Here is a 49,128-nt window from a genome sequence, read left to right as displayed (position 1 = left end):
TCACCGAGTTGCCGCAGCGTGCGCCGGACGCAGATGTAACCGATCTTCTGCCGTTCAATTACGCCCGGCAACAAAAGGAAAAGGAAGAGACCGGCTGACGAACTGAATGCGCGTCGGCGTGCTGGCCCACGCGCAGGCTCATCACCTCGACGCGAATATCGCCGGTTGACCCCGACCATCGCGGTACGGCTGCGCTTGCCCGTCTGTCGCAAACGATTCTTTATTCGGTGTGCTGAAATCACCGCTTACCTTTATCTGCAGCGGCTGCCACATCCCCGGCAGGGGTGAGCAACCGCCAGAGCGACGTCATCCACGGGAGCCCTCGTCTGGTTGCATGCGAGTCTTCGGCGACCCCAAAGAGCCAGCGTGAGCGGACTCGGAGCCAATTGATCGACTAACGGATACGCCTGCGGTCCCCCCCGAGCATGATCCTGAGGCGCGTGGCGGGCAACCATCAACTGACGCGCGAACCGGGATGCCGGTCCTTAAGGAATCACGATCGCGGAGCGACCGTTGGACAGTGGATTGATTTGGAAGGAGCCAGTGCTATAGGCGCCGCCGGTCATCTGCAACTGCGCCTCAACGGTGCCGAAATGGTCTTTTATTGTGAGCACGTTGTTTGCAAAGTTGATGGATTTCACCTCGACGTCTAGTTCTATCGTATCGGTCTTCGCAAAGCCGTCAATAGTCCCCGTAAATGCACCGGGGCTTCGTAGTTCGAGCCGCGCGTTGGTGCCGACAAACTTGATCGTTTGAGGGCTTTGAACGGCCTCAACTGTGGCTACGCTATCTGCACGCAACTCAATAGTGCCGGTGTCAGAGAGTAGTGTTCCAAAACAGCGCAGGTGGCCACCTGCCGAGACCGAGATTGTGCTGGCGTTGTCCATGTCGCCAACAAGGGTCAATGAATTAATGACAGTTATCGTGCCGTTGTTCACAAAACCCGCGACAGCGGTCACCGTTCCGTGTCCGGTCAGCGTTGCCCCCGGGTCGATCCCAAGGGCGGTCGTCTCGATGAGGCCGTCGCCCAGCGATAGCGTTCCGGTCACGTAAATTCCCTTGCCGACAGACACGGAGCCCTTTTGCGTCACCGTGAGCGAGCCCGTTCCCAGGTCTTGGACCAAGAGTTCGTTGGCGATAACGAGGCGCGCATTGTGGCCGCTGACCGACACGGAGCCCTGTCCAGTCGGCGCTGAACCAATCGACATGTCGTCAGCGACGACGAAGGCGCCTGAGTTCACCTCCAGCGCCCCGGCGGCGTATTGCCCGACGATGACCTGCCCGCGTGCCACCAGCGACGCCTCCGAAACCGAAACCTGGCTCAGACCGGCGGTATAGCCAATCGTCACGTCCTCCGCGACGACGGAGGCGCCTGGGTTCAGTTCCAGCTTTCCGGTGCCACCGCGCCCGATGATGACCTGTCCGCGCGCCACCAGCGACGCCTTCGAAACCGTAATCCGGCCAGTGGAGTTGTCGTGATTCCCAACAACCAGAGCCCATGGGTAGATGAGTGGGTCGTTGTTCCCGATGGCGACCAGCGCCCCGTTGCTGATTGTCATCTGGCCGTTTCCGGCTTGGCCAACAGACACGGGCAGATTGCGAGTGTTGACGACGGCGTGCCCCCCATCTACCAACATCGTTGCATTACCGGCTATGGGGGCTACCTTGATCGCGTAGTCGTTGAGATCGTGAGGTCCGAAGCTTACGAGACTGCTGTCTTTGCCGATTGTGAGCGTGCCGGTTATCACGCCAATTCTGGGGGTTGTCAGGATCGCGCCGGGCTTAAGCGTCAACCGTGCATTGACCGGAATTCCAATGGTCGCAGTCAGATGCCCCGCGATTTCGTCGGTATCCTTGAAAATCAGGTCCGCCGCGGTACCCGAACCCGTAATCGGCAGGGCGGTATTATCGATCGTCACGGAGTCGTTGGGACCCGGCGGCACGGTCGCCGGTCCTCCACCAGGTTCGAGAACCCAGTTTTCCGGCGTCAGGAAGTTTGTTCCTGCGCTTCCAGTCCATTGGTAATTGGCCATGGTGAAGTTCTCCGCCCTGCGGGGCATGAGCGAGCCTCATTCAAAGGATCGTAAGTCGCCTCGCACCGATTGGTGTCCGAAATATAGTGTGAAACTGGCGTAGTGCAAGTATTTCGGCGAGGCAGGCTGCGCGCCGGTCTGCCCGTAGTTACGACGTGAATTAAACGCACATTGGCGACACGCTGACACATACAGACAGCCCCCATCTGCACGTATCGTTATATGTCAACGATGACGATCATGACGGATCACAAAGCCAGCCACGAACAACAACTGGAGAATTCGATGCGCATTACGCTCCATCTCGACACGTTCGACCGCATTGACCCGAATGCCTATGCGATCCTTTGGCTCGACAACGAAACCTACAGGTGGTCCCGCGAAGGTCATGCCGGCCTCCAACTTCCCGAATGGGGAATGCTGCGGGTCGAAACGCGCAGCGCGCTAGTCTGTGATCAGCATGATGCGCGGCCTCTATTTATCCTCGAAGGTCTTGCGTGATCCTAATTGTTTGAAGGAGTCGACCACGATCACCCCGACGCGAGTCGGCAACACGGGCGCACGCATCGCCTCGTGCGCCGTGGCACGGACAGCCACGCCGTTTCCTCCACGGCGTGCAGAAAGACGGATCGCAACTCGTCTTTTGCTGCATTGCAAACATTTGTTATACAAATTTACGCCTTTGCGACGAGAGCACATTTCTTGTGCGGGTTTATACCTGGTAAGGGCCTGCATGCCAAAGCCGACAAGGTGTTTGCCGATGCGCTTACGAGACATGAGGCGGCTTCCACGAACAAACGATTGACAGACGTCAACTCGACCTTAGAATGGATATTGCTGCATCGCACCACCGACTGTGTTGTGTGTCTTCTTGTCCGTGAGTGGCTCTTGTGGACATTCGGACACTTTCATCTTTCATGGAGCCATTGATGAGCACTCTGACAACGGAGCAACTTGTCGCCGCGCAGAAATCCGGCGTCGAAACATCGTTTGTTTTCCTGAATAAGGCATTTGAAGGCATTGAAAAGTTGGCCGACCTGAATGTGCAGACGGTCAAATCGACCCTCGCTGAAAATCAGGAATTCGCCGTCAAGGCACTTTCTGCCAAAGAACCTCAGGAAACGTTTTCACAGCAGTCGATCCTGGTTCAACCTGCCGTTGAAAGAGTGCAGTCATACTGGCACCACGTCTACGAAATTCTCTCCAGCACCCAAGCCGAATTTGCTGTGCTCGCAGAAGCACAGTGCAAGCAATTCCAAAGCGATGCGCACTCTTTCATCGACGGGCTCACGAAAAATGCGCCGGCGGGAAGTGAATCCGTAGTGGCGGCATGGAAGACATTCATCACGACCGCAAGCGATACGGCCAATTCAGCGTATGAAACTGCTGCGAAAGCCGCCAGGCAAGCCGTGGAGACTGCTGAAAGCAATCTCAATGCTGCGTCAACTGCCAAACGGACCCGCCAGGCAGTTGCACCTGTCGAATCGGATGCAAAACAGTAGAGTGTTTGACGGTTCTGTCGCAGTAAGGCTGTCCGCTATCCCTTGCGGAACAAGATGAACGGCTGAAAGCGCGAGCAGAGCCCATCGGTCCGTCGCTGATCAATTCTACGACCGTAATATTAGTAGTACTTTATATATAGCGATTGTTCGCTCAGTTCTCTTTATTGCGACAAAAACTGAAGCACAGGCCCGGGTTCCTTGCGACGGCCACTACCATCAATTGACAAAATGACATTACTGATTGGAATTCCTCTGGAGACAGCCACCGGGGAGCGGCGTGTAGCAACGGTGCCCGAGGTGGTCGAGAAACTGATCAAGCTTGGGTTCGCGGTTGCCGTGCAAAGCGGCGCCGGCGCAGGTGCGAACTTTGGCGATGATGACTACCGTGCCGCCGGTGCCGAGGTCGTGGCAACGGCTGCCGAACTCTGGGCCCGCAGTGACATCGTCTTCAAGGTGCGCCCCCCGAGCAGCGAGGAAGTGGCGCTGATGCGTGAGGGCGGCATGCTGATCGGGTTCGTCTGGCCGGCCCAGAACCCCGAGCTGATGCAGCAGCTTGCCGCGAGGCACGCCACCGTGCTGGCGATCGATTCGCTGCCGCGCACGCTGTCACGCGCGCAGAAGATGGACGCGCTCACCTCGATGGCTGGCATCAGCGGCTACCGTGCGGTGATCGAGGCCGCCCATGCCTTCGGCCGCTTCCTGAACGGTCAGGTCACCGCCGCCGGCAAGGTCCCGCCTGCCAGGGTCTTCATTGCCGGCGCCGGCGTAGCAGGCCTGGCTGCCATCGGTACTGCGGTCAGTCTCGGCGCGATCGTGCGCGCCAACGACACGCGCGCCGAGGTGGCCGACCAGGTCAAGTCCCTGGGGGGCGAATTCGTCAAGGTGGACTGCGACGAGGAAGGCTCGGGCGGCGGCGGCTACGCCAGGGTCATGAGCGAGGGCTTCCAGCAGGCGCAGCGCGCGATGTACGCGCAGCAGGCCCGGGACGCGGACATCATCATCACTACCGCGCTGATTCCCGGCAAGCCGGCTCCGAAGCTCATCACGGCCGAAATGGTGCAGTCGATGAAGCCGGGTAGCGTAATCGTGGACATGGCGGCCGAGCAGGGTGGCAACTGCGAGTTGACCGTGCCCGGCGAGGCGGTGGTGCGCCACGGCGTGACCATCGTTGGCTACACGGATCTTGCTTCGCGTCTGGCGAGGCAGTCGTCCACGTTGTATGGCAACAACCTGCTGCGCGTGGTCGAGGAGCTGTGCAAGACGAAGGACGGCACGATCAACGTCGACTTCGACGATGACGCCATCCGCGGCCTCACAGTCATCAAGGAGGGCAACGTTACCTGGCCGCCGCCGCCGATCAAACAGCCGGCCGTCGCACCCAAACCCCAGGCCGCCGCTGCAGCGGCGGCAGCCGCACCGAAGAAGGGCCACGGCAGCAGCGAGCCGATGTCGGCGAAGTCGCTGGCCATCGTGTTCGGCATCGGTGCGCTGGCGTTCCTGCTGGTGGGGCTGTTTGCGCCGGCCACTTTCCTCTCGCACTTCACGGTGTTCGTGCTGGCCTGTTTCGTCGGCTACATGGTGATCTGGAATGTCACGCCGTCGCTGCACACGCCGCTGATGAGCGTGACCAACGCGATTTCGTCGATCATCGCCATCGGTGCGCTGGTCCAGGTCGCGCCGCCGCTGGGCGGGTCCGCGGTGGGCGACCGGCCATCAGGGCTGATTCTGGGCCTGGCCGTGGGCGCGTTGGCACTTACGGCCGTCAACATGTTCGGTGGCTTCGCGGTGACGCGACGCATGCTGGCGATGTTCCGCAAATGAGGGGACGACAACAATGACTTCCAACCTGACTACCGTCTCCTATATCGGCGCGGCGATTCTCTTCATCCTGAGCCTTGGCGGTCTGGCCAATCCCGAGACCGCGCGCCGCGGCAACCTGCTTGGCATGATCGGTATGCTCATCGCTGTGCTGGCAACCGTACTCGGTCCGCGCGTGTCGGCCGAAGGTATTCCGTACGCTGTCGCCGCGCTGGTCGTCGGCGGCGCGGTCGGCCTGTTCGCCGCGAAGAAGGTGCAGATGACGCAGATGCCCGAACTGGTCGCGCTGATGCACAGCCTGGTTGGCCTGGCGGCCTGCCTCGTGGGCTTCGCCAGCTACATCGATACGTCGGTGCAATTCACCGGCGCCGAAAAGACCATTCACGAAGTCGAGATTTACGTCGGCATCCTGATCGGTGCGGTGACTTTCGCGGGCTCGGTCATTGCGTTCGGCAAGCTGTCGGGCAAGATCGGCGGCAAGCCGCTACTGCTGCCGGCGCGGCACTGGCTGAACCTGGCCGCGCTGCTGATCGTGATGTACTACGGTCGCGCGTTCCTGCACGCAGAGACGATTCAGGACGGCATGATGCCGCTCCTCGTGATGACGGCGATTTCGCTGCTGTTCGGTACGCACATGGTGATGGCGATCGGCGGCGCCGACATGCCCGTGGTGGTGTCGATGCTCAACAGCTACTCGGGCTGGGCGGCGGCGGCCACCGGCTTCATGCTCGGCAACGACCTGCTGATCGTGATCGGCGCGCTGGTGGGCTCGTCGGGCGCGATCCTGTCGTACATCATGTGCCGCGCGATGAACCGCAACTTCATCAGCGTGATCGCTGGCGGCTTTGGCAGTGGCGCGGGCGTGCCCGCAACTGCGGGCGGCGGCGCGCAGCCGGCCGGCGAGGTGGTGGCGGTGAGCTCCGCCGAAACCGCCGAGCTGCTGCGCGACGCGAAGAGCGTGATCATCGTGCCGGGCTACGGCATGGCTGTGGCGCAGGCCCAGCACACGGTCTTCGAACTCACGAAGCTGCTGCGCGATAAGGGCGTCGACGTACGCTTCGCGATCCACCCGGTGGCGGGCCGCATGCCGGGCCACATGAACGTGCTGCTGGCCGAAGCGAAGGTGCCCTACAACATCGTGATGGAGATGGACGAGATCAACGCCGACTTCCCCGAGGCGGACGTGTCGATGGTCATCGGCGCGAACGACATCGTGAACCCGGCGGCGCAGGAGGACCCGGCGAGCCCGATCGCCGGCATGCCGGTGCTGGAGGTCTGGAAGGCGAAGACGTCGATCGTGATGAAGCGCAGCATGGCCTCGGGCTATGCCGGCGTCGACAACCCGCTCTTCTACAAGGACAACAATCGCATGCTGTTCGGCGATGCGAAGTCGATGTTGAGTGAGATCTTCGGGGTGTTGAAAGCCTGAACGCGGAGAAGCGGGACTCGCCGAGGAACAACGAAGCGAATCGGAGAAGATCATGGCGCTCAGCCGGGCGTCGACAACGCCATTGTCGACGCCCGGAAGGAGCGGATCGGCATCGCGGTGTGGCCACACGCAGTGCGAGCCAAGCCTGCGCTTGCGGCACCATGTTCTCGCGCCCGCGGTGGCTATGGCACACTGCGACTCCCGCGGCAGGCAGTCGACGTACGCCAACTGCTCCTCCCAGAGTTCGCGCTCTAGAAGACGCGTCATATGCGGTGCTGCGCGGTGCGCGCTGGGATTCCGGCGACTTCAATCATTTCGCATGCGCTCAACCAACGCTAGCAAGCGAGCACTCATTTCCTCGGCCGGCAAGTGCGTGGGCCAACCGTGACCAGGAAGCAGCCATTCGAAACGATACGCGGCCAGCTTGCCGAGCGATTCGGTGAGCTTCGTCCATGAGTACCAGCACGCGTCCCTGAACGCGACGAGGTCGCGCTCGCGTGGGCTCCAGGCGAGCGAATCGCCCGCGAAGAGCACGCGATCATCGAGCAGGTATACGACGCTACCCCGAGTGTGCCCGGGCATCGGGATTGCGCGCACGCCGGCCGCGATGCTCGGTGCCGAATGGTCGTCGAGCAGATCGGTAGCATAGGGGGCAGCCGACCTGTCCTCCTGGTGAATCCAGACGCGCGCGCCGAATTGACGTGCGTATTTGTCGGCATCTGCAACGTCGTCACGATGCGACAAAAGGACGTGTGCAATGCCACCGGCGTCGTCAAACCATTTCACGAGCTCCGCCGCATAGCGTGGCGAGTCGATCAGCAGATTGCCGTCCGGACGCGCGGCAAAATAAGAATGTGCGCCAAACGACGACCGTGAGTTGAATCCACAGCGCCACACACCCGATGTGATCTGCTGCGGAAAGATCGTGGCGTTCGGGCGGGGCTGCTTCGTTTCGCTGCGTACCGATGCCGTCGGACATACGAGCACCGCACGCCAGGCAGCAAGCTGCTCTTCCGGCGTGAAGGGCTGCCGAACGAAGACACTCTTGTCGTTTCGTTCGACAATCAGCTCAGGCGCGACGTGACGCGATGCACCGCAATTGATGCACGCTGTGTCGATGTACCACTCGCCTGGGGCGGAGTCGGTATTGCGTGGCGGCTTCATTCGACGCTCAAGTTCCGATAAGTAATGGCGACCTCACGGTTCACCATGATAGAACTTTCAGGCACCCTCCGCAGCCAGACGCGACTGGAGTGTCGGACGTGGTTCGACTCGGTGCTCAAATCACCGAAGTACGTGTGATACGGCTGCGCTGACGAAATCGCTCTACCACGCAGCTGCGACGCTGAATTCGCTGGACACCGTGCGGACCGGTGCAGGCGAGCGATTGTGACCTAAACTACAGAGGCGTCTTTCGCGTGCCCCGGTGCCGCTTTGACGCAATGCAACGTCGCTGGCCGCTGACCGAAGCAGGCGAATGGCGACGGCACGGGCAACACACCGTCATCTGTTGCCTGAATTCATCTGGAACTGATGTTCAAGAAGGGGCATCATGTTGCAAGCCAGTGAAATCCAAAAGCGCTTTACTCATCTTTCAGCAAGCCGTTAGCGAGGCATCACGTACCATGCACGCCGACGCGACGATTCCACAACATTTGATGAAGTGGATGGATGAGCTCGAAAAGGAATGCAAATCGGCAAAGAAGATCATGTCGTCCAGGGACGAGGACCGTACAGTCAGCTCAATGCATTCTGAACTTTCCAACCTGAAGCGACAACTGCACTGACCTACCTGAGGGCCCCGGTCCAACCCGCCGAGGTTAATGACACTTCGGAGCGACAATGCGCACCGCAATGCTTCCGCTTGACGCGCGGGCGTCTGTTTGCGTGCGACTGCAGTAATCGATAGCGGGGCAATTCTTTGCTCGGAGGTATGCCATGGCTACGTACGTCATCCTGAGCCGTCTCGCTCCTGACGCATTAACGGATCCCGGCGAACTGAAACAGATCGCCGCCACAGTGGCCGAAAAGATCAGGGCCGAATGCCCTGCCGTCACCTGGAAGGACAGCTATCTGACTCTCGGGCGCTTCGACGTCCTGGACGTTGTGGAGTCGAACGATCTGAAACAGCTTGAGCTGGCGGCTTTGATCATCCACGGCTATGGACATGCTGCCACCGAGACCCTGCAGGCGACGCCGTGGAACGAGTTCATCGCGGCGCTGTAGCGCAGATCGACGGATCGGGCTCCACGCGATGAAATGCGCCAGGTGAATACTGCGTCTCACCGTCGGGTGTCTGAACGTGTTCCCAGAAATCGCTATCTTGCAGGTGCGTTTTATCTACGCCCCTGAGAAAGCTGTGACCGAGGCCCTCGCGTCGGCAGACTTCGCGCCGGACACCTGAGGCGTTCTGTGGTTTGGTGGCTGATCGGGCCGTAAGGGCGCGCGGCACGTCCATCGTCTTTCACGGCAATGCGAGGCAAGCCGGACACTGTGCGTTTTACGCCGCGGCGATCAAACGGCGGGGCAGGGTGATCGTCGCCGAACTTCCGGGCTACCGGCCAAGCTTCGTGCCGCTGGGCGAAGCGAGTCTGGAGACCGATGCCCCCAGAGCATCTTCCGCCGAGCACGCCACGCACGCGGCCGACGTGCGTTTGCCGGCCGGTTGTTGGCGGCCTGCTGCAGTGCCGGGCTGAAGATGTCGTCACCTTGCTGGCAAGGCGGAGAGAGGCAAATGGTCGAAGCTTCCGGATTGAAGCCGGGCATGGTCGTCATGCTCGAAGGCGAACTTCATAGCGTCGCCAGCGCCGGGTACCATGCCGGCGGGGGCCAGCAGGGTAGCGCAGTGTTTACCAGGGTCAAGAACCTGAAGACCGGGCACATCAGGGACTTGCGGCTGCACCCAAGCGACAGGCTCGAAGAGGTCGCGCTCGATCACAAGCAGATGGAATATCTGTATACGGATGGTGTCGCCTTTTACTTCATGGATCCCGACACATTCGAGCAGATCAGTTTGTCCTCGGAAACTATTGGCGCATACGAAAAGTTCCTTCAGCCCAATATGCGAATCCCGGTCGCGCTGTATGACGGCGAGCCGGTCACCATCGCGTTTCCGCATGCGGTCGAGTTAGGCGTGGTGTCTGCGCCGCCGGGCGTGCACGAGCATGCAACCTCCACTTTCAAGGCGGCCACACTCGAGAATGGCATGGAAGTTCTCGTTCCCCAGTTCATCAAGGAAGGGGATACTGTGCGAATCGAGGTCGCGTCAGGAAAATACGTGGAGCGTGTAAGGCGAGAAACGCGAAAGCCATGACTTCGTCGCTTCTTGACCTGTGCCTCGAAGACGTCCGGGTGAGTCTCTGGAGGCAATCATGCACGACGTTCTCGCGGGTTACGATGGCTCGGCTTCCGCACAGGAGGCAATCCGCTTCGCAAAAAATCTTGCTGAAAAGGAAGGGGCGCGGCTCCACATTCTTATGGTTGCTCGTCCGCCTGACTGGGGTAAGTTGGCCTATGAGGTGCCTGAGCTGCTTGAGACCGAAAAACGCCACTGTCAGGACCTCATCACCGAACTCAAGGGAAAGCTCGGGTTATCCGGAGTAACGGTCCAATATGAGGTGATTGTCGGGCATCCGGCCAAGGAGCTGGTGCTGTATGCCGAACGACACAATATTGACCACGTTGTTGTAGGACATCGAGGACGTACTACCTTTGATCGTTGGCTGCTTGGTTCCATCGCGAGGCAAGTGATCGCACACGCGCCGTGCTCGGTCACAATCGTGCGCGACCGGCCAGATGTCGCAAAGGAGCATCGATGATACCGGAAGCTATGCGGATCACGACGCAGAAGCGCTTGACGATGAAGTTACGAGTGGTGGGCGGATCGCTGACGGATCTGGCTCATCACTAGCGCTTCGCTGGCTAGCAGGGCGCGGCTATCTGCGTCCTGCCCTCCGATCTGTCCGCTTTCCAGGCCTACGGCAACATGCCGGCGGCACAGGTAACGGCGCCGCCGAAGGCCGTTGCCCGGCTGGCTTACCAGGGACCGATGCACGACGGAAATCCTCGTCAGTCCAGGTGCGACCGGCGCGCTTTTACCGCTGCTACAGGAGAGGTGAGCCCCATGCCTCCCTTCAACGGGCCACTCCTGAATTTTCACGCCTTTCGCTCAAGCGCTGCTCCGGATGCGATGCGCTGAATTCGGCGCCGGGGCACGGCATCGCGCAGGCCGCGTTGCCCGCCAACGCGCGGTATTCCCGTGGCGTGATGCGTATTTGTGGCGATCAGCGGCAGAACGCTTACGATGGGTGAAACACACAGGAGGCCGTCATGACCACGGCTGCCAGTTTTCACATCGGCTACACGCAGTACCTCGGGCCCGAGGGCGAACCCGTGCATCCGCTTCCGGCCTTCGCAAGCGACCCCGCAGCGCTCCTGCCGCTGTATCGCGCGATGGTGCTGACAAGGGCCTTCGACACGAAAGCAGTTGCGCTGCAGCGTACGGGCCAGCTTGGCACATTCGCATCATCGGTTGGCCAGGAGGCGATCGGCGTTGGCGTGGCCAGTGCAATGCGCCCCGAAGACGTGCTGTTTCCTTCCTATCGCGACCACGCGGCCCAATTGCTGCGCGGCGTCACGATGACGGAAAGTCTGCTCTATTGGGGCGGTGACGAGCGTGGAAGCGATTTCAGTGTGCCCCGCTTCGACTTTCCGAACTGTGTGCCGATCGGTACGCAGCTCTGCCATGCGGCGGGTGCCGCCTATGCGTTCAAGTTGCGCCATGAGCCGCGCGTCGCAGTGGCGCTTTTCGGCGACGGCGCCACCTCCAAGGGAGACTTTTACGAGGCGATGAACTTCGCCGGCGTGTGGGGCGCGCCGCTCGTGCTCGTGATCAACAACAACCAATGGGCAATTTCAGTGCCGCGCAGCCAGCAAAGCGCAGCACAAACGCTCGCGCAAAAGGCGATTGCAGCGGGAATCGACGGCCTGCAGGTCGATGGCAACGACGTGATTGCCGTGCACCACGTAGTTGGGGCGGCACTCGCGAAGGCCCGGCGCGGCGAAGGTCCGACCTTGATAGAAGCGCTCAGCTATCGCCTCGGCGATCACACGACGGCCGATGATGCCACGCGCTATCGCGATGCCGAAGTGGTCAGCAGGCATTGGGAATCCGAGCCGCTGCGCCGGTTGCGCGCCTACCTGATCCGTATGAATGTTTGGGACAAGGCGCGCGAAGAGGAGCTTGGCAGGACGTGTCACGCGCAGGTCGAGCAGGCTGTCGAGGCGTATCTCGCGATTGCTCCGCCTGACGTTTCCTCGATGTTCGACCATCTCTATGAGGCGCTACCGCTCGCCATGCGCGAGCAACTGGCGATGGCGCAGCGATTTGCCCCGGTTGTGCCGCTTGCGGAGAACGGCCATGGCTGACCTGAACATGGTCGAGGCGGTCAATGTCGCGCTCGCCTGGGAGCTTGCGCATGACCCCGCTGTCGTGCTGCTCGGCGAGGACATCGGCGTGAACGGCGGCGTCTTTCGGACAACCGCTGGGTTACAGACGCGCTTTGGCGCTCAGCGCGTGATGGATACGCCGCTCGCCGAATCGGCGATCGTCGGCACGGCGGTCGGCATGGCCGCGATGGGCCTCAAACCGGTCGCGGAGATTCAGTTCAGCGGCTTCATCTATCCGGCCATCGATCACTTGCTGAATCACGCGTCGCGCCTGCGGCACAGGACGCGCGGACGGCTCACGTGCCCCCTCGTGGTCAGGTCGCCTGCCGGTGCGGGCATCCACGCGCCGGAGCATCATTCCGAAAGCCCGGAGGCGCTGTTTGCGCACATACCGGGGTTGCGCGTCGTGACCCCTTCTTCGCCCGCGCGCGCATATGGCCTGCTGCTGGCGGCAATCCGCGATCCGGACCCGGTCATCTTCTTCGAGCCGACACGCCTCTACCGCATCTACAGGCAGCCCGTGGAAGACAACGGCGAAGCGCTGCCGCTCGATTGCTGCTACGTGCTGCGCGACGGCGCGGATGTGACGTTGGTCAGTTGGGGCGGAGCGCTGCAGGAAGTCCTTATGGCCGCCGATCTGCTTGCGCAGGAGGGCGTGATGGCGGAGGTAATCGACGTGGCCACGCTCAAGCCACTCGACATGGAGACGATTCTTGCGTCGGTGGCGAAAACGGGACGCTGCGTGATCGTGCATGAAGGATCGCGCACGGGCGGCGTGGGTGCGGAGATTGCTGCGGGCATTGCCGAGCGCGGACTCTATTCGTTGCTGGCCCCGGTGCAGCGCGTGACGGGATATGACGTGGTCGTCCCGCTCTACAGACTAGAAAGTCATTACATGGCAGGCACAAGGCGTATCGTTGCCGCGGTCAGGCAGGCGCTGGAGGCGCAGTGAAACCATGAAGATCTTCAAGCTGCCCGACCTGGGCGAAGGCCTCCAGGAAGCGGAAATCGTCGAATGGCACGTCAAGAGCGGCGAGGACATTCGCGCGGACCAGCCGCTCGTGTCGGTCGAAACGGCAAAAGCCATCGTCGAGATTCCCTCGCCGCAATCCGGCCGCATCGCGAAGCTGTTCGGCAAGCCGGGCGACATCGTGCATCTGGGGGCCCCGCTTGCCGCTTTCGAAGGGGATAGAGAGGGTGGTGAGGATGCCGATGCCGGCACCGTGGTCGGCCATATGGAAGTGGGCAGGCAACCGGTGGAGGAGGCGCCAGCCGCGCCCGGTAGCGGCACGGGTGCGGGGCCTGGCGCTATCAAGGCGATTCCCGCGGTGCGGGCGCTCGCCCGCAAGCTGGACGTCGATCTCGCAATGGTGACGCCTTCCGGGCCGGAAGGCGTCATCACGGCGACCGACGTACAACGGGCGGCAAAATTGTTCGCTGAACTCGGTCCGCCTGAAGTGCTGCGCGGCGTGCGGCGCGCGATGGCGCAGAACATGGCGCGTGCCCAGAGCGAAGTGGCCGCCGCGACCGTTATCGACGACGCCGATATTCACGCGTGGCCACCGCATACCGATGTGACGATCCGCCTGATCCGTGCGCTGGTGGCCGGGTGCCACGCGGAGCCGGGACTGAACGCATGGTTCGACGGCAGAATGGCGCGGCGCCATGTGCTGGAGAAGATCGATCTCGGCATTGCCGTCGATCTGCCGGATGGCTTGTTCGTCCCGGTGCTGCGCGATGTCGCGCATCGTGACGCGGCCGGTCTGCGTGCCGGACTCGACCGGATGCGTGCCGATATTCGCGCACGCAAGATTCCACCGGAAGAGATGCGCGGCAACACGATCACATTGTCGAACTTCGGCATGATTGCCGGTAAATATGCGGCTCCCGTGGTTGTGCCGCCTACTGTTGCGATTCTTGGCGCGGGGCGGATGCATGACCAGGTCGTGGCGCACGAGGGTGCGCCCGCCGTGCACAGGACCTTGCCGCTGAGCCTGACATTCGACCACCGGGTTGTCACGGGAGGAGAGGCTGCGCGCTTTCTCGCCGCGGTCATCAAGGATCTCGAGATGGCGCAGTAGGCGATTTCCGCGCCGGTGCCGCATCGCGCACCGGCGCTTGTGACTTTCTTGCCATTCTCCGATTCAATCATCGCTGCCGGACGACCTGCCAAGGCTGCGTCATCTGCGCAACCTGTTCGCCTCGAATAACTCGTTCACCGGGTCGCCGGCCGTGCTCGGCGACGGCGAATCGCTGAGCATGGTCGGTTCCAGGGCGAACCGCATCCGTCACGTTTCGGGGCGCGCGCCGCTGCCGCATTTGCGCGCGGGATCGCATTGGCGGCGCGGCATCTGCATCGGCGCGGGATCATGTATGGCGATCTCTATGCGTACAACATCCTGCATGACGGCTCAGGGCACGTATTGCTCGGCGACTTCGGCGCGGCGTCCTGATCACGCACTGGCGCAGGCGCTCGAGCGCGTCGAGGTGCGCGCGTTCGGCCGCCTGCTCGAAGAACTCGCGCAACGTCTGGCCGGAGAGGCCGATGATCGTGCCGCCGGGTTCCATGCGTTGATCGAAGACTGTATCGGCGAGCACTTCGAGATGCGGCCTTCGTTCGATGAGATAGTCGGGCGGCTGTCTGCCTGAAGCTATGCCCTGTTGCCAACGCCGGCGCATCATAGGCGTGCGGGAACCGTTGACGACGACGGAGGCAGACGTGGCAAATTCCCTCAGGCTCGAACTGTTTTGCCGGTTGTTTCTTGGTCTCTTTGTGGGCTTTTTTTGCGTGACGGCCGCCCTTTTTGTGCGGTACAAGTGGGCGAGTCCGCTGCCGCAAGCCACCTTCGTGCACGCGAAAGGCGCGTCGGCGTCACGAACCTTGCCGGGAAGCGCCCCGGCAGCCCCATTCTCATCCGCCTCCCTATCCCAACCGGCGACGCCGTCGCCAGATGCAGGGGAAAAGACACTCCTCGCGTCGTCGGCCTCCACTGTCGTCACGTTCATTGCGGCTGCAGTGGCCAACTTCATGTGCTGGAAGACTAACGGGCGGGGGAGGCGCACAAAGAAAAGCGGAACGCAACGTTCGAGTCGCTCGAATTAGTGTGAGGCGCTGGTGGAATTTTCGTAAGAAAATGGCTAGCCGGTTGTGCCATTGGATAGGCAGTTTGTTTGTGTTCAGAATCCGCGAGCCGTAAGCGTCGCCTGGAGGCATGCGTTCAAGAGGGCTTACCTCCGGGGACAAAATTCCGTTCTCTTTCACACACTCATTCCAGCAATGAGCAACTACAGTTTAGTTGTTGGGGATCATCCTGCACGTTGGCCCCCCCCATCGCCTGATTGCTGTCTCAAGGTGTGAACGCCATGAAGCATTTCCTGAGCGCGCTACTGCTCGCTTCTGCGCCGTTCGTGGCGTGGGCCGAAACGCCATTCCTCCATTCACGTAGCGCAATCGTGTACGACGTTGGGCGCGGCGAAGTCCTGCTGGAAAAGAACGCCGATGACGTCCAGCCGGTCGCGTCGATCACCAAGCTGATGACAGCGATGGTCGTGCTGGACAGCGCCCAGTCGCTGGGCGCCATGGTGAGTGTCGACAATGACGACATTGATCGGCTCAAGCACTCCGGGTCCCGTATCCCGATCGGTGCGTCGCTCGAACGGGGAGAGATGCTGCGCCTTGCGCTCATGTCGTCGGAGAATCGCGCGGCGTCTGCGCTATCGCGTGCGTTCCCGGGCGGCCAGCCGGCGTTCATCCGGAAGATGAACGAAAAGGCGCGCGCGCTGCACATGACCAATACGCACTTCGACGACCCGACCGGGCTCTCGCCCGACAATCTCTCGACGGCGCGCGACGTCGTGAAGATGGCGGCCGCCGCGGCGCACTATCCATTGATCAGCGAATACACGACGCTTCCCCGTTACGAAGAGGAAATCGGCACGAGGACGAGGTTCTATCACAACACCGACCCGATAGTCCGCTCAGCCGATTGGGACGTTCTGGTCGCGAAGACCGGCTATATCCGCGAGGCGGGACGCTGCATCGTGGTCGATGCCAACATGCCCAATGGCCAGGTGATGATTGCGCTGCTCGGCTCGCAAACATCGTGGGGGCGCTCCGCCGATCTCGTCACGATACGTCGATGGCTGAACGGCGACGAAACGCCGGTCGTCGAGCCGCGCTATTACGCAAGCGCCCGGCTGCATCATCGCCATTCGATGCTCGCGCATTCGCACCGCGTCAAGGTGCGATTCGTATCGTACCGCACAGGTTCGGCGTCCGGTGCGCACCGGCAGACCGCCGTGCACCATACCGGCAAGCGGCAACACCAAGCGCCTGTTGCCGCCTGAGCCAAATGACGTCCGCGTGACCAGTCACGTAAGCCGTCAAACGGAGACTTGCGGCGACGCGCCAATGCGCGACATCGTGTTGCAGGGCTCGAGTCCGCGATGCGAGAGTGGTGCGCGGTTGCCTGGAGCGTCGTCCACGTTGTTGGATTTTTCCGAGGAAAGTCCGTGTGTTGCGCGTGCCCGGGTGACTTTTCGATCGAAGCGACCAGACTTCCTCGGAATACGACGCGAATTTCGCTGCATGGAGGTGCAATTCGTACTGTTACTTGTACATGTGGTAGACGCGTGTTAGACTTGTACCTGTTCTCGTACACGTTCGTCCAAGGAAGACGCATGCGCACCATTCCATTTTCAGACGCCCGCGCGAATCTCAAGCGCGTCATCGACCAAGTTGTCGATGACGTAGACGTTACGCTCATCACCCGTCGGGACGCACCCAACGCGATCGTCATGTCGCAAGAGCATTACGACAGCTTGATGGAAACAGTTCACCTGCTTCGCTCCCCGGCCAACGTAGCTCATCTGGAGCGATCGATCGCGCAGGCAAGGGCAGGCAAGGTCAAGCCCCGCAAGCTGGTTGAAGACGCCGAATGAGCGGCGCTTTGAACATCATGTGGACGGCCGAGGCATGGGAGGACTATGTCTACTGGCAGGGGCAGGATAGAAAGACGCTAAAGCGCATCAATCAACTTGTCAAGGACGCTCAGCGCACTCCGTTCGAGGGCATCGGTAAGCCTGAAGCACTGAAGGCGAACCTGACGGGTTTCTGGTCGCGTCGCATCGATGACACCAACCGGCTCGTTTACGAAATTGCCGGTAGCCAGATCAATATAGTCTCGTGCCGCTACCACTACTGACCCATCGGAAAACAACGCGATGGCACGCACGTTCAGGATTGTTGGTCTTCAATTGGCCGATAGCACGATCTACGAAGCTGCCAAGACGATCGGCTAGTTCGCGCGCGAGTTGCGCGGCGCTAATGAGCTTTCGAAGTGCGTCCAGCTTGCGGGTACCACTATGCATCTCGCGGCCGACATATCGATGTCTGCCGTGAAAAGCCGATGCGGAATGGTCAAGCGATTCGACACCGCAAGCGTGGGCGTGTCGGCAGAGGCCACCGTGGCGGATGCACCGGAGTCGGCCGCCGGAAAACCAAGGTCGTCAGCGTTCGGCTTTGAGTTCGATGTGAATGGGGTAGATCAAGGGTTGTGTCGCGATAAGAGGGGCGAGGCGGGGTGAGTTCCGGGATGAATAGTACTGCTTATATAATCAGTGAATAGAACTGCTCTGCAGCGGTTCGGGCGACATCGTCGTCTTGCAACTGACCCTTGCGGATCATGTGCATGATTTCGATTCCGGCGAGGATGATGCGTGCGCACCTGAAATTCTTGAAACCCATCATCGGCTTGATGATGCGCTTGATGGCACGGTGATCCTGCTCGACGACGTTGTTCAGGTATTTGTTCTGGCGGATCATGATCGGCGTCGGCCGTGTGGCGTTAAGCGCTTCGAGCGCGGCCAGATTGGCACCGCTCTTGTCCACGGTAACCGTTTCGGGCTCACCATTCTGGTCGATCGCCTTCTCGAAGTAACGGCGCGCGGCAGCCTTGTCACGATGGGCGCGCAGCAGGAAATCGACTGTGTTGCCCTGCTTACGGTCTTCGCCTTCAACGAATCGCTTCATGTGGCCGCCCGATCTGAACGCGTTACTTCAGTTTAGGCGATCAGCATGCGTTTTCACACAAGCTGGACCCTGAACAGCCTTTCAGACTGGCGCAACATCAATGGCTGCTTCTGGGGGTACAACTGCCCGCTATATCTCCTCAAGTTTGCGGGTGCATGGTCAGCCTTTTCGGAAACTCGTCACTCTGGGGGGAACATCTAGCTGCCATGCGTCAAAGCCAGCAAAGCTCACTCGACAAGTATGTCGTCAATGACCCGTTGGCCGGCGCTGTATCCGGCCATGAGCGCTTCAGCTTCCGATGGGAAAGGATGCTGTCCATCAGCAGTGAGTCGCATTGGCACAACCATAGGGCGCGTCATTCCGGCCATCACGATATTTACGATGGCCAGGAAGCCCTTGGCAGGTGATAAGGCAGTGCCTTTGGAAGGCGCCCATACGGGTTCGACCTCCACGGTCACCTCGAAGCCCCGATATTTGTAGATTCGATTCATTGATGCACTCGATGCGGGTCAAGGCCGCCAAGGCTGATCTGGTCATTTTACCAATCGGCTAGCTGGGGCGTACGAGACAGATGAATCTAGAAGAAGGTGCTCAGGCATTCGCACCTATGTTTCGGTTTGCGTGAGCGAACTGTGAAAGTACCTGCAACCCCTGACCGCTAGCTTTCAAGTTTTCGTTAAACCTCCGCGCTGGTCGTTGTTGTTCAAGCCTTACTGTGAGAGTCCGGCGCTGGAAATTTCAAAGGCGGGTGAAAAAAGACCCCCTATGGCACCGCGGGGGCCTCCAGAAACAGGGGGACACGGTTCGCCAAACGTCCCCCCTAGGTAGGACGCCGGAGCTGTCCCAATTCCGCGTTGTGATGCGAAGGCGCACCGCAAAGGCTGCACCGCAAAGGCTGCACCTTCACGAAGCATCAACCCGGCTTCCGCGCTAATTCGACGGCCGATGGACGGTAGTCCGGCAGTGCCATATCGCTAGATCGTCAGCCTTATGGTCAATGTCGGATTCGGGACCCTCAAGGGACATTCAATTGATTTTTGGTGAGAGACCGCTCGCCTAACAGGAGCAGACGAAGGCCGCCGCACGAATGCAACTGGCCGACCTCACACAATCAGATAACGAAGATTCCGGGTAGGGCTATCCTTAGATTTCAACGCGAGCGCAGCGTTCAAGGTGCGCTTCGCCCTCAGCGATCAAGTCGGCGCCAATCTCTAGTACTTCGGCGAGCCTGAACAGCAACTGTTCGCGCCACTCTTCGTCCTCAGCATTCGGGGAAGGCTTTGCGAGGCTCTCGATCAGAGAGTTGGCAGTTTCGAGGAAGGGCAACGCTCGCTGATAGCTCAGGACAGCCACCATCGCGTCATCTGTCGCGCCCTTCAGCACGCGCAAATAGTCATCGGCGTGCTTCTTTGGCGGCAACCGCATCGCCGCGGCAAGTTGGTCAATGCGCGACTGCCCATGCGAGCCGAGGCTCATCGCGCGCCGCTGGAGTTCCGCATACTGCTCGTGCAGTTCGGTTTCACTGAACATTGGGGTATCCGCTGGTTCTATATTCATGGCCAGCATTTTACGGCAGCACTTTGAAGCAGCTTGCCCGCTGCGCGGCGACGCTGGCCGGCGCGCAATCGCGCGAGTGCGCTGACAGGTGCACAGCGGCCGATAGCGTGTCGTCCCGAAAGGCTATATTGATCGGGCGTGTCGCCTGCGCTAGCGGGTGGCGATCCGTGCGTACCAGAGGAGGATGCTATGGACGAATCCTGGCTGGCAGTGGCTGTAGGTGTAATCGTGCTGGCAATCGCCGCGTCCGGCGTTGTTGCCCACTATCGACGTGTACGGCGTCGAGCGGATCTTCTGCGCAATCTCGATCACCACGAGTGGTTTCGCTGGACGCGTTCGCGACATTGAATGCCTATGCGACTCATTTGCATTGGTGCCGATCACTACTTCAGCGGCTTGCCACTCGATGAAGAAAGCTGGTCCTACGACTGCAGAGCAACCCATAGCGGACCTTGGCTGGCGATCGGCCCAATGACCGCAATGGCCTGCGGATTCAAGCGATCGATGCAACGGATTGATGGAATCGCTCGGCCGGTGTGTCGAAGTCTGGAGTTTTGCGGGGACGGTCGGTGACCCGCGGCCGTTCCATTGCGGACGTTCGCATAGCCACGCGTGCCTAGCTGCGCGCCGATGCAAGCTCCAGTTTCTTGCGCTGCAGGAACCGGCGCACGGCCGGATCACGCTCGAGGCCGATCGCAAGATCGTACGCGTCAAGCGCTTCGGTCGTAGCGCCGGCGCGCGCGAGCAAATTGGCGCGCGCGGCCCAGTATGGCTGGTAGTCAGTCAGCCGCGGATCGTTCGCATACGGCGCGAGCGCGTCGAGCGCCGCCTGTGCGCCGTCGCGTTCCGCCAGTGCGAGTGCGCGGTTCACCGCGATGACGGGCGAAGCTGCTATGGCGAGCAGCCCATCGTAGAGTTGCACGATCTCGTCCCAGTTCGGGCAATGCGATCGGCAGCGATGCACATGCGCAGACTGGAGCGCGGCCTCGAGTTGAAAGCGACCGATTGAATTAAACGCGTTCGCGCGCCGCAGCAGTGCGTTGGCTGCGTCGATCATCGGTGCGTTCCATGTTGCCGGGTCCTGAGCCGATAGTGGCACGTAATCGCCGGCCGCATCGCGTCGGGCATCGCGTCGCGCCTGCGCAAACAGCATCAGCGCAAGGAGACCCAGCGTCTCCGGTTCCTCGGGCAGTAGTTCGACGAGCAATTGTGCAAGATACAGCGCCTCGTCGGCTAGACCGCGCCGTTCGGTATCGCCGCCGACCGGGTCCGTCCAACCTTCCGCATACGCTGCATAGACAGCTTCAAGCACTGAGTCGAGCCGGCCGGGCAGTTCCTCACGCTCGGGCACGCTGAACGGAATGCCCGCTTCGCGGATCTTGGTCTTCGCGCGCACGAGGCGCTTGCTCATGGCGGCGGGAGACATCAGAAACGCGGATGCAATCGTCTTCGCATCCAGGCCCAGCACTACCTGCAGCATCAGCGGCGTGCGAATCGCGGCCTCGAGTGCAGGGTGTGTGCACGCGAAGAGCAGCGCGAGCCGCCGGTCGGGCAACGCGCCGGGTTCACACTCGTCGATCTCTTCCGCGAGGATCGCGAGTTGGTTCACCACTGCGTCGCCGACATGGCGATGGCGTGCGCCATCTATCGCCCGGCGGCGCGCAACGGTCATCAGCCAGGCTTCGGGGCTCGCGGGGCAGCCGTGCTCCGGCCAGTCCGTGAGCGCCGCCGCAAACGCGTCGGCGAGTGCGTCCTCGGCCGCGGCGACGTCGCGCGTGCGCATCGCCAACAGCGCGACGAGCTTGCCATAACTGCGGCGCGCGACTGCCTCGGCAATGGAATGTGCGGCGGCGTCAGCGTGACGGCCGCCGCCGGACTGGCTCATGCAGCAGATGGCGCATCGTACGGAGCGGTCCAGACCGGGCGCACTTCCATGATGCCGTGAGCCGCGCCGGGACACCGCGACGCCCACGCCATCGCCGCGTCCAGGTTGGGCGCGTCGATCAGGTAGTAGCCCGCGAGCTGCTCCTTCGAATCGGAATACGGTCCGTCGAGCACTTGCGGCTTGCCGTCGACCAGCCGCACGGTCGTGGCCGTATTCGTGTGCTGCAGCCGGTTGGCACCCACCAGCGCCCCCGCTTTCTGGAGCGATTCGGTGTACGCGTGATAGGCGGCGACGCCTTGCTGTCGCTCAGTGTCGGTCATCTGGTTCCAGCCGTTTTCTTCCGAATAGATCATCAAGAGGTATTCCATTTGAGCCTCCGTCATGGGGTTGAGGCGGATGAATTACATCGTGCCGCCATCATAATGACGCTCGCATGTCATGCTGACGGACAAGGCGCATCAAAAAAATCACTGAGGGCAGATGTCGAGCAGCAGCAAAGGGTCGACGAATCAACGCAACTAACGGCCTGTCAGTTTCGAATGCACGCAGCGCCATTCGGCGAAACGTGCTCTGGCGACGGGCGAAGGTGCGGCGCACGCGCGTGAACGGAGTTTCCCAAACGTATCTGCAGGAACATCCTCCCGGAGAACGCCAGGTGATCTCTCGATGCGTCATGCCGTGACCAGATCGAGCGATTGGCGGGAATGTCGCACGACGTGCCGCTGCGCGAAACGAAGCGCAGAGAGCGAATCTCTGCGCAGTTTATATGCAGTATCAACTGAGAATGGGCGGCAATTCCCGTCGTGTCGAGTTCGGCAGCACCTTTGGTTGCATCGGCTTCGTCTCGACGACGAGGCGATGATGCGGCACCGGATGAGCGGCGGCAGTTGCGAGCGAACGTCGCGAGCCGTCACTGTGCGACGGTATCTTTGCCGCCAGGCGCGCGCCAGCGACCGGCTTGTGCCGGGTGTCGTCCTTACTGTTGCCGGCTGAAGTGCGATGCGGCGGCGCGTCCGTTGTCGTTCGCGCGACAGTAGTCGGCGCATGCCAAACGTTTGCGCGACGGCCATAGCTAAACGCGTGATGCGATCCACCCTCCGGCGCGTGTGCGGCAGCAACCGGCTCGTGCCGAACGTTGCGGACAATCTGCCCGGTCACGACGTGACCTGTATGGTTCCCGGAGTCTTTCGGCCAAAGCCCGAGCATCGCTGCCCCCGCCTTGAGCGCTCCGTCGTCATCCTGGTCTATATGATCGCCCGACGGCGGTGCAGGGCGGGCTGCCGCGGCGCGCGGTCCGGCGCCCGCAGGCTGGCAAACACACGCGTTGCCCGCAGCCGCGCCGACCGCGATCTGACCTGTTGCCTCGGTCCGTTTCGCGACGGCGCCGTGACACACATCCGGCGGCGTCGATTGTTCGCGATACTCGACGGAGGCCGCGGCCGCCGTCGTCACACTCATTGATTGCCGCAACTGCCATTACCGCTGCCATTGTCGCGCGCACGACATGTCCCCTTGTTTGATTTTTGCGCCACCCGGGCGGCGATTATACCTATTAGGCATCAGAGACCGGCAAGCGCTTTTGAAGCAAAAAAAGGGCGCATTCCCTGTCGACTTGCCTGAACGGGAGTGAGTTGTTGGTGGGGGGCGCGTACAGTTCGATCACGGTTACGCCCCTTAGCCGCTAGTCTTGGGGAGCCCGATGACGGATATGCGCATCCCCTTTTCAACCGCGAAGGCAGCACTGGTTAGAAGACGCGGTGGACTCCTGTATGAGACGGTGATGTAAAGGCTCCAGGCCACCCGGGTAACGGAAGGGCGACCAGAGAGGGGATCCCGGCCGACGATGTTCTTCGCGCCGGCGATGTGCAGCTCGACCCGGCTCTGTGCATCGTTGGCCTCGGCGCGAACGGCCTGATGCTCGAACTCGATAACGTCCAGAGTGGCTCGACTGTCGCATCGGCGAACGCGGGGGGCGTACTTCAGAGCAGCGGCGATATCGTCACTGTCGGATCGCTCAATGGAAAACAGTCTTGTTGGCCGTTCGAGTCGCAAACATTCTGGAATGTCAAAACGAAGTGAGACTACGTGCGGGCGTGGCACGCATACGACGTTGGCAGTTCGCTCTCGACAGATGTGGTCGGCGGAGACGCGAACCACTGCTGCCATTTGACCCAATGAAAGGGCTATGGCAGCTTGCAGAGTGGAACGGCGATTTGCGCGGTGTCTCGACTGGCAAGTTGTCGATGCGGACGTTCGGCGATGGGTGGCGGTGCGTCGGCTGCAGGTTGGTTTGTGCCATTCGCAAACCAGCGTCGGCGAATGGCTTTTCTCGCTATCAATGAATGGGTCTTCCCGACCCATAGGCGACCCTCGCGCTTTCATCGTCTCAATGTCAGCTATCGGACGGCGAGCGGCCCGTCACACCGCGTGTGGGCGGCGGGGGTGTCTCGGTTTTGTTCGGCACATAGGGCGCGGGTACGCACGACTACAGCCGCACTTGACCGTAGTCGCATTTCACAGCGCATGGCACGCTCAGCCGAGCAACCGCTTCATCCCGCCAACCTCGTGATCGCCACCTGGCTGCCCGCTTGCTCCCGCAGACGAAACTTCTGGATCTTGCCTGTAGCGGTCTTGGGCAATTCTCCGAAGATCACGCGACGAGGGCATTTGAAATGCGCTAGCCACTCCCGGCAGAACAGGATGACATCCTGCTCCGTGATGTGGGAGGCGTCCGGCCTCAGTTCGACAAACGCACAGGGAGTCTCGCCCCATTTGTCATCCGGCTGAGCGACGACGGCCACGTTGAGCACGCCGGATATGCGATAGATGACCTCCTCCACTTCTACAGACGAGATATTTTCTCCCCCCGAGATGATGACGTCCTTGGAGCGGTCTGTGATCTGGATATAGCCGTCTGGGTGAACGACCGCAAGATCTCCGGTATGAAACCAACCGCCGGCGAAAGCTTTTACCGTTGCGTCGGCATTCTTGAAGTATCCCATCATTACCGTATTCCCCCGGACCATAACCTCGCCGCAAGATTTGCTATCGGCTGGCACCGGTTCAAGCGTCGCAAGATCGGCCACCGACATGTTCTCGAACGCGGCCGCACGTACACCTTGCCGTGCTTTCAATTTCCCTTGCTGCTCCGGCGGCAACGTATCCCACTCGTCGTGCCATGCACAGCTGATTGGCGTACCGGCAATCTCGGTGATCCCAAAGACGTGGTCGACGCCGAAACCCATTGCGCCAACGGCCTCGAGAACAGCCGCGGGCGCCGGCGAGCCCGCGGTAAGGACCCGCACACGACGCGGCAGCGGTTGCCGTTCCGATTCGGGCATGCTCGCGATGCCTGCGAGGACAATCGGTGCCGCACAAAAATGATCGACACCGTGTTCGGAGATGGCCGAAAGAATATTCGCGGCATTCACCTTGCGCAAACAGACGTGCGTTCCCGCTGCGGCCGTAATTGCCCATGTGAGGCACCAGCCGTTCGCATGGAACATGGGAAGTGTCCACAGGTAAATCGGCGCACGGGGGAGCGGCCAGTTCGTCATCTGCAAGAGGCTCATCAGATACGTGCCCCGGTGGCTCGGAACGACGCCTTTCGGGTCGCCAGTGGTGCCCGAGGTGTAGTTCAAGGCGATCGGAGTCCACTCATCGGCCGGGCGGCGGCCCGCAAATGCCGGATCACCGCTCGCCAGCAGCGACTCATAGTCAGTTTCCCCGATGGTGGGACCGTCAGGTGCTTCGTGATCGTTGATGTCTATCAAGCGCGGCGGATTGGGAACTGACTGCAACGCTTTCTCAACGAGCGGTGCAAATTCCCGGTCCACGAGCAGGAGTTTGCATTCTCCGTGGCGCAGAATGAATGCAATGCCCTCAGCATCAAGGCGGCAATTAATGGCATTGAGAACGGCCCCCGAGAGAGGGACGCCGAAGTGTGCCTCAAGCATGGCCGGGGTGTTCGGCGCAATGATCGACACCGTGTCGCCCGGTTCAATCCCCAACTGAACGAGCGCCGACGCGAAGCGATAGCAACGCTCGCGCGTTTTCGCCCACGTCTGCCGGAAGTCGCCATGAATGATCGCGGCTCGATTTGGATAAACGTCAGCGGTTCGATCGAGAAAGGTCAAGGGCGTCAATGGAACGTGGTTTGCCGCGTTCTTCTCAAGTCCTCGAGAATAGGCCGTTGCACTCATGACTTTGTCTCCATTCATTCATTATAAAAAGTAGTGAAATCGCGTACCGGACTGCGCTCCGTTACCAGAGTGTTCTCGATGCAGCTGTGATCCGCATAACCCAGACTCATTCCGCACACCAACATGTGATTGTCGGGAATGGACAGTTCGTTGGCGATGACACGGTGGAACTTGTTGAAAGCCGCCTGCGGGCACGTATCGAGGCCCCGCGCCCGGGCGGCGATCATGACGCTTTGCAGGAACATCCCCGTGTCGAGCAGACTTCCTTCGCGCATGACCCGGTCAACCGTGAAGAACAGGCCCACGGGTGCATCAAAGAAGCGGTAGTTGCGACCGTGCTGGACGTGCATCCGCTCCCTGTCACCCTTCTCGATGCCCAGCAGGCCATACAGGTTCCAACCAACCGCACGCCGGCGATCCACATATGGTGCGATCCATTCGCGCGGGTAGTAATCGTAGGGCTCGTCCAGGCCGGCGCTGCGAACGGGATCGTCATTGATTTCGTTGATGGCGGCAGACAGGCTGGACTTCATTGCGCCTGTCACGACATGCACATGCCAGGGCTGGATATTGACGCCGGTTGCGCTGAAGCGAGCCACGTCGAGGATGGCTTCGATCTGCTCGCGAGGAACCGGCGTGGGCAGGAAAGCACGGACGCTGCGCCGCGTGACGAGCGCCCAATCGACGGCCCCGGCCACGTCGGCAAGCGAGTTCAAGGGAGGAGAAGATAGACGGTTCATTTCGATGCCGGCATTGAAAGTTGCTTTGCACTGAGCCATGTGGCGTTTGTTGAGGGTAGAGTTCATACAAGCCGCACTATTCGTGAGAATCTCGGCCACAAAGCTGCGTATGGCAGAAACATTGCCGCCTTGTGGCGCCGGGATCGACCGTTGCCGTCGCGCTGTAACCAGTGTCAGGCGGACGCAGCTGACAATCCATGTCCATCAACTTCAACCTGAATGAGGTCACCGAACACCCGCTTTCCGGCGTCGCGCCATTGGGGGCAGCCCGCGAATTTGTCAGGCGACGACACCGATTTCCAGTTGGAGAAATCGGTTCTCGGGGCGTCAGGAGAACGACCATATCGGGCCAACTTGCATCGGTTTGCCGTTGCGAGCCGAGAAGTTGCTACAACCGGGGATGATCCGCATCGATCAGCTCCGCGCGATGGTCGAGCCGCGTGCCGTATAACGGGGGGTATCTGGAATGCGATGACCCCGGTCAGTGTGGCGGCGAGCTGGATGCCGTAGCGCTTCGTTGATGACGTGATGCTTTGCATCGGGCCGGAACATATGCGCCCAGTCGCGTCAGCGCTCGCAATTCCGGGCGGATTCTGAACGGGGTTCTCATTCTCGTCTCCATATTTGTATTGCTACCGCAATGCGCTGCTCATCGAGGGCAATATCTCCTCCCCCCGCTGATTCGGTGACGCGTTGGCGAGAAACCTGCTGCCCAAATAAGCGATAACACTTCACTTATTTTTCGGCGGTGATCAAGGCGGGGCTTTCGTGGAGCCGGCTCCGGTTACTCTGTGCAACCGGGCGCGAGGCTTGTTCTGATTTGCCGTGCCGAACGCACTGCAGTGTCAGCCTGGCTGGGACACCAATCCATGCCCGCCGACCTCAGTTTGCATGAGGTCTGTGGACACGCTCGGCTTTCGTTGTGCTTCGTGCGTTGGCTGCCCATCACCCCGAGAATTCAAGTGAGTTTGAGTGGAATGCCTCGGCGCTGCCCGCCTATACGCGATTCAGCGGTTGCGCGGCTTTGCCTTGCCTCGGCAGCTATGCTTTTGCGCAACGCTCGTTTGGAAACGAGGATCGAGCCTTTCGACCGCTCAGACGCACAAGCAAGTCGGAACGCTCAAATTCCGCTATGACAACGGCACGAGTTCTAACGTTAAGAGTTCGCCCTGCCGTGGCGGTACATCCCCGGGCTGGCCCCCGTCCACTTCCTGAAGGCCCTGTGAAAAGCACTGGTTTCCTGAAATCCAGTCCGTGCAGCGACTTCTGCGACCGTGAGAGAACTGCTGGAAAACAAGTCGATTGCGATGTCACGGCGCAATTCGTCTTTCAGTTGCCGGTAGTTCGTGCCTTCGGCCAGCAGGCGGCGTTGCAGCGTGGCCGCGGATAGATTCAGTAACCGCGATAGCGCGTCGAGGTCCGGCCAGTCGTCGGGGGCCTGGTTTCTTAGTCGGCGCCTGACCAGGGCCGTAGCGCTCGATTCATTGCGATACTTGACCAGGATATTGGCTGGTGCATTTTCCAGGAATACACGCAGGCTCGCTTCCGTCCCAGACAGTTTGAGTCCGAGGAAACTGCGATCGAACCGGATCAGGGTCTCCTCTGCGGAGAACGTCACGTCCTCGCAAAAGCGCATGCGGTAGTCGCTGTCATCGATTGGTGCGGACGCGCGAAACCTCATCTCGATCAGTGGAATCCGTCTGCGTGCGAGCCAGCATGCAAGACCGTGCACGAGGATGAACCACGTCCCGTAGGCAAAGCGACGGCGTGTCCGCCCATCGTCATGCAGGATGATCACTGCATGCTCGCCGTCGCAGCGCAACTCCCCGTGAATGTCGTCGAGAACGGCACGCAGGAACTTCAGCATGCGACGCAGCGCGTGCTCCAGATTGTCCGCATGCAGCACCGCGTGACACATCAGAGCGTAACTACCCCGGCGCAGTGCGTGGCTGTCGAGACCAAAGAACTCGTCGTCCATCAAGTCGGCCAGAGCCGCCCACAGGCGCGAAAAGGCCAACGCCGGCACACGGGCTTTCGGAGCATTCAACAATTCTGCCGCGATTCCAGCGTGCTGGAGGACGGCCGACACATCGAGATTCCGTTGTGTCGCCACGAGAATCGCCTCACGTACCAGGCTGATAGAGGTTGTGCCCTTGTCTTGAGCGTCATTCATGGTCAGGCTCACCCACAGAAAGTGTACTGATGTTAATCGCTGCCGGGCGTAAGCGAAACCTGCCGCCCGACTGAGCGCGGGCGGTCATCGGCCGAAGCGCTGGCGGGCGACCCACGCCCCGCCCAATATGTCCGAAGGGCCCACGCACGAAGAGGTCTATGGGCATGTGCGCACGCTCGCCTGCCGCTTACCATGGCCACTCAGTTCATCGTCGCGAGTGTGGCTTTGTTGTCCGAGGTCATACAGCATGGCGGTCATATCACATGACCCATGCAAGGGGCATCCGTTGCTCTGGAATCCAGAGCTTCCGGCGAAGCACAGGCCGGTCCGTTGCGCGTCCGGGTGGTTACTTTTGGGAGACAGCAGTGCAGATTCAACATAGAGGATTCGTCGTCACGGGTGGGGGCTCAGGGCTGGGCGCCGCCACGGCGCGCCGTCTGGTGGCGGGCGGCGCCTCGGTGCTCCTTGTAGACCTGGACGAGGACGCCGGTACTGCGCTGGCGGCGGAACTCGGCGGCAATGCCCACTTCGCCAAGGCTGACATATCGGACGCAACGGGCGCCGAGCGTGCGTTGAACGCTTTTTGCGACACCTTCGGTGGGTTGCACGGACTGATCAATTGCGCAGGCGTTGCCCCCGCCGAGAAAGTGCTCGGACGCGAAGGCCCGCACCGGCTGGAGAGTTTCGCGCGCACCGTTCAGGTCAATCTGGTCGGCGCTTTCAACATGGTACGGCTGGCCGCAGCCTGCATGGCCAGGAACATGCCCGAGGCTGATGGCGAGCGCGGGGTGATCATCAATACTGCTTCAGTCGCCGCCTTCGATGGCCAGATTGGGCAAGCGGGCTATGCTGCGTCCAAAGGCGGTGTCGTCGCGATGACGCTGCCTATCGCGCGGGAATTGGCCCGCGATGGCATTCGCGTGCTTGCGGTCGCGCCAGGAATCATGGAGACGCCGATGCTCAAAGGCATGCCCACCGAGGTACAAGACGCCCTTGGCAAGATGGTCCCCTTTCCCGCGCGCCTTGGTCGGCCAGAAGAATTCGCGGGCCTTGCGGTGCACATCATCGAAAACACCTACCTCAACGGCGAGGTGATCCGCCTTGATGGCGGCATCCGTATGGCGGCAAGGTGAACTCGGCGTCTGGAGTGCACGTCATTGTTCCGGCTACCGCCTTGCTTGAGTTCGGCGAATCGCCGAATCCGGAAGGGCTCAGATGACCCGTGGACTATCAAACTTTCCCCACCCCTTGCAACGCCGCCGTGGAGCGGCGGATGGAGACTCGCATGCCTACCTCTTCGACCTCAGATGATCCCGTCGTTATCGTCGGTGCCGCACGCACGGCGCTAGGCGGCTTCCAGGGCGACTTTGCGTCGCTGACGGCTCCGCAGCTCGGCGCCAGCGCCATCCGTGCCGTATTCGATCGCGCAGGGCTGCAGCCAGAGGCGGTAGACGAAATACTCATGGGCTGCGTGCTGCCGGCCGGCCTGGGGCAGGCGCCCGCACGCCAGGCAGCGCTGAGCGCCGGTTTGCCGCTCTCGGCAGGGTGCACCACGATCAATAAGGTCTGCGGCTCGGGTATGAAGGCAACGATGCTTGCGCACGATCTGCTGCTGGCTGGGAGTCAACAGGTGATAGTGGCCGGTGGCATGGAATCCATGAGCAACGCGCCCTACCTGTTGCCCAAGGCCCGCTCGGGCCAGCGCCTGGGGCACGGCCAGGTACTGGACCACATGTTCTTCGACGGCCTGGAGGATCACTACGGCCTCGCCTCCCATGGCCGCCTTATGGGCACCTTCGCCGAGGACTGCGCGCGCCACTTCGGTTTCACGCGCGATGCACAGGACGCTTTTGCTTCCACCTCGACGCTGCGCGCGCAACAGGCGCAGCGTGACGGCTTGTTGCGGTGGGAGATCACGCCGGTGGCGGTGCCGGGCCGCAGCGGCGAGAAACTCGTCGACGAGGACGAGGCGCCAGCGAAGGCAGAACTGGCCAAGATCCCCAGCCTCAAACCCGCCTTTGGAAAGGACGGCACAGTCACGGCGGCGAGTTCGGCCTCGATCGCCGATGGTGCAGCGGCCGTGGTGCTGATGCGCCGGTCCACCGCGCATGAGCGCGGTTTAACACCGCTGGCCGTTATCCGCGGGCACGCCACACAGTCTCAGGAGCCGGCCTGGTTTACCACTGCGCCTGTGGGTGCGATCCAGAAGCTGCTAGCCAAGGTGGGGTGGCAGGCAGCCGATGTAGACCTGTGGGAAATTAACGAGGCATTTGCCGTGGTCGTCATGGCTGCCATGCGCGAGCTGTCGCTTCCGCACGAGCGCGTGAACGTGCATGGTGGTGCTTGCGCGCTGGGTCACCCGATCGGCGCGACGGGCGCGCGCCAGGTCGTGACGCTCCTGAGTGCACTCCGCCAGCGCGGCGAGACGCGAGGCGTCGCGAGTCTGTGCATCGGTGGTGGTGAGGCCACGGCGCTTGCAATTGAGATCGTCTAAGCAACATGATCGGCGCGGTTGTGGTGAAAATTCGGTGGGTGGGTGAGAAACCGACCGTCTCTCGGAGACTTTCAACGAGTTGAAAGAACCGCCTTCCAAATCGAGGGCGCAATGGCATCTTTGAGATGCATGCTGGTGAGATCAAACTGGCGTTTGCGAATGCGATGCATCAGCTCGATGCCGGAGATGGTGACGGCCGCGTTGCGGAAGCGTTTGAACCCGAGCATCACGTTCACCCGCGATTTGATGGACCGATGATCTTGCTCTATCAGATTGTTCAGGTATTTCGAGGATCGCAATTTCGTTCGTCGGGGCAGCGATTCGTCGGTCTTCATTTCGCGGACGGCTCGATGCGATGCCGCGTAGCCGTCCAGGGTAATCGTCGCAGGAGCACGCCCCTGAGTTTTGATCGCCTTCACAAAGAATGCCTTTGCTGCAGCCACATCGCGCCTGGTACTGAGGCGGAAATCGATCGTCTTTCCCGCTCGGTCAACTGCGCGGCAAAGATAGGTCCATTTACCACGGATCCTGACATAGGTCTCGTCGACGCGCCACGACTGACCGGCCGCTACGGCGAACCGATTCCAGCGTTTGACGAACTCCGGCGTGTAGCACTTCACCCAGCGCATGATCGTCGTGTGGACCAGGGAAAGACCGCGTTCCGCCATCATTTCCGCGAGATCTCGAAAGCTGAGCTTGTAGCGCAGGTACCACCGCACGCAAAGGATGATCACTTCGCGGTCGAAATGACGTCCATTGAACAACCCGTCGATGTCTTTCAGCTTGCTCATCGGCTCGTGATCGTCAAAAGGTTGAGGGTAACAGACCGGCGCATCGGAATTGCACCACAGCCGCACCAAACACAGTTGCCTCCCGCCTGCGCGCTCGCGGACAACGTCGCTTGACGGGGGTGGTGCAAGTTCAGAACAGGTGGCGAATGCCAACGTTGGCGCCGACTGTCGAACCCGTCACGCCATATAGTGCCCCGTTGATCGACAGGCCAGTGTCCATCGCGCCGTGGTTACGGACGAATCCGACCTGCCCATAGAGTGTCGTGCGCTTCGAGAGGTAGATTTCGGAGCCGACTGCAGCCAGGATCGAATGATTGGATGTGTTGTTACGATCCTGCGTGAACCATACGCCGCCGTTCACGTTCAGTGCCGGCGTCACACCATAGCTGAAGCCTCCGCCGTAGACGTGATTATCGAAGGAGCCCGCAACCTTGTACGAGACGAACGACGCATCGAGTGTTAGCTTTCCGAAATCGTAAGCCGCGCCGACGGTGTGGCCAGTGAACTGCACTGCGCTGGGAACGGGAGTCGTAGCGGCAGTTCCCCCGGCATTGCCGCTATACAGCGCGGCGTTGATCATTAGCCCCTTGAACGTGTATTTCAGGCTGACCGAATATTGCCGCCCCGCCTGGAAATTTCCCGCTTCGCCGCCGAGCGCCAGCATGGCGCTCCCTTGCAGGCCAGCAATGGTGGGACTCGTGTACGAAACGGAGTTCGCATTGAAGAGACCGGTGACGAGCACGTTGTCGAGGTAGTTGATGAGACCGCTGCCAAACTGCGAGAATGCACGGGGATCCGATTCGAATAGCGACAGGAAGAACGGCGAATACTGCAAGCCCACCTTCGCAGTACCAAATTTTCCATCGAGTCCGATCCACGCCTGTCGCCCGAACAAATTGCCGTTCGAGTTGGCGAATCCGCCGTTGCTCACGTTGATGCCGCTTTCGAGCGTGAACAACACCTTCAGACCGCCGCCGAGGTCTTCCGTGCCCTTCATGCCTAACCGCGAGCCCCAAATGCCGCCATCGGTCATCGAGAACTGTTTTCCCGCGTCGGCGCCGGTTTGGTAGCTCAAGGTCTTGCTCGTGTAGAGCAACGCGCCGTCGAGTACGCCATAGAGCGTCACGCTGCTTTGCGCGTGAGCGACCGTTCCGATGCTGCCTGATAAAATGCCCGCTAGTACAACGACTAAAATGCGATGGGGAGGGAATGTCACGAAAAATCTCCATATATAGTTATACTTAATATCAATACAAATGTGCGGCTTCTATCGTTGGCTCTAGCTGGACGATGTTATCCGCGCAGCGGCTGCGCGAACTGTCGCCGCGCGTCGTAGCGCGAGCCCATTAACCGTTAAATTTCCTATGCGTGAGCGCGAGCCGGGCCCCGCCTTCCGGTTCCTGGCCGATTTGTGCTCGGCCGCGTAGCATCACCGGTCCTCGGTCTCTGGCGCCGGCGCGGGTGCGCTGGGGAGCCGATCCATTGCGTATTCGGCGAGGGCAGTGATAGTGAGCGCGGGGTTGACCCCAGGATTCGCGGGAAGGGCGGCGGCGTCGCAGACGATCATGTTCTCGTAACCAAACACTTTTAGCCCCGCATCGATAACGCCGGTGGTCGCGTTCGAGCCGATGACCGCGCCGCCGAGGATGTGCGCCGTCCATGGGGCGTTGCGGAAGGCTTCTGTCAGGGTGCTGCCCGCAACCCCGCCCGTTTCTTCGGCGAGCCACTTCACGACCTTGTGCCCGACGCCGAGGAATGTCGGGGCGGGACGGGACTTGTCGATCTCGCTGACCAGCGTGTAGCCGTTGCCGCTGCTGCGTTTCTGCGCGCGCAACCGGACCGCGTTGTCGCGAGGCTGCATGACGAGCATCGCCAGTGATCGGGCGCTCCAACCCTCGGATTGCTTGGTTGCCTTCCACCGTCTCGGGTGAAGGACGACGTTCGTTAGCCACTTGATGCGACGGACGAGGATGTTCCCCTTGCCTGTCAGGACGGTGAACTTGCCCTGCCATGCGTCGGCATGCTTCCCGACGGTAAGGAGCTCGACTTGGGTGTCCCCGTCGAAGACCAATCGGCTGGGCGCGGTGACGTCGCGCCATGCCTCGAGATCCTGTGGGAACTGGACGCTCAGGAAGGTCTCGCTGTTCGTGCGGACCAGGTGGCCGAGTCTGTCACTGATCCTCGGTAGTGATCCTCGGTACTTGCAGTCGGCAAGGAGCTCGTTGGTTGCTACAGCTCCGCCGGCGAAGACGACGCCGCGTGCGGTGTACTCAGTGCGTGCGCGGGCCCCATCAGGGCTGCGCTGCTCTACGACCAGTTGGTACCCGTCTGCGCCGTCGGCTGCGCCGAGGGGACGTACGTCGATGACCTCCTGCTCCGGAATGATCCGGGCGCCGCTCTTCTCCGCGAACCAAAGATAGTTCTTCGTCAGCCTGTTCGCGGCGCCCGTGCGGCATCCGATCATGCAATCGCCGCAACGGATGCATCCGGTCCGTGCAGGTCCTTCGCCACCGAAGTAGGGATCGTCGACTGTCTTGCCGGGTTCGCCGAAGAACACGCCGGTCGGCGCGAGCTTGAAGCCGTCTGAGACCCCGAAGTGCTCGCCGATGCGTTTGGTCAGCTGGATCGAGACCGAGTCCCACGGGGACTCCCGCACGCCGAGCATGAACTCCGCCTTGGCGTAGTGCGCATCGAGCACCGATTCCCAAGGCGCGAGGTCTCGCCACTGGGAGTCGTTGTAGAACCCCTGCTGCGCACGGAAAAGCACGCCCCCGTACATGAGGCTCCCACCCCCGACGCCAGTCTGCGAGGCGGTCTCGACATGTTGGTACGCGACATCCCGGAGGATGCCGTAGAGCCCTTGCTCGGGGGCCCAGACGAACTTTTCAATCTCGGCTGTCGAAGTGGGTAGATCACTGTCCTCATAGCGACGACCGCGTTCGATCACGCCGACCCGGTACCCCTTCTCGGTCAGCCGGAGAGCGGCAACGCTTCCGCCGAAACCTGACCCGACGATCGCCCAGTCGAAGTCGAACTCCGGGTTCGGCGAGGCCTGCTGTACACTGTCGCGAGTTGTCTCTGAGTTGGCACTCGTCATTGAAGTCTCCATTGTTTATGTAATACGCAAGCCCGTATATCGCTCGCTTAAGTCAAAACGCAAGTACCATCTTCGTCTGGACGATTCCGCACGAAAACTCCTTGACGACGCGTGCCTCGACGCTGCCCTTGCTGAACTGATAGTGTCAGCCGGGACTCATCGCAAAGACCTACCGACGAAATCTGTCTCCGGCCGAACGTCCGTTTTGCACATCATCCGTGGCCTGCTTGATGAAAAAGCCGTAAATTCCGACGCGCTACGCCGGCGACCAGAGAACTCTGCCTGAAGTCAAAGTGTCCGGCGCTCCCGCCTCAGCGACAAACGCAACCGAACTTGATTTCATGCTCGCGCATACACCGCAGCACCCAAGACAGGTATAACGTCTCGCACCATATTTATCTCAATAAAAGTTATATATAACTAATATGTTATTCCGTCATTCTTCTGGCTTACGTGAGCTGGTATTCCTATCAAACCGTCGTACACCTGATCTTTTGACGACCGGAAAAAGTATCAACTCGAGCGTATGCTGATCAGGGGGTAACTCAAGCTAGATATACAGGTGCGCCTTGCGGGGCACCTGTGGCACCCCCGTCGATAATCAGCTCCGCCGCATGCATGCTGCTTGGAATTGGGTTGGCCTGCGCACGTCTGTTCCTTGCAGAGGGCGCCAACGTTGCGATCATCAGCAACAATTCTGAAACCCTGAGCGTTGCTAAAAGTCAGCTTGGTGCTAACGTAATGGCAATTCAGGCAGACGTCACGATCCCCAAGACCCTCAGCGCTGCGTTTGCACAGGTTAATGATCGGTTTGGTCATACCAATGTCCTGTTTGCAGGCGCCGGCGTTGCATCCACTACACCTTTGGACAGCGCTTCCGTTCAGACTGTTGAACGGGTCCTCACGATAAATATTGCCGGTAGCTTCTACACCGTTCAGGCTGCCCTCCCTCACATGCGCTCTGGCGCATCGGTGATTCTCGTTGGCTCGGTCATGTCAACGATGGGATTCGCCGGATTCGCTGTCTACGCCGGGAGTAAAGCCGGCATATCGGGGATGGCGCGCTCACTAGCGTCAGAATTGACGCCCAAAGGCATCCGCGTGAATACGGTGGTTCCGGGTGCTACGCGAACTCCAATCTGGAACAGTCTGGCGCAAACGGAAGCCCAGGTGCAGGAAATCGAGCAGGGATTGATCAGAAGCATCCCGATTGGCCGGTTCAACAACGCAGAGGAGGTGGCCCAGGCCGCACTCTTTCTGGTTTTCGATCGTGACAACTGCTTCTTTGCTTTTGAGTTGCATTCGTGTCTCCATCCATGGTTATGACATTGATGATGTGTAGTTCGTCTCCTGCGCTCGCGGTTATACCGGAGTTGACGCGACGGCCTCCATCCCCGTGTCTATTGCCAGTACCACCGAAATGAGCCCGGTAGACCGAGCTCACTGATCGGCCAGATATCGTGGCCCCCAGCCGATCAGCACGTTCGCATTGATGTCACTCTCCCGGGCCAGCTTCCTGACTGATATGGCCGGCGCGTTCGGTATCCGGCTTCTTCTCTTCTACTGTGACTAAGTGGTGCCGACCGGATCGAGAAAATGATGGGCGCCGCTTTGCTGCGTCTCCCACGCCGCCATCTATCGCGAAATTGCGTGCCACTTACGTTGCAATGACCGCCTCTGCAATTGCTTCGAGTACAGTTGGGTCTTCAATAGTCGCAACGTTTCCCGGTTCCCGGCCCTCGCAAATTGCCTGAATCGTTCGGCGCAGTAACTTGCCTGACCGCGTCTTCGGCAGCGCTGGAACGAACAGAACTCGTGTGGGACGCGCTATAGCACCGAGGTTGCGCTCGACAAGTTTTAAAATCTCACGTTTCTGAGCAGATGCGCCATCACCAGTAGCGACGGCACTTCGATCCTTCACAGTTATAAATGCAACAGCGACCTGCCCTTTCAAGGAGTCGGAAACTCCGACCACGGCAACCTCGGCGACGTTAGGATGGCCGGAAATGCTCTCTTCTATCTCACGCGTACCGAGTCGATGGCCGGCTACGTTGATGACATCATCGGCGCGCCCAAGGATAAAGTAATAGCCGTCTTCGTCGCGGACACCCCAATCGAACGTTGAATAGACATACCGTCCATGAATCTCGGACCAGTAGGTTCTGACAAAGCGCTCATCGTCGTCCGCGATCGTCTGAATGCACCCGGGCGGAAGCGGACCATCGATGATGAGAATGCCTTTTCGATTTGGCACAGTTATTTGTTCACCGGTTTCATTGTCGATCAGACGTACGGCAAACCCGTACATTGGTAGCCCAGGCGACCCAAATTTACTATCCATCCGCTCAACGCCATTCGCGACTGCAAGGATTGGCCATCCAGACTCAGTCTGCCAATAGTTGTCAATAATTGGCTTGCGTAAGGCGTCGTGTATCCATTTCCCTGTTGGTGCATCAAGAGGTTCACCGGCCAAATACAAACTCCGTAAGCTGGACAGATCCGCCTCGAAAAGCGACTCATTTTCGTGTTGCTTCATCACCCGGATGGCTGTCGGCGAGCTAAACATTGCGGTCACCTTATACTTCTCGACAAGCCTCCACCAGATACCAGGATCTGGCCGTGTGGGCAGTCCCTCGTAGAGCAGGGTTCCCATACCCGCCATAAGAGGACCATAGACGATATAGCTGTGCCCGACCACCCAACCAATATCGCTTGTCGCGAAGAACGTTTCCCCAGGGGAACCGCAGAAAATGTGCTTCATACTGGCTGCTAGCGCAACTGCGTATCCGCCAGTTTCCCGTTGCACGGCTTTCGGGGCACCTGTTGTGCCGCTGGTATATAGCGTGTAGCTCGGAGAACTGGACTCCAACCATTCGCAAGGGACTGTGGCGCCAAGAAATTCCCTCCTCAAGGAGGTGTAAGACTCATCTCTATCTTCGCACATAGGGGGCGCCGCGAGCCCCCGGTCGACGATGAGGACTTTGGCAGGCCGTGTCGACACATGCTCAAGGGCCTCATCAAGCAATGGCTTATATGGAATGACCTTCCCGGCACGGCATCCAGCATCGGCGCTGATAATCAGTTTGGGCTTGGCGTCCTCGATGCGACTGGCCAGACTTGAACTGGCAAATCCGCCAAATACGACGGAATGGACGGCGCCGATACGGGAGCAGGCCAGCATCGCGAACACAGACTGCGGGATCATAGGCATGTAGATCAACACCCGGTCGCCCTTCTTCACGCCTAGCGACAAGATAATCGCAGCCATTGTCTGCACTTCCGCGTGCAGCTCAGCAAAGCTGTAAGTTTCCTCCTGCCCTGTCTCTGTAGAGACCCAGATCAATGCTGTTTGATCTGCACGATTGGCTATATGCCGATCAATAGCGTTGTGGCAGAGATTAGTCACGCCTCCGACAAACCATCTGGCGAATGGGGGTGAATCATAGTCAAGAACTTTCTCGAACGGCTCCTTCCAATCGATCAACGAGGCCTGCTCGGCCCAGAAAGCATCTGGCTCTTCGATCGAACGCCGATAGAACTCAGTATAATTAGTCATCGCAGCCTCTCCTCCCATGTGAAGACAGCAAGCAACTGCTTTCTCTAGCCCTGAATCGCTTTTCTAACACCTTCGTCTTCTGATGTTCGTAGCGAATCAAGAAAAATCATGACGTGCTTACACGCCCTGAGGGCTGCAATACGAAGAGATTTAGCTTCGAGACACAATCACCAACGCTGTTACATCAGCGGCCATCAGGTATTTGTAATTCAGTACGACCATATCCTTCGAAATCTCTTCCCCGCATTTTTTCACCAGAAGCGCACTTAGTGCCACTGGCGCCCTCATTTTCTCTGCTGTTTAAATCTCGGCTTGGTCATGCAGAGGGAAATCTAGCAGCCGAGCGATAATAAATTAGAGCCGATCAGGTCGTTGTCAAGAAGTATTCGATTTTCTCGGCCAATTCTTCGGGATGCTGCTGGTGTGGCCCATGACCAGAATTGGGATAGACGAGCAACTGTGCGTTGGGTAGTTCGCGATACAGCATCCAGATGTTTTTGAAGGGGAAGAACGGATCCCTATCGCCGGAGACGACGAGCGTGGGCTGACGAAGGTCCTTCAGCCTCTCATAATGACCTGTTCTACCGCTCATGAAGTCACCGATGAGTGACACCATCTTGCCAATGACCGCAGGCGTCACCGGAGGTTCCTGGCCAGAAGTCCGGGTCGCTCGACGATCGAGATAGGCCCGCGTCTCCTCATCTCGCCCTTCAGCGAAGAACAGATACCGGACATCCTCATGTGAGTAGACAGGATGAAGGGCAATCTCGAACACGATGTCCGTCGGCGGCGCCGCTTCCGGATTGCCACCTCCGGCCGCACCGACAACGATCACCTTTCGCACGAGCGTCGGCTCATCGATCGCAATCGCCTGGGCAACGAAACCTCCCATGGAAAAGCCGAGCACATCGATGGTTGAAAAACCTAGCTCCTTCGCGAAGTCTGCGGCATTGCGTGCCTTTTCGTCCACGCTCGTCGCTGCAGATCCCGATGACGATCCGACTTCCTGATCACTGAACAGAATGACGTGACGGGTCTTCGCCAATGCGTCGACGAAACCCGGATCCCAATCATCGAGCGTACCGCGGAACCGATGGAGGAACAGGATAGGTGTCTTGTCCGCTGGATTGACGGGTCCAAGCTCCCGATAAGCGTAGCGTACGCCCCGGACATCAAGATACTTGGTTGGGGTGGTCGCCGCACGTTCTGTCGTGTTGTCCATATCTCTCTCCTTTGTGTACTGGAGAGTACGTTAATAAGTCCAGTTGCCGTCGTCAAGCGATTTGTGTATTGTTCAGTAAGAAAATTTGGGTCCTGGGACGTATGGGTACGGTTGAGAAAAAGAGAGGACGTGGGCGGCCACGCTCATTTGACGTTGATGTTGCGCTAGATCGCGCCGTCGAGATTTTTTGGAAGAACGGTTATGAAGGCGCCGATCTAGACACGCTCACTGAAGCGATGGAGATCAACCGTCCAAGTCTGTATGCCGCCTATGGTGATAAGCGCGCCCTTTTTTTCAAGGCCGTGGAGCGCTATTATCAGACTTTTGCAATGCTTCAGCTTCCCGACGGGAAGGACGGGAAACGCTTCGATCCATCACTCTTTAGCGAAGCAATTGTTCACCTCTTCTACGATCACGAACGGCCCCGCGGCTGTCTCATCGCCTGCGTCCTCGCTGATGAGGCCAATGCTCACGAGGACGCTAAAGCAATTCTCAAAGAGATAATCGAGCGAGAGGAGCGCCGCATTGAGAGATGGGCAAGTGGGTTCCTATCGGGTGACTCTGCAGCGGCGAATGCGCGATGTTTCGCAAATCTGCTGGTTGCAACACTTCATTCGGCAGCTATTAAGGCGAGCGCCGGGATTTCACGTCGAAAAATTAGTTCCGATCTCGCTGCCACAATGTCCATACTGATGGGAATTCTGGATACCTAACGTTCCATGGAAAGGCTGACTTAACCGACGAGTCTGTCTAAGTTGAAGCAGTATAAATCTGAAGGGTTGATAGGCTTAGTGAAACAGACGTGATCGGACAGTTCCTTGCCACGGTCCCAAGTCAAGGATCGCCACAACTACGCAGGCAGGTCCGCCACGGTCTTCTTCTTGAGGGCGTTAGCCATATTGACAGTTCCGTAGCCGGCCAGCGGTGGCCCGTTCGGAGTATGTTCGGCCGGCGCAGAAGCTGAATCGATGAGTCTTTCTCGAGCAAGGCCAATTTGCGCATGGTGCATACTCGGAAGCTGGATGATGGGCGGGCACCTCCTTGGCAGTGTCGGATCCTCTGGATGCTCCCGTGCGTGCTGTGCATAGGTCTTAGTCTGATATCGATGGCGACCAATGATTGATATATGAATCGTATAGTATAGAAGCTAAATAAAATGTATAGTTGGTGAAAACCACAACCGAGCTGCCTCGAGGCGGGTCACTCCACGGAGTGAGGAAATCGATCCCGCCCTGTAGACTGCGGCTAAGTCTTCTGATCCCGTGGATAAAGATGGATGCCAAAATGCAAATCGAGCCAGCACCAGATTCCCTGAGTTGTTGACGTTCTGAGCGGGGGCTGACGCAGCTTCGCGAACGTGGATTTCCTGCGATTTCGTAGCTAGTTTTCTAGTCGGTGAAGTTGCGCGCCCAGGATTCCGGCGTTGCAGAAGTTTGGAGTCTGCGCGGATACATGCACTCAGGCCTTAATGACCGAGCAGTCTAGACTTCGAAGCACGCTTGAGGCGGCCGGAGACGAGACGGTCGACGGAAATTTGACGGGGCAGCGCTGCGTGAATTGGTCGAGATGTATTGGAAGCCGGCGTATTAATTGGTTGCATGGCGAGCGATCACGACCCCAATCCGGAATCCGAACCAGTTTCGCAAGTGGATCGCCGGCCATCAACAATGGCAGCTCGCTCAGTCATTAGCCGGTGCGGTAGCGGCCGACGGCGTACCCATTGACCTTTCAGGGCCACGTTCTGCTATTCCTCACCCGAGGCGCCGGCTGCATTTGTGCCGGTAGAGTCAGCGCCACTGCGGTCGCCCCCACCGCGAATACTCGAGTCATTGATGGCGATAGCGTGCGCAATGGCACCGAACCCGCTCTTGGCGAGGCGAGCCTTGATGAACTGATGGCGATCGGCAAAATCCCGAGGAGGTTGCCGTGTTCCGGTTCAACGAAGAACTGACGGCCCACACGCATCGCAGTTCGGTCGACTTCCGCATGGGCATCGACGGGATGCCGATACCGGTCGAACAGGCAACCCGTCTGAACCCGATGATTTCCGCGCCGTTGCCTGCCTGATGCGTCTTCTCGCATCGGTTACTAACCAAGCTTGCTTACATGCCACGCCGGATTCGCTGCGCGATGATGCAGACAGGGCAAGTGGTTTGGCCGGGATTCGTGAGTATCTGAAGCTATGGATAATTGTGAATCCCGGCCGAGCCTCGGCAGGCCATCAGGGCTTGTATTCGAGAATCTTGAATACCTGTGTGAACGCTTGCCTGCTTCCTCGCAGGAGGGATACGTGCCCTTCGCGGAGCGCATGCGTAGGTGTGATTTCGCGCAAAGCCAGAGCCATGAACGTTTCCATGTCGCACTGTATCTTGACGTCGGGGGGCTCTGCGCTGGGGCCGGAGCGGATCAGCACCTTCCCGTGGTTCACCGGGACATGGAAAACCTCCGCCCCCACATGGAACTCATACAACGTTTGCAAGGCGGCGCTCGCCGCAGGATCGCTCGACCCCGTCAAGCACAGTGCGATGAGCTCCGCACGGGCAGTGGACGGGTCGATGCGTTCATCGAGCGGCAGGCGCAGACCCCAGAGCCCGAGCGCAATCACTGGTTTGCGCAGTTGTTCGCCCATTTCCGTCAGTTCATAAGCTGGCGCTGCGGCGGGCGTTGGCAACGTGGTCGGTTGGATAACATCGCTCTCTACCAGCATGGCCAGGCGCTCGGACAGTCGGTTTGCGCCCATGGCAGGCAAGATCGCCAGCAGATCCTTGAACCGCTTCGGACCCAGCAAGAGTTCGCGGATCACGAGAAGCGTCCAACGATCGCCGAGAACGTCTAATGCCCGGGCCATTGGGCAAAGTTGACCGTAGGTTTTGTTTGGCATGTCACATTGTACAAGGCCCTGCTGAAGCAAAGCCGGTTGGAAGGCGATGGCCACGGATCAGGCAGGTAATTAGTGGCGCGGCCTCGCGGACACCTGCATCCGTAGTGCATCAATTTTCCAGACAAGGCGCGCCCTACCATCGCGGATCTGCCGCCGGGTTGGGTATTCGCTGAGCCATTTCCGGAAACTCCCCGGGGGCAACACGTCCAGTGCACACGCCTGTTCGTCCCAGAAGCCGATGACGGGCCACGCTATCGCCGCCGCAGCGAAAGGGACATTCATTGCCGTGGCTTCCCGCGAAGAGACGCCATAAGCCGCGCGGCGGTCCGATCGAACGGCAGCGATACCTCGAGGTCCTGCGATGTCAACGTCGTAACCGGACTCCTGCGTTTCTCCCGGTGTGTTGAGCGCCACCACACATTCTACTATACTATGTGTATAGCTGTTGTGCTATACTAAACGTATAGTGTTACGGTGGTCGTAGCGTGGGTTCCGCATCTTTGCTTTTCGCCCCGTTCGGATCCTGTCCGACGCTGAGCCCCGACAAGCGCGGTGCGATGCGTGGCCGACTGAATGAGGACTTCGCATTATGACTATGGATGCCCGAATGAGGAGGGGACACTGATTTCATTCGTACGGCTCGATCCCCCGAGATCGACGTCGATCGCGTTCCGTCGCCGACTACGCTGCTGCAGGAGTCCGCGAACAAGCCAGTTTTCCGGGTCGGTGAACGGGCGCTGATCCATGCCGATGTCGACCGGCTCTCGTCTGCGTTTGCCGCGTACTTCCAGAAAGTGGTCGGGCTGAAAACGCGATTAGGTGTCCGTGATGCTGCCGCCCCCCGTCGTTCCCGATTGCCTTCAACGCCATTGCAAAATCAGCAGCCGACTTGGAGGAGAACTCCACGACATTGTCGTGAGCGCGATAGGACGCATAAGTCGGACTCTGAATTGTGACTACTAGAACCAGGAAAACGGAGACAAGCCATGAAGGTCTTATTCGCTAATGTGCACGTGGAGAGCCCGACCGGCGCAGGCTCGAGGTGCTCGCGATGAATACTCCCTATGAATTTGACTACATTGTCATTGGCTCGGGTTTCGGTGGTAGCGTGTCCGCCTGCCGCCTCACTGAAAAGGGCTATTCGGTTGGTGTGATGGAGATGGGGCGGCGTTGGACTGCAGAAGATTTTCCCAAGACCAACTGGGACGCGCGTCGCTGGATGTGGCGACCTGGTCTGAAAATGTTCGGCTTTTACAACATGCGTCTCTTCCGCCACGTCATGGTCTTGAGCGGGAACGCAGTTGGCGGTGGTTCCATCACATACGCGAACGCCTTGCTGGTGCCGCCCGACAAGGTGTGGGATGAGGGTTCGTGGGCTGGCCTGAAGGACTGGAAACGGATCATGCCAGAGTACTATGCCATGGCGGAACGAATGCTCGGCGTAACCGAGAACCAATTTCTGGGCGAGGCCGATTTTCGGCTCAAGAAGATGGCGGACTTGCAGGGCGTAGGCAATACGTTTCACAACGGCCGTGTAGGGACGTTCTTTGCGCCAAAAGGCGAGGCCGGCGGCAAAACCTATGCTGATCCCTACTTCGGCGGTGGAGGTCCGGAGCGCGGGACGTGCGTCGGTTGCGGTGGCTGCATGGTGGGTTGCAAGCACAACGCCAAGAATACGCTCGACAAGAACTATCTCTATTTCGCGGAGAAGCGTGGTGCGCAGGTTTTCGCCGAAACCAGGGTGGTGGACGTGCGCCCGCTCAACGGCAAGGAAGACGGAAGCGACGGCTACGAGGTCTTCACTGAGTGTTCGACTACCTGGTTCAACAAGCAGCGACGCAGCTTCCGCTGCCGCGGGGTGGTATTTGCCGCGTCTTCATTGGGCACGATGGAGTTGTTGTTCCGGCTCAAGCAGAGCGGCTCCCTGCCGCGCATCAGTGATGACCTCGGCAAGCGCGTGCGCACTAATGCCGAGTCTCTCGTCGGCGTGCGCTTTCCGGCGAATGACAAGAGCATGTCGCCCGGCTTGGCTGGAGGCGCAGGCATCTATATCGACGAACGGACGCACATCGGTGCGGTGCGTTACCCGGAAGGTTCGGACGCTACAGGTCTGATGATGACCTTGATGACTGGCGGGCGTGCCGGATGGACGCGGATTATTACCTGGCTATGGACGCTGGTGACACATCCGGTGAAAGCAATGCGCGTGCACAACCCTTTCGGATTTGCACGCCAGACCATCCTGTTCGTTGTAATGCAGACCGTGGACGCCTTTATCAACATGCAGTTCAAGCGCCGCTGGTACTGGCCGTTCAGAAAGCGATTGTGCACTGAGGGGGGCCCGATTCCCACCTTCATCCCTGAAGCCAATGTGTTTGTTGAAAAGGGGGCAAAGGCACTGGGCGGCATTCCTACCACCTTATTGACCGAGATCCTGTTCAACATCCCCACCACGGCGCACTGCATGGGTGGGTGCGCGATGGCGGACTCTCCCGAACGCGGCGTGATGGATGTCCAGAACCGCGTCTTTGGTTATCAGAAGCTACTGGTGTGCGACGGCTCGATGCTCAGTTCCAACCTGGGCGTGAACCCCAGTCTGACCATCACCGCGCTGACCGAGCACGCGATGTCCCACATTCCGACGAAATCGTCCCTTGCAACCTTCCATCCGAGTGCTCCCCATGGCCAATCCGTCCTCATTTAACGTCAGCCCGCTGAGCCAGCCGTTTCGCTTGCCCAATGGCAGCGTGCTCCGCAACCGTCTCGCCAAGTCATCCATGAGCGAGACGCTGGGTACCTATGACAACCGTGCGACACCCAGGCTCGTCGAGTTGTATCGGCGTTGGGCTGCTTCCGGTGTCGGCTTGCTGCTGACCGGCAACGTCATGATCGATCGCCGTGCGCTCGGCGAGCCGGGCAATGTGGTAATTGAGGACGAGTCCGATATGCTCGTCCTTAGGCAATGGGCTCGCGCGGCCACCGACCAGGGCGCGGCCCTGTGGGTGCAACTCAATCATCCCGGCAAACAGTCCCCCAAAGGACTAAACGTCAGCAACCTCTCGCCGTCGGCCATTCCATTCCGCGAGGACATGGCGGCGTTTTTCGAGACCCCGCGCGAAGCCAGTACCGCAGAGATCCGCGATATTATCCGGCGCTTTGGGCGCAGCGCCGCGATCTGCAAGAGCGCCGGCTTCAGCGGCGTGCAGATCCACGGGGCCCACGGCTATCTGATCAACCAGTTCCTGTCACCGCATCACAATCGGCGCACTGACGAATGGGGCGGCAGCCCTGAGAACAGGCGCCGCTTCCTGATGGCAATCTACGCCGAGATCCGCCGCCGGGTCGGCAGCGATTTTCCAGTCGGCATCAAACTCAATTCTGCCGACTTTCAGCGCGGCGGCTTCTCCGAAGAGGAGTCGATGGCCACCATCCACGCGCTTGCCGATGCGGGCATCGACCTGATCGAGATTTCTGGAGGCACCTACGAGGCTCCGGCCATGAGCGGTGCTTTCCAGAAACCGCAAAAAGCGTCGACGGTGGCGCGCGAAGCGTACTTCCTGGAGTTCGCTGAGAAAGTGCGCACGAGTATACCGGTGCCTCTAATGGTCACTGGGGGCTTTCGGACGGCCGACGGCATGAATGCCGCATTGCGATCCGGCTCGCTAGATATTGTCGGTTTGGCGAGACTGCTTGCTATCGACCCTGAAGCGCCGGTTGCGTTGCTGCAGGGTCGCGACAGCCCGCAGCGCGTACGGCCGATCACCACAGGGATTAAACCGGTGGACCGCATGGGCATCATGGAGGTCCTTTGGTACACGAGGCAACTCAGGCGTATTGCAGACGGGGGCAATCCACGACCCCAAGAAAGCGGCCTAATGGCATTTCTCAAAAGCCTGATGCGCAGCAGTTGGGGCAACTATCGCACCAAGCGCATGCGGGCTTGATCGTTGACACGATCTTTCCACTATTACCGTCGTCAAAAAAGATCAATGGAGATTAGTGCAATGCGTCATGTACTGAAGTCAGGCGTCATCGGAGTAGTCCTGGCAGCAACTCTCATTTCCTCGACAGTGCGGGCGGCTGAAGTATCGTCAGATAATGCGACGATGAGTTTGCCGCCACAGCAACAGGAACACGACGTCAGCTGGAAAGACGTGCCAACGCAGACCATCACTGCAGGCGGAGTGGACTTCGCGTATCGGGAGCTTGGGAAGGAACATGGTGGCACACCGGTGATCTTCCTTACTCACTTGGCTGCTGTGCTGGACAATTGGGACCCTCGAGTGGTGGATGGCCTCGCGGCGGAGCATCACGTGGTCACATTCGACAATCGGGGTGTCGGAGCTTCCAGTGGCTCACCATCGAATTCGATTGAGCAGATGGCTGATGATGCAATCAACTTCATCAAGGCCATGGGGTTCAAGAAGGTAGATCTTTTTGGCTTTTCGATGGGCGGCATGGTTGCCCAGGAAATCGCGCTGAAGCAGCCGCAACTCGTCCGCAAGATTATTCTCGCGGGAACGGGGCCTGCTGGCGGGGAAGGCATCAGTGCCGTGACCAGCGTTACATTTTACGACATGCTCCGAGGATTTCTCACCGGCCAGGATCCGAAGCAGTATCTGTTCTTCACCCGTACGCCGAACGGTATCGAAGCTGGAAAGGCGTTTCTGGCTCGCTTGAACGAGCGTTCTGAACACCGCGACAAGAAAATCTCCATGACCGCGTTTTTGGCTCAATTGGAGGCGATTCGCGCATGGGGCCGGAAAGAGCCGGAGAACCTATCGGTGGTGCAGAACCCGGTGTTCGTTGTCAACGGCGATAGCGATCGGATGGTCCCAAGCAAGAACTCGGAAGATCTGGCGCGGCGCCTGCCGAACAGCATGCTCATCATCTACCCCGATTCGGGCCATGGCGGGGTGTTTCAGTTCTACGCCAACTTCGTGCCCAGGGCGCTCGAGTTCCTTGCCCAATAGGTTTGAAGACAGCGGCTACGCGAGCGCTCGATCGACCCAGGCAGGCTTGCGTAAGGGCGAAGAAAGGCACGTTTGAGGTAACAGACGTCTAATTTGCCAGTTCGCACCGAACATGGGCCTTTCACTTTCGAACTTTAAGAATCGTAAGGAGTCCAGCATGACTGATATTTCTCGTAGTCACGCCTCTGCCGAGGGGCAGGCCGATATATTTAAAAAATGGGTTCAATATTTCGGTGCGACTGACCCCAGGGACCTCGATCTCGGAATCTTAATGGCTATCCACGAGTGGGTCATGGACGGTTTGGAGCCGAATGGTCAAAGACAAGAACGATAGTCGGTCATGTAGGGGGTATCAGTTGTCGGAGGTTCAGGCGGCCATTGGTGCTACGTGTCACTTTGGCTTGGCGGACCTGTCGCTACCATGATTGGGCGCCGGTTCGCGCCCTGTCGCGGACGGGCCCAGTGACGCGAGAATCTTGTCGCGGCATACAGTCAGGATTTCGTCGGCCAGTGGCGAATCATCCGGGCACGCGCGCGACATCACAATGGCACCGACCGCATGCGCCAGTATTTCGAGGCAGTTGGCTCGCGCCTGCGCCGAGTCTGCACCGTCTGAAGAACAACGTTCGTGGCCCAGCGCCTCCAGCAGTCTCTCGATGCCGTCCGCAAATGTGGCTCGGACCGCTTCAGGTTGACGCGCGGCATCCCCACCCAGCGCAGCCATCGTACAGCCGGTTGCGCGCGAGTCGCGGTGCTCGCGCGCGAGATACAGCCGCACGAACTCCGACTCGTTCATACCAGCGGACAGCGCGGCGGTTTGCGCGATACCGCAGGCTGCCGATTCCGCGATCAGATCGGTCTTCGAGCGGAAGTGCTTGTAGAAGCCGCCGTGGGTGAACCCAGCGGCGCCCATCAGATCGGCTACTCCGACCCCATCATAGCCGCGCTCCCTGAACAGGGTAGACGCTGTTTCAACAACGTGGGCCCGGTTGGCCTGGGCCTGTGCCTTAGTGACCTTCACTTTTGCTCTTCCGTGGGCTTGTTCCTTCGTAAGCGATCCATTATCGACGTCTACCCAATGCGACTCTGAGCGAGGAGCATAGGTGTCCACCTATTTGGAGGTGGACACCTATGGCTGACAAAGACTCAGGGTTGAGGGTGGTTCGGCAAAGCAGGGATGGCCGTCGCCGCTACGACGAAAGCGGCAAACGCACGTTGGTCGAGGCTGCATTGCGCCCAGGCGTGTCGGTGGCGCGCATTGCGCAAGAGCACGAGATCAACGCCAACCTGCTGCGC

43 protein-coding genes and 3 pseudogenes are annotated in these 49,128 nt (G+C 59.8%); 26 read left to right on the top strand and 20 right to left on the bottom strand.

What is annotated here, in order from left to right:
- Nucleotides 1-485 precede the first annotated feature (485 nt).
- A complete protein-coding gene (locus M3I54_RS34010; RefSeq protein WP_254343747.1) occupies nucleotides 486-2,033 on the bottom strand; it encodes a hypothetical protein in 1,548 nt (515 codons plus the stop codon).
- A 231-nt stretch (nucleotides 2,034-2,264) separates the two neighbouring features.
- Between M3I54_RS34010 and M3I54_RS34005 the strand changes: the two genes are divergently transcribed.
- Complete coding sequence (locus M3I54_RS34005) at nucleotides 2,265-2,534, top strand: DUF3564 family protein (protein ID WP_309249665.1); 270 nt, start codon at nucleotides 2,265-2,267, stop codon at nucleotides 2,532-2,534.
- On the opposite strand, the gene M3I54_RS34000 is transcribed toward M3I54_RS34005, so the two are convergent.
- Nucleotides 2,508-2,810: a hypothetical protein gene (locus M3I54_RS34000; protein WP_254343746.1), complete on the bottom strand. Its 303-nt coding sequence runs from the start codon at nucleotides 2,808-2,810 to the stop codon at nucleotides 2,508-2,510. The two genes, M3I54_RS34005 and M3I54_RS34000, sit on opposite strands and share 27 nt — an antisense overlap.
- Before the next feature lie 152 nt (nucleotides 2,811-2,962).
- On the opposite strand from M3I54_RS34000, the gene phaP reads away from it, so the two are divergent.
- The 3 genes from phaP (at nucleotide 2,963) to pntB (ending at nucleotide 6,782) form a co-directional block, all read left to right on the top strand.
- Nucleotides 2,963-3,535 carry a TIGR01841 family phasin gene (gene phaP, locus M3I54_RS33995; protein WP_254343745.1) on the top strand — a complete coding sequence of 191 codons (573 nt, stop codon included), beginning with the start codon at nucleotides 2,963-2,965 and terminating at the stop codon, nucleotides 3,533-3,535.
- A gap of 228 nt (nucleotides 3,536-3,763) precedes the next feature.
- A complete protein-coding gene (locus M3I54_RS33990; RefSeq protein WP_254343752.1) occupies nucleotides 3,764-5,356 on the top strand; it encodes a Re/Si-specific NAD(P)(+) transhydrogenase subunit alpha in 1,593 nt (530 codons plus the stop codon).
- Between the two features lie 13 nt (nucleotides 5,357-5,369).
- Nucleotides 5,370-6,782 carry a Re/Si-specific NAD(P)(+) transhydrogenase subunit beta gene (pntB, locus tag M3I54_RS33985; RefSeq protein WP_254343744.1) on the top strand — a complete coding sequence of 471 codons (1,413 nt, stop codon included), beginning with the start codon at nucleotides 5,370-5,372 and terminating at the stop codon, nucleotides 6,780-6,782.
- Nucleotides 6,783-7,088: 306 nt separating this feature from the next.
- Here the strand turns inward: pntB and M3I54_RS33980 are convergent, their stop codons facing one another.
- On the bottom strand, nucleotides 7,089-7,946 hold the full coding sequence (locus M3I54_RS33980) for an MBL fold metallo-hydrolase (protein WP_254343743.1): 858 nt from the start codon (nucleotides 7,944-7,946) through the stop codon (nucleotides 7,089-7,091).
- Between the two features lie 388 nt (nucleotides 7,947-8,334).
- On the opposite strand from M3I54_RS33980, the pseudogene M3I54_RS33975 reads away from it, so the two are divergent.
- The 11 genes and pseudogenes from M3I54_RS33975 to M3I54_RS33925 all read left to right on the top strand — a co-directional run bounded on the left by M3I54_RS33975 (nucleotide 8,335) and on the right by M3I54_RS33925 (nucleotide 17,434).
- Nucleotides 8,335-8,569 (top strand): annotated as a pseudogene (locus M3I54_RS33975) (hypothetical protein).
- A 151-nt stretch (nucleotides 8,570-8,720) separates the two neighbouring features.
- Complete coding sequence (locus M3I54_RS33970; RefSeq protein WP_254343741.1) at nucleotides 8,721-9,008, top strand: GYD domain-containing protein; 288 nt, start codon at nucleotides 8,721-8,723, stop codon at nucleotides 9,006-9,008.
- A 508-nt stretch (nucleotides 9,009-9,516) separates the two neighbouring features.
- Nucleotides 9,517-10,095, top strand: coding sequence for an elongation factor P (locus tag M3I54_RS33965; RefSeq protein WP_254343739.1), 579 nt, complete (start codon nucleotides 9,517-9,519; stop codon nucleotides 10,093-10,095).
- 58 nt (nucleotides 10,096-10,153) lie between these two features.
- Complete coding sequence (locus tag M3I54_RS33960) at nucleotides 10,154-10,600, top strand: universal stress protein (protein WP_254343738.1); 447 nt, start codon at nucleotides 10,154-10,156, stop codon at nucleotides 10,598-10,600.
- Between the two features lie 511 nt (nucleotides 10,601-11,111).
- On the top strand, nucleotides 11,112-12,209 hold the full coding sequence (pdhA, locus tag M3I54_RS33955; protein ID WP_254343737.1) for a pyruvate dehydrogenase (acetyl-transferring) E1 component subunit alpha: 1,098 nt from the start codon (nucleotides 11,112-11,114) through the stop codon (nucleotides 12,207-12,209).
- Nucleotides 12,202-13,182, top strand: coding sequence for an alpha-ketoacid dehydrogenase subunit beta (locus M3I54_RS33950; protein ID WP_254343736.1), 981 nt, complete (start codon nucleotides 12,202-12,204; stop codon nucleotides 13,180-13,182). The genes pdhA and M3I54_RS33950 overlap by 8 nt, the downstream gene beginning before the upstream one ends.
- 4 nt (nucleotides 13,183-13,186) lie before the next feature.
- On the top strand, nucleotides 13,187-14,311 hold the full coding sequence (locus M3I54_RS33945) for a dihydrolipoamide acetyltransferase family protein (protein ID WP_254343735.1): 1,125 nt from the start codon (nucleotides 13,187-13,189) through the stop codon (nucleotides 14,309-14,311).
- A gap of 255 nt (nucleotides 14,312-14,566) precedes the next feature.
- Entirely contained in the window at nucleotides 14,567-14,683 is a 117-nt protein-coding gene (locus tag M3I54_RS45220) for a hypothetical protein (protein WP_309249664.1), read from the top strand.
- A 910-nt stretch (nucleotides 14,684-15,593) separates the two neighbouring features.
- Nucleotides 15,594-16,577, top strand: a complete 984-nt coding sequence (locus M3I54_RS33935; RefSeq protein ID WP_254343734.1) for a D-alanyl-D-alanine carboxypeptidase family protein — start codon at nucleotides 15,594-15,596, stop codon at nucleotides 16,575-16,577.
- A 333-nt stretch (nucleotides 16,578-16,910) separates the two neighbouring features.
- Nucleotides 16,911-17,171: a type II toxin-antitoxin system Phd/YefM family antitoxin gene (locus M3I54_RS33930; protein WP_133190871.1), complete on the top strand. Its 261-nt coding sequence runs from the start codon at nucleotides 16,911-16,913 to the stop codon at nucleotides 17,169-17,171.
- Nucleotides 17,168-17,434: a Txe/YoeB family addiction module toxin gene (locus M3I54_RS33925; RefSeq protein WP_302059260.1), complete on the top strand. Its 267-nt coding sequence runs from the start codon at nucleotides 17,168-17,170 to the stop codon at nucleotides 17,432-17,434. Before M3I54_RS33930 ends, M3I54_RS33925 begins: the two co-directional genes overlap by 4 nt.
- A gap of 404 nt (nucleotides 17,435-17,838) precedes the next feature.
- Here the strand turns inward: M3I54_RS33925 and M3I54_RS33920 are convergent.
- From M3I54_RS33920 to M3I54_RS33895, 6 genes and pseudogenes are all read right to left on the bottom strand, one after another.
- Nucleotides 17,839-18,231, bottom strand: a pseudogene (locus tag M3I54_RS33920) (transposase); the annotation flags it as partial.
- Between the two features lie 257 nt (nucleotides 18,232-18,488).
- Entirely contained in the window at nucleotides 18,489-18,752 is a 264-nt protein-coding gene (locus tag M3I54_RS33915) for a hypothetical protein (RefSeq protein WP_254343733.1), read from the bottom strand.
- 652 nt (nucleotides 18,753-19,404) lie between these two features.
- Entirely contained in the window at nucleotides 19,405-19,791 is a 387-nt protein-coding gene (locus tag M3I54_RS33910) for a hypothetical protein (protein ID WP_254343732.1), read from the bottom strand.
- Between the two features lie 177 nt (nucleotides 19,792-19,968).
- Entirely contained in the window at nucleotides 19,969-20,133 is a 165-nt protein-coding gene (locus M3I54_RS33905; protein ID WP_254343730.1) for a hypothetical protein, read from the bottom strand.
- Between the two features lie 301 nt (nucleotides 20,134-20,434).
- Nucleotides 20,435-21,703: an RNA polymerase sigma factor gene (locus tag M3I54_RS33900; protein ID WP_254343728.1), complete on the bottom strand. Its 1,269-nt coding sequence runs from the start codon at nucleotides 21,701-21,703 to the stop codon at nucleotides 20,435-20,437.
- On the bottom strand, nucleotides 21,700-22,071 hold the full coding sequence (locus M3I54_RS33895; protein WP_254343726.1) for a YciI family protein: 372 nt from the start codon (nucleotides 22,069-22,071) through the stop codon (nucleotides 21,700-21,702). The genes M3I54_RS33900 and M3I54_RS33895 overlap by 4 nt, the downstream gene beginning before the upstream one ends.
- 1,495 nt (nucleotides 22,072-23,566) lie before the next feature.
- Here M3I54_RS33895 and M3I54_RS33890 point away from each other — a divergent pair.
- The gene (locus M3I54_RS33890; RefSeq protein WP_254343724.1) at nucleotides 23,567-23,782 is read left to right on the top strand and encodes a hypothetical protein; all 216 of its coding nucleotides are present in this window, start codon (nucleotides 23,567-23,569) and stop codon (nucleotides 23,780-23,782) included.
- A gap of 470 nt (nucleotides 23,783-24,252) precedes the next feature.
- Here M3I54_RS33890 and M3I54_RS33885 read toward each other — a convergent pair whose 3' ends face one another.
- The 3 genes from M3I54_RS33885 to M3I54_RS33875 form a co-directional block, all read right to left on the bottom strand.
- Nucleotides 24,253-25,905, bottom strand: a complete 1,653-nt coding sequence (locus tag M3I54_RS33885; RefSeq protein WP_254343722.1) for an AMP-binding protein — start codon at nucleotides 25,903-25,905, stop codon at nucleotides 24,253-24,255.
- A 14-nt stretch (nucleotides 25,906-25,919) separates the two neighbouring features.
- Nucleotides 25,920-26,684, bottom strand: coding sequence for a nitroreductase (locus tag M3I54_RS33880; RefSeq protein ID WP_254343750.1), 765 nt, complete (start codon nucleotides 26,682-26,684; stop codon nucleotides 25,920-25,922).
- A 1,117-nt stretch (nucleotides 26,685-27,801) separates the two neighbouring features.
- Nucleotides 27,802-28,818 (bottom strand): AraC family transcriptional regulator, encoded by a 1,017-nt coding sequence (locus tag M3I54_RS33875; protein ID WP_254343719.1) that lies wholly within the window; start codon nucleotides 28,816-28,818, stop codon nucleotides 27,802-27,804.
- 365 nt (nucleotides 28,819-29,183) lie between these two features.
- Between M3I54_RS33875 and M3I54_RS33870 the strand changes: the two genes are divergently transcribed.
- A complete protein-coding gene (locus M3I54_RS33870) occupies nucleotides 29,184-29,951 on the top strand; it encodes an SDR family NAD(P)-dependent oxidoreductase (RefSeq protein ID WP_254343717.1) in 768 nt (255 codons plus the stop codon).
- A gap of 152 nt (nucleotides 29,952-30,103) precedes the next feature.
- The gene (locus M3I54_RS33865) at nucleotides 30,104-31,312 is read left to right on the top strand and encodes an acetyl-CoA C-acyltransferase (protein ID WP_254343749.1); all 1,209 of its coding nucleotides are present in this window, start codon (nucleotides 30,104-30,106) and stop codon (nucleotides 31,310-31,312) included.
- Nucleotides 31,313-31,383: 71 nt separating this feature from the next.
- Here M3I54_RS33865 and M3I54_RS33860 read toward each other — a convergent pair whose 3' ends face one another.
- The 3 genes from M3I54_RS33860 to M3I54_RS33850 form a co-directional block, all read right to left on the bottom strand.
- Nucleotides 31,384-32,103 carry an IS6 family transposase gene (locus tag M3I54_RS33860; protein ID WP_254343715.1) on the bottom strand — a complete coding sequence of 240 codons (720 nt, stop codon included), beginning with the start codon at nucleotides 32,101-32,103 and terminating at the stop codon, nucleotides 31,384-31,386.
- 130 nt (nucleotides 32,104-32,233) lie between these two features.
- Entirely contained in the window at nucleotides 32,234-33,298 is a 1,065-nt protein-coding gene (locus M3I54_RS33855; protein WP_254343748.1) for a porin, read from the bottom strand.
- A gap of 234 nt (nucleotides 33,299-33,532) precedes the next feature.
- Nucleotides 33,533-35,200 (bottom strand): GMC family oxidoreductase, encoded by a 1,668-nt coding sequence (locus M3I54_RS33850; protein WP_254343713.1) that lies wholly within the window; start codon nucleotides 35,198-35,200, stop codon nucleotides 33,533-33,535.
- A 618-nt stretch (nucleotides 35,201-35,818) separates the two neighbouring features.
- Here M3I54_RS33850 and M3I54_RS33845 point away from each other — a divergent pair.
- Nucleotides 35,819-36,526 (top strand): SDR family NAD(P)-dependent oxidoreductase, encoded by a 708-nt coding sequence (locus M3I54_RS33845; RefSeq protein ID WP_254343711.1) that lies wholly within the window; start codon nucleotides 35,819-35,821, stop codon nucleotides 36,524-36,526.
- Between the two features lie 331 nt (nucleotides 36,527-36,857).
- On the opposite strand, the gene M3I54_RS33840 is transcribed toward M3I54_RS33845, so the two are convergent.
- The gene (locus tag M3I54_RS33840) at nucleotides 36,858-38,756 is read right to left on the bottom strand and encodes a propionate--CoA ligase (RefSeq protein ID WP_254343709.1); all 1,899 of its coding nucleotides are present in this window, start codon (nucleotides 38,754-38,756) and stop codon (nucleotides 36,858-36,860) included.
- A 364-nt stretch (nucleotides 38,757-39,120) separates the two neighbouring features.
- Complete coding sequence (locus tag M3I54_RS33835) at nucleotides 39,121-39,978, bottom strand: alpha/beta fold hydrolase (protein WP_254343707.1); 858 nt, start codon at nucleotides 39,976-39,978, stop codon at nucleotides 39,121-39,123.
- 68 nt (nucleotides 39,979-40,046) lie between these two features.
- Between M3I54_RS33835 and M3I54_RS33830 the strand changes: the two genes are divergently transcribed.
- Nucleotides 40,047-40,691 (top strand): TetR/AcrR family transcriptional regulator, encoded by a 645-nt coding sequence (locus M3I54_RS33830; protein ID WP_254343705.1) that lies wholly within the window; start codon nucleotides 40,047-40,049, stop codon nucleotides 40,689-40,691.
- A 77-nt stretch (nucleotides 40,692-40,768) separates the two neighbouring features.
- Here M3I54_RS33830 and M3I54_RS45480 read toward each other — a convergent pair.
- Nucleotides 40,769-40,918: pseudogene (locus M3I54_RS45480) on the bottom strand (IS30 family transposase); the annotation flags it as partial.
- A 986-nt stretch (nucleotides 40,919-41,904) separates the two neighbouring features.
- On the opposite strand from M3I54_RS45480, the gene M3I54_RS33825 reads away from it, so the two are divergent.
- Nucleotides 41,905-42,045: a transposase gene (locus M3I54_RS33825; RefSeq protein WP_254343699.1), complete on the top strand. Its 141-nt coding sequence runs from the start codon at nucleotides 41,905-41,907 to the stop codon at nucleotides 42,043-42,045.
- 154 nt (nucleotides 42,046-42,199) lie between these two features.
- Here the strand turns inward: M3I54_RS33825 and M3I54_RS33820 are convergent, their stop codons facing one another.
- Entirely contained in the window at nucleotides 42,200-42,826 is a 627-nt protein-coding gene (locus M3I54_RS33820; RefSeq protein ID WP_302059261.1) for a winged helix-turn-helix transcriptional regulator, read from the bottom strand.
- 1,084 nt (nucleotides 42,827-43,910) lie between these two features.
- Here M3I54_RS33820 and M3I54_RS33815 point away from each other — a divergent pair.
- The 4 genes from M3I54_RS33815 to M3I54_RS33800 all read left to right on the top strand — a co-directional run bounded on the left by M3I54_RS33815 (nucleotide 43,911) and on the right by M3I54_RS33800 (nucleotide 48,166).
- Nucleotides 43,911-45,563 (top strand): GMC family oxidoreductase, encoded by a 1,653-nt coding sequence (locus M3I54_RS33815; RefSeq protein WP_254343694.1) that lies wholly within the window; start codon nucleotides 43,911-43,913, stop codon nucleotides 45,561-45,563.
- Nucleotides 45,541-46,803, top strand: a complete 1,263-nt coding sequence (locus tag M3I54_RS33810; RefSeq protein WP_254343692.1) for an NADH:flavin oxidoreductase/NADH oxidase family protein — start codon at nucleotides 45,541-45,543, stop codon at nucleotides 46,801-46,803. Before M3I54_RS33815 ends, M3I54_RS33810 begins: the two co-directional genes overlap by 23 nt.
- A gap of 162 nt (nucleotides 46,804-46,965) precedes the next feature.
- Entirely contained in the window at nucleotides 46,966-47,832 is an 867-nt protein-coding gene (locus M3I54_RS33805) for an alpha/beta fold hydrolase (protein ID WP_375542262.1), read from the top strand.
- A 157-nt stretch (nucleotides 47,833-47,989) separates the two neighbouring features.
- Complete coding sequence (locus tag M3I54_RS33800) at nucleotides 47,990-48,166, top strand: hypothetical protein (RefSeq protein WP_254343688.1); 177 nt, start codon at nucleotides 47,990-47,992, stop codon at nucleotides 48,164-48,166.
- Nucleotides 48,167-48,223: 57 nt separating this feature from the next.
- Here M3I54_RS33800 and M3I54_RS33795 read toward each other — a convergent pair whose 3' ends face one another.
- A complete protein-coding gene (locus M3I54_RS33795; RefSeq protein WP_254343686.1) occupies nucleotides 48,224-48,853 on the bottom strand; it encodes a TetR family transcriptional regulator in 630 nt (209 codons plus the stop codon).
- Between the two features lie 110 nt (nucleotides 48,854-48,963).
- Between M3I54_RS33795 and M3I54_RS33790 the strand changes: the two genes are divergently transcribed.
- Nucleotides 48,964-49,128 (top strand): transposase (locus tag M3I54_RS33790; RefSeq protein WP_254340981.1); only part of this gene is annotated, 165 nt, incomplete at its 3' end.

The sequence above is a fragment of the Paraburkholderia sp. CNPSo 3274 genome, from assembly GCF_024206475.1.
GTDB lineage: Bacteria > Pseudomonadota > Gammaproteobacteria > Burkholderiales > Burkholderiaceae > Paraburkholderia.
Note: the sequence above shows the minus strand (reverse complement) of the source record. Positions and strands in the feature narration are given on the sequence as shown.

What these genes read in the sequence shown, in the direction of transcription:
- M3I54_RS34010 (WP_254343747.1), bottom strand. Translation starts at nt 2,033, where the DNA reads ATGGCCAATTACCAATGGACTGGAAGCGCAGGAACAAACTTCCTGACG.
- M3I54_RS34005 (WP_309249665.1), top strand. Translation starts at nt 2,265, where the DNA reads ATGACGATCATGACGGATCACAAAGCCAGCCACGAACAACAACTGGAG.
- M3I54_RS34000 (WP_254343746.1), bottom strand. Translation starts at nt 2,810, where the DNA reads ATGTCTCGTAAGCGCATCGGCAAACACCTTGTCGGCTTTGGCATGCAG.
- phaP (WP_254343745.1), top strand. Translation starts at nt 2,963, where the DNA reads ATGAGCACTCTGACAACGGAGCAACTTGTCGCCGCGCAGAAATCCGGC.
- M3I54_RS33990 (WP_254343752.1), top strand. Translation starts at nt 3,764, where the DNA reads ATGACATTACTGATTGGAATTCCTCTGGAGACAGCCACCGGGGAGCGG.
- pntB (WP_254343744.1), top strand. Translation starts at nt 5,370, where the DNA reads ATGACTTCCAACCTGACTACCGTCTCCTATATCGGCGCGGCGATTCTC.
- M3I54_RS33980 (WP_254343743.1), bottom strand. Translation starts at nt 7,946, where the DNA reads ATGAAGCCGCCACGCAATACCGACTCCGCCCCAGGCGAGTGGTACATC.
- M3I54_RS33970 (WP_254343741.1), top strand. Translation starts at nt 8,721, where the DNA reads ATGGCTACGTACGTCATCCTGAGCCGTCTCGCTCCTGACGCATTAACG.
- M3I54_RS33965 (WP_254343739.1), top strand. Translation starts at nt 9,517, where the DNA reads ATGGTCGAAGCTTCCGGATTGAAGCCGGGCATGGTCGTCATGCTCGAA.
- M3I54_RS33960 (WP_254343738.1), top strand. Translation starts at nt 10,154, where the DNA reads ATGCACGACGTTCTCGCGGGTTACGATGGCTCGGCTTCCGCACAGGAG.
- pdhA (WP_254343737.1), top strand. Translation starts at nt 11,112, where the DNA reads ATGACCACGGCTGCCAGTTTTCACATCGGCTACACGCAGTACCTCGGG.
- M3I54_RS33950 (WP_254343736.1), top strand. Translation starts at nt 12,202, where the DNA reads ATGGCTGACCTGAACATGGTCGAGGCGGTCAATGTCGCGCTCGCCTGG.
- M3I54_RS33945 (WP_254343735.1), top strand. Translation starts at nt 13,187, where the DNA reads ATGAAGATCTTCAAGCTGCCCGACCTGGGCGAAGGCCTCCAGGAAGCG.
- M3I54_RS33935 (WP_254343734.1), top strand. Translation starts at nt 15,594, where the DNA reads ATGAAGCATTTCCTGAGCGCGCTACTGCTCGCTTCTGCGCCGTTCGTG.
- M3I54_RS33930 (WP_133190871.1), top strand. Translation starts at nt 16,911, where the DNA reads ATGCGCACCATTCCATTTTCAGACGCCCGCGCGAATCTCAAGCGCGTC.
- M3I54_RS33925 (WP_302059260.1), top strand. Translation starts at nt 17,168, where the DNA reads ATGAGCGGCGCTTTGAACATCATGTGGACGGCCGAGGCATGGGAGGAC.
- M3I54_RS33915 (WP_254343733.1), bottom strand. Translation starts at nt 18,752, where the DNA reads ATGAATCGAATCTACAAATATCGGGGCTTCGAGGTGACCGTGGAGGTC.
- M3I54_RS33910 (WP_254343732.1), bottom strand. Translation starts at nt 19,791, where the DNA reads ATGTTCAGTGAAACCGAACTGCACGAGCAGTATGCGGAACTCCAGCGG.
- M3I54_RS33900 (WP_254343728.1), bottom strand. Translation starts at nt 21,703, where the DNA reads ATGAGCCAGTCCGGCGGCGGCCGTCACGCTGACGCCGCCGCACATTCC.
- M3I54_RS33895 (WP_254343726.1), bottom strand. Translation starts at nt 22,071, where the DNA reads ATGGAATACCTCTTGATGATCTATTCGGAAGAAAACGGCTGGAACCAG.
- M3I54_RS33885 (WP_254343722.1), bottom strand. Translation starts at nt 25,905, where the DNA reads ATGAGTGCAACGGCCTATTCTCGAGGACTTGAGAAGAACGCGGCAAAC.
- M3I54_RS33880 (WP_254343750.1), bottom strand. Translation starts at nt 26,684, where the DNA reads ATGGCTCAGTGCAAAGCAACTTTCAATGCCGGCATCGAAATGAACCGT.
- M3I54_RS33875 (WP_254343719.1), bottom strand. Translation starts at nt 28,818, where the DNA reads ATGAATGACGCTCAAGACAAGGGCACAACCTCTATCAGCCTGGTACGT.
- M3I54_RS33865 (WP_254343749.1), top strand. Translation starts at nt 30,104, where the DNA reads ATGCCTACCTCTTCGACCTCAGATGATCCCGTCGTTATCGTCGGTGCC.
- M3I54_RS33860 (WP_254343715.1), bottom strand. Translation starts at nt 32,103, where the DNA reads ATGAGCAAGCTGAAAGACATCGACGGGTTGTTCAATGGACGTCATTTC.
- M3I54_RS33850 (WP_254343713.1), bottom strand. Translation starts at nt 35,200, where the DNA reads ATGACGAGTGCCAACTCAGAGACAACTCGCGACAGTGTACAGCAGGCC.
- M3I54_RS33845 (WP_254343711.1), top strand. Translation starts at nt 35,819, where the DNA reads ATGCTGCTTGGAATTGGGTTGGCCTGCGCACGTCTGTTCCTTGCAGAG.
- M3I54_RS33840 (WP_254343709.1), bottom strand. Translation starts at nt 38,756, where the DNA reads ATGACTAATTATACTGAGTTCTATCGGCGTTCGATCGAAGAGCCAGAT.
- M3I54_RS33835 (WP_254343707.1), bottom strand. Translation starts at nt 39,978, where the DNA reads ATGGACAACACGACAGAACGTGCGGCGACCACCCCAACCAAGTATCTT.
- M3I54_RS33820 (WP_302059261.1), bottom strand. Translation starts at nt 42,826, where the DNA reads ATGGCCCGGGCATTAGACGTTCTCGGCGATCGTTGGACGCTTCTCGTG.
- M3I54_RS33815 (WP_254343694.1), top strand. Translation starts at nt 43,911, where the DNA reads ATGAATACTCCCTATGAATTTGACTACATTGTCATTGGCTCGGGTTTC.
- M3I54_RS33810 (WP_254343692.1), top strand. Translation starts at nt 45,541, where the DNA reads ATGGCCAATCCGTCCTCATTTAACGTCAGCCCGCTGAGCCAGCCGTTT.
- M3I54_RS33805 (WP_375542262.1), top strand. Translation starts at nt 46,966, where the DNA reads ATGAGTTTGCCGCCACAGCAACAGGAACACGACGTCAGCTGGAAAGAC.
- M3I54_RS33800 (WP_254343688.1), top strand. Translation starts at nt 47,990, where the DNA reads ATGACTGATATTTCTCGTAGTCACGCCTCTGCCGAGGGGCAGGCCGAT.